At 27.0% G+C, this 57,671-nt stretch carries 57 protein-coding genes (1 of these 57 running past the window's edge); 6 read left to right on the forward strand and 51 right to left on the reverse strand.

Annotation, left to right across the window (positions count from 1 at the left end; all coding sequences use genetic code 11):
• Nucleotides 1-227: 227 nt before the first annotated feature.
• The 10 genes from RYM86_RS06770 to RYM86_RS06815 form a co-directional block, all read right to left on the reverse strand.
• The gene (locus RYM86_RS06770) at nt 228-845 is read right to left on the reverse strand and encodes a hypothetical protein (RefSeq protein WP_315078944.1); all 618 of its coding nucleotides are present in this window, start codon (nt 843-845) and stop codon (nt 228-230) included.
• A 114-nt stretch (nt 846-959) separates the two neighbouring features.
• Nucleotides 960-1,256 carry a hypothetical protein gene (locus RYM86_RS06775; protein ID WP_315078946.1) on the reverse strand — a complete coding sequence of 99 codons (297 nt, stop codon included), beginning with the start codon at nt 1,254-1,256 and terminating at the stop codon, nt 960-962.
• 32 nt (nt 1,257-1,288) lie between these two features.
• The gene (locus RYM86_RS06780) at nt 1,289-1,858 is read right to left on the reverse strand and encodes a hypothetical protein (RefSeq protein WP_315078948.1); all 570 of its coding nucleotides are present in this window, start codon (nt 1,856-1,858) and stop codon (nt 1,289-1,291) included.
• 183 nt (nt 1,859-2,041) lie between these two features.
• Nucleotides 2,042-2,638 carry a ribosome biogenesis GTP-binding protein YihA/YsxC gene (gene yihA / locus RYM86_RS06785; protein WP_315078949.1) on the reverse strand — a complete coding sequence of 199 codons (597 nt, stop codon included), beginning with the start codon at nt 2,636-2,638 and terminating at the stop codon, nt 2,042-2,044.
• A complete protein-coding gene (gene lon, locus RYM86_RS06790; RefSeq protein ID WP_315078951.1) occupies nt 2,628-4,961 on the reverse strand; it encodes an endopeptidase La in 2,334 nt (777 codons plus the stop codon). The genes yihA and lon overlap by 11 nt, the downstream gene beginning before the upstream one ends.
• A 333-nt stretch (nt 4,962-5,294) precedes the next feature.
• Nucleotides 5,295-6,584 carry an ATP-dependent Clp protease ATP-binding subunit ClpX gene (gene clpX, locus RYM86_RS06795; RefSeq protein WP_315078952.1) on the reverse strand — a complete coding sequence of 430 codons (1,290 nt, stop codon included), beginning with the start codon at nt 6,582-6,584 and terminating at the stop codon, nt 5,295-5,297.
• 39 nt (nt 6,585-6,623) lie between these two features.
• A complete protein-coding gene (gene clpP / locus RYM86_RS06800) occupies nt 6,624-7,223 on the reverse strand; it encodes an ATP-dependent Clp endopeptidase proteolytic subunit ClpP (RefSeq protein WP_315078953.1) in 600 nt (199 codons plus the stop codon).
• 152 nt (nt 7,224-7,375) lie between these two features.
• Nucleotides 7,376-8,659 carry a trigger factor gene (gene tig / locus RYM86_RS06805; RefSeq protein WP_315078955.1) on the reverse strand — a complete coding sequence of 428 codons (1,284 nt, stop codon included), beginning with the start codon at nt 8,657-8,659 and terminating at the stop codon, nt 7,376-7,378.
• 92 nt (nt 8,660-8,751) lie between these two features.
• The gene (locus tag RYM86_RS06810; RefSeq protein WP_315078956.1) at nt 8,752-9,549 is read right to left on the reverse strand and encodes a hypothetical protein; all 798 of its coding nucleotides are present in this window, start codon (nt 9,547-9,549) and stop codon (nt 8,752-8,754) included.
• 98 nt (nt 9,550-9,647) lie between these two features.
• The gene (locus RYM86_RS06815; protein ID WP_315078958.1) at nt 9,648-9,854 is read right to left on the reverse strand and encodes a hypothetical protein; all 207 of its coding nucleotides are present in this window, start codon (nt 9,852-9,854) and stop codon (nt 9,648-9,650) included.
• A 324-nt stretch (nt 9,855-10,178) separates the two neighbouring features.
• Here RYM86_RS06815 and RYM86_RS06820 point away from each other — a divergent pair, with 324 nt between their 5' ends.
• Nucleotides 10,179-10,949 (forward strand): histidinol phosphate phosphatase, encoded by a 771-nt coding sequence (locus RYM86_RS06820; protein ID WP_315078959.1) that lies wholly within the window; start codon nt 10,179-10,181, stop codon nt 10,947-10,949.
• Nucleotides 10,950-11,201: 252 nt separating this feature from the next.
• On the opposite strand, the gene RYM86_RS06825 is transcribed toward RYM86_RS06820, so the two are convergent.
• The 8 genes from RYM86_RS06825 to RYM86_RS06860 all read right to left on the reverse strand — a co-directional run bounded on the left by RYM86_RS06825 (nt 11,202) and on the right by RYM86_RS06860 (nt 19,688).
• Nucleotides 11,202-11,708, reverse strand: coding sequence for a GNAT family N-acetyltransferase (locus RYM86_RS06825; protein WP_315078960.1), 507 nt, complete (start codon nt 11,706-11,708; stop codon nt 11,202-11,204).
• A gap of 245 nt (nt 11,709-11,953) precedes the next feature.
• Nucleotides 11,954-13,111, reverse strand: coding sequence for a tRNA uracil 4-sulfurtransferase ThiI (gene thiI, locus RYM86_RS06830; protein ID WP_315078962.1), 1,158 nt, complete (start codon nt 13,109-13,111; stop codon nt 11,954-11,956).
• Complete coding sequence (locus RYM86_RS06835) at nt 13,111-14,256, reverse strand: cysteine desulfurase family protein (RefSeq protein ID WP_315078965.1); 1,146 nt, start codon at nt 14,254-14,256, stop codon at nt 13,111-13,113. The genes thiI and RYM86_RS06835 overlap by 1 nt, the downstream gene beginning before the upstream one ends.
• A 431-nt stretch (nt 14,257-14,687) precedes the next feature.
• On the reverse strand, nt 14,688-15,539 hold the full coding sequence (locus tag RYM86_RS06840; RefSeq protein ID WP_315078968.1) for a DegV family protein: 852 nt from the start codon (nt 15,537-15,539) through the stop codon (nt 14,688-14,690).
• A gap of 296 nt (nt 15,540-15,835) precedes the next feature.
• Complete coding sequence (locus RYM86_RS06845) at nt 15,836-16,273, reverse strand: ACT domain-containing protein (protein ID WP_315078970.1); 438 nt, start codon at nt 16,271-16,273, stop codon at nt 15,836-15,838.
• Nucleotides 16,273-17,169, reverse strand: a complete 897-nt coding sequence (thrB, locus tag RYM86_RS06850; protein WP_315078973.1) for a homoserine kinase — start codon at nt 17,167-17,169, stop codon at nt 16,273-16,275. Before thrB ends, RYM86_RS06845 begins: the two co-directional genes overlap by 1 nt.
• Before the next feature lie 3 nt (nt 17,170-17,172).
• Nucleotides 17,173-18,636: a threonine synthase gene (thrC, locus tag RYM86_RS06855; RefSeq protein ID WP_315078976.1), complete on the reverse strand. Its 1,464-nt coding sequence runs from the start codon at nt 18,634-18,636 to the stop codon at nt 17,173-17,175.
• Between the two features lie 113 nt (nt 18,637-18,749).
• The gene (locus tag RYM86_RS06860; protein WP_315078979.1) at nt 18,750-19,688 is read right to left on the reverse strand and encodes a hypothetical protein; all 939 of its coding nucleotides are present in this window, start codon (nt 19,686-19,688) and stop codon (nt 18,750-18,752) included.
• Nucleotides 19,689-19,957: 269 nt separating this feature from the next.
• Between RYM86_RS06860 and RYM86_RS06865 the strand changes: the two genes are divergently transcribed.
• A complete protein-coding gene (locus tag RYM86_RS06865; RefSeq protein ID WP_315078981.1) occupies nt 19,958-20,941 on the forward strand; it encodes an alpha/beta hydrolase in 984 nt (327 codons plus the stop codon).
• Between the two features lie 135 nt (nt 20,942-21,076).
• On the opposite strand, the gene RYM86_RS06870 is transcribed toward RYM86_RS06865, so the two are convergent.
• The 10 genes from RYM86_RS06870 to RYM86_RS06915 form a co-directional block, all read right to left on the reverse strand.
• A complete protein-coding gene (locus tag RYM86_RS06870; RefSeq protein WP_315078982.1) occupies nt 21,077-22,210 on the reverse strand; it encodes a potassium channel family protein in 1,134 nt (377 codons plus the stop codon).
• A gap of 69 nt (nt 22,211-22,279) precedes the next feature.
• Nucleotides 22,280-22,837, reverse strand: coding sequence for a DUF3867 domain-containing protein (locus RYM86_RS06875; RefSeq protein WP_315078984.1), 558 nt, complete (start codon nt 22,835-22,837; stop codon nt 22,280-22,282).
• A 515-nt stretch (nt 22,838-23,352) separates the two neighbouring features.
• A complete protein-coding gene (locus tag RYM86_RS06880) occupies nt 23,353-24,150 on the reverse strand; it encodes a sirohydrochlorin cobaltochelatase (protein WP_315078986.1) in 798 nt (265 codons plus the stop codon).
• Nucleotides 24,140-25,423, reverse strand: coding sequence for a glutamate-1-semialdehyde 2,1-aminomutase (gene hemL, locus RYM86_RS06885; RefSeq protein ID WP_315078989.1), 1,284 nt, complete (start codon nt 25,421-25,423; stop codon nt 24,140-24,142). Before hemL ends, RYM86_RS06880 begins: the two co-directional genes overlap by 11 nt.
• Before the next feature lie 52 nt (nt 25,424-25,475).
• Nucleotides 25,476-26,441, reverse strand: coding sequence for a porphobilinogen synthase (gene hemB, locus RYM86_RS06890; RefSeq protein WP_315078990.1), 966 nt, complete (start codon nt 26,439-26,441; stop codon nt 25,476-25,478).
• A gap of 7 nt (nt 26,442-26,448) precedes the next feature.
• Entirely contained in the window at nt 26,449-27,924 is a 1,476-nt protein-coding gene (gene cobA, locus RYM86_RS06895; protein WP_315078993.1) for a uroporphyrinogen-III C-methyltransferase, read from the reverse strand.
• Nucleotides 27,925-28,139: 215 nt separating this feature from the next.
• Nucleotides 28,140-29,012 (reverse strand): hydroxymethylbilane synthase, encoded by an 873-nt coding sequence (gene hemC, locus RYM86_RS06900; RefSeq protein WP_315078995.1) that lies wholly within the window; start codon nt 29,010-29,012, stop codon nt 28,140-28,142.
• 49 nt (nt 29,013-29,061) lie between these two features.
• Nucleotides 29,062-29,736: an NAD(P)-dependent oxidoreductase gene (locus tag RYM86_RS06905; protein ID WP_315078997.1), complete on the reverse strand. Its 675-nt coding sequence runs from the start codon at nt 29,734-29,736 to the stop codon at nt 29,062-29,064.
• Nucleotides 29,694-30,899: a glutamyl-tRNA reductase gene (gene hemA, locus RYM86_RS06910; protein WP_315078999.1), complete on the reverse strand. Its 1,206-nt coding sequence runs from the start codon at nt 30,897-30,899 to the stop codon at nt 29,694-29,696. Before hemA ends, RYM86_RS06905 begins: the two co-directional genes overlap by 43 nt.
• Before the next feature lie 700 nt (nt 30,900-31,599).
• Nucleotides 31,600-32,457 (reverse strand): 4Fe-4S binding protein, encoded by an 858-nt coding sequence (locus tag RYM86_RS06915; protein WP_315079001.1) that lies wholly within the window; start codon nt 32,455-32,457, stop codon nt 31,600-31,602.
• Between the two features lie 217 nt (nt 32,458-32,674).
• On the opposite strand from RYM86_RS06915, the gene RYM86_RS06920 reads away from it, so the two are divergent.
• Together RYM86_RS06920 and RYM86_RS06925 are read left to right on the forward strand one after the other, a co-directional pair.
• Nucleotides 32,675-33,316 carry an undecaprenyl diphosphate synthase family protein gene (locus tag RYM86_RS06920; protein WP_315079002.1) on the forward strand — a complete coding sequence of 214 codons (642 nt, stop codon included), beginning with the start codon at nt 32,675-32,677 and terminating at the stop codon, nt 33,314-33,316.
• Between the two features lie 129 nt (nt 33,317-33,445).
• Nucleotides 33,446-33,721, forward strand: coding sequence for a DUF1294 domain-containing protein (locus RYM86_RS06925; protein WP_315079004.1), 276 nt, complete (start codon nt 33,446-33,448; stop codon nt 33,719-33,721).
• 293 nt (nt 33,722-34,014) lie between these two features.
• On the opposite strand, the gene RYM86_RS06930 is transcribed toward RYM86_RS06925, so the two are convergent.
• Nucleotides 34,015-35,367 carry a sodium-dependent transporter gene (locus RYM86_RS06930; protein ID WP_315079006.1) on the reverse strand — a complete coding sequence of 451 codons (1,353 nt, stop codon included), beginning with the start codon at nt 35,365-35,367 and terminating at the stop codon, nt 34,015-34,017.
• Between the two features lie 407 nt (nt 35,368-35,774).
• Nucleotides 35,775-36,695 carry a homoserine O-succinyltransferase gene (gene metA / locus RYM86_RS06935; RefSeq protein WP_315079009.1) on the reverse strand — a complete coding sequence of 307 codons (921 nt, stop codon included), beginning with the start codon at nt 36,693-36,695 and terminating at the stop codon, nt 35,775-35,777.
• 370 nt (nt 36,696-37,065) lie between these two features.
• Here metA and RYM86_RS06940 point away from each other — a divergent pair, with 370 nt between their 5' ends.
• A complete protein-coding gene (locus RYM86_RS06940) occupies nt 37,066-38,124 on the forward strand; it encodes a beta-propeller fold lactonase family protein (protein ID WP_315079010.1) in 1,059 nt (352 codons plus the stop codon).
• A 43-nt stretch (nt 38,125-38,167) separates the two neighbouring features.
• Here RYM86_RS06940 and yidA read toward each other — a convergent pair whose 3' ends face one another.
• Nucleotides 38,168-38,977, reverse strand: a complete 810-nt coding sequence (gene yidA, locus RYM86_RS06945) for a sugar-phosphatase (RefSeq protein WP_315079014.1) — start codon at nt 38,975-38,977, stop codon at nt 38,168-38,170.
• A 252-nt stretch (nt 38,978-39,229) separates the two neighbouring features.
• Between yidA and ytaF the strand changes: the two genes are divergently transcribed.
• Nucleotides 39,230-39,853, forward strand: coding sequence for a sporulation membrane protein YtaF (gene ytaF, locus RYM86_RS06950; protein ID WP_315079015.1), 624 nt, complete (start codon nt 39,230-39,232; stop codon nt 39,851-39,853).
• Nucleotides 39,854-39,996: 143 nt separating this feature from the next.
• Here the strand turns inward: ytaF and RYM86_RS06955 are convergent, their stop codons facing one another.
• From RYM86_RS06955 to cbiE, 20 genes are all read right to left on the reverse strand, one after another.
• Complete coding sequence (locus RYM86_RS06955; protein ID WP_315079016.1) at nt 39,997-41,502, reverse strand: cobyric acid synthase; 1,506 nt, start codon at nt 41,500-41,502, stop codon at nt 39,997-39,999.
• 239 nt (nt 41,503-41,741) lie between these two features.
• Nucleotides 41,742-42,818, reverse strand: coding sequence for a threonine-phosphate decarboxylase CobD (gene cobD, locus RYM86_RS06960; protein ID WP_315079017.1), 1,077 nt, complete (start codon nt 42,816-42,818; stop codon nt 41,742-41,744).
• Nucleotides 42,811-43,761, reverse strand: coding sequence for a cobalamin biosynthesis protein (locus RYM86_RS06965; protein WP_315079018.1), 951 nt, complete (start codon nt 43,759-43,761; stop codon nt 42,811-42,813). The genes cobD and RYM86_RS06965 overlap by 8 nt, the downstream gene beginning before the upstream one ends.
• Nucleotides 43,762-43,885: 124 nt before the next feature.
• Entirely contained in the window at nt 43,886-44,494 is a 609-nt protein-coding gene (locus RYM86_RS06970; protein WP_315079019.1) for a histidine phosphatase family protein, read from the reverse strand.
• The gene (locus RYM86_RS06975) at nt 44,487-44,867 is read right to left on the reverse strand and encodes a bifunctional adenosylcobinamide kinase/adenosylcobinamide-phosphate guanylyltransferase (RefSeq protein ID WP_315079021.1); all 381 of its coding nucleotides are present in this window, start codon (nt 44,865-44,867) and stop codon (nt 44,487-44,489) included. The genes RYM86_RS06970 and RYM86_RS06975 overlap by 8 nt, the downstream gene beginning before the upstream one ends.
• A 155-nt stretch (nt 44,868-45,022) precedes the next feature.
• The gene (cobS, locus tag RYM86_RS06980) at nt 45,023-45,781 is read right to left on the reverse strand and encodes an adenosylcobinamide-GDP ribazoletransferase (RefSeq protein ID WP_315079024.1); all 759 of its coding nucleotides are present in this window, start codon (nt 45,779-45,781) and stop codon (nt 45,023-45,025) included.
• Nucleotides 45,782-45,789: 8 nt separating this feature from the next.
• Nucleotides 45,790-46,344, reverse strand: a complete 555-nt coding sequence (locus tag RYM86_RS06985) for a bifunctional adenosylcobinamide kinase/adenosylcobinamide-phosphate guanylyltransferase (protein WP_315079025.1) — start codon at nt 46,342-46,344, stop codon at nt 45,790-45,792.
• Between the two features lies 1 nt (nt 46,345).
• Nucleotides 46,346-46,879, reverse strand: coding sequence for a cob(I)yrinic acid a,c-diamide adenosyltransferase (locus RYM86_RS06990; protein WP_315079026.1), 534 nt, complete (start codon nt 46,877-46,879; stop codon nt 46,346-46,348).
• 297 nt (nt 46,880-47,176) lie between these two features.
• Nucleotides 47,177-48,748 carry a glycine betaine ABC transporter substrate-binding protein gene (locus RYM86_RS06995; RefSeq protein WP_315079028.1) on the reverse strand — a complete coding sequence of 524 codons (1,572 nt, stop codon included), beginning with the start codon at nt 48,746-48,748 and terminating at the stop codon, nt 47,177-47,179.
• A gap of 1 nt (nt 48,749) precedes the next feature.
• Nucleotides 48,750-49,877 carry an ABC transporter ATP-binding protein gene (locus RYM86_RS07000; protein WP_315079030.1) on the reverse strand — a complete coding sequence of 376 codons (1,128 nt, stop codon included), beginning with the start codon at nt 49,875-49,877 and terminating at the stop codon, nt 48,750-48,752.
• Between the two features lie 103 nt (nt 49,878-49,980).
• The gene (locus RYM86_RS07005; RefSeq protein ID WP_315079032.1) at nt 49,981-50,607 is read right to left on the reverse strand and encodes a TrkA C-terminal domain-containing protein; all 627 of its coding nucleotides are present in this window, start codon (nt 50,605-50,607) and stop codon (nt 49,981-49,983) included.
• A gap of 49 nt (nt 50,608-50,656) precedes the next feature.
• Nucleotides 50,657-50,941, reverse strand: a complete 285-nt coding sequence (locus RYM86_RS07010; protein ID WP_315079035.1) for a redoxin family protein — start codon at nt 50,939-50,941, stop codon at nt 50,657-50,659.
• Nucleotides 50,942-51,262: 321 nt separating this feature from the next.
• Nucleotides 51,263-52,354, reverse strand: coding sequence for a nicotinate-nucleotide--dimethylbenzimidazole phosphoribosyltransferase (gene cobT, locus RYM86_RS07015; RefSeq protein ID WP_315079037.1), 1,092 nt, complete (start codon nt 52,352-52,354; stop codon nt 51,263-51,265).
• Between the two features lie 405 nt (nt 52,355-52,759).
• Nucleotides 52,760-53,524, reverse strand: a complete 765-nt coding sequence (locus RYM86_RS07020) for a cobalt-precorrin-6A reductase (RefSeq protein ID WP_315079040.1) — start codon at nt 53,522-53,524, stop codon at nt 52,760-52,762.
• Complete coding sequence (cobJ, locus tag RYM86_RS07025; RefSeq protein WP_315079041.1) at nt 53,524-54,261, reverse strand: precorrin-3B C(17)-methyltransferase; 738 nt, start codon at nt 54,259-54,261, stop codon at nt 53,524-53,526. The genes RYM86_RS07020 and cobJ overlap by 1 nt, the downstream gene beginning before the upstream one ends.
• Nucleotides 54,262-54,279: 18 nt before the next feature.
• On the reverse strand, nt 54,280-55,341 hold the full coding sequence (gene cbiG / locus RYM86_RS07030; protein WP_315079043.1) for a cobalt-precorrin 5A hydrolase: 1,062 nt from the start codon (nt 55,339-55,341) through the stop codon (nt 54,280-54,282).
• Entirely contained in the window at nt 55,338-56,096 is a 759-nt protein-coding gene (cobM, locus tag RYM86_RS07035; protein WP_315079044.1) for a precorrin-4 C(11)-methyltransferase, read from the reverse strand. Before cobM ends, cbiG begins: the two co-directional genes overlap by 4 nt.
• A 184-nt stretch (nt 56,097-56,280) precedes the next feature.
• On the reverse strand, nt 56,281-56,946 hold the full coding sequence (locus tag RYM86_RS07040; RefSeq protein ID WP_315079045.1) for a cobalt-factor II C(20)-methyltransferase: 666 nt from the start codon (nt 56,944-56,946) through the stop codon (nt 56,281-56,283).
• Entirely contained in the window at nt 56,947-57,525 is a 579-nt protein-coding gene (gene cbiT / locus RYM86_RS07045) for a precorrin-6Y C5,15-methyltransferase (decarboxylating) subunit CbiT (protein WP_315079046.1), read from the reverse strand.
• A gap of 12 nt (nt 57,526-57,537) precedes the next feature.
• A protein-coding gene (gene cbiE / locus RYM86_RS07050; RefSeq protein ID WP_315079047.1) for a precorrin-6y C5,15-methyltransferase (decarboxylating) subunit CbiE crosses the window boundary here: on the reverse strand, nt 57,538-57,671 show its 3' end. Its footprint extends 478 nt past the window's final position; 134 of the gene's 612 nt are visible here — the last part of the coding sequence; the start codon falls outside the window, past its right edge; its stop codon occupies nt 57,538-57,540.

Raw genomic sequence — 57,671 nt, forward strand, 5'->3', positions numbered from 1 at the left:
ACACCCTTGCCATTAGCTACATGGTTGGCACTATCAGCCCCCATTACGGACTTTCGCCGATTAGTACGTGCCCATGCTGGGCACATAATAAAAAGGCCGCTAATGCGGCCTAAAAGGGGGATGGGGGGGTGCTTAACAAAAAAAAATTTTTTGTTAAGCTTTTGGAGAATATATTCTCCGTTACAGTATTATTATTAACAACAATTCCATTTGTTATACATAATATTTTAAATATCTTTAAACGCGCCATTTTTATATAAATCTATTATCTTATCTATAAAATCAACTTTTTCTGGATGAACAAATCCCCTTAAAGATATTAGCATCTCTAAATTGCTATCCTCTTCTTCAATTTCTTTTTTACGATGTGAATTTGATTTTTTACTTTTCTTCTCATTTATATTTTTTTCTTTCAAGTTTATATCATTTGATGTATTCATAAAATCATTCATAAAATCGTTTGATGTATTAGTAAAATCATTTGATGTATTAGTAAAATCATTTGTAATATCATTCATAGTATTTATGTTATTATTTCCATTCATCGGATTCATGTTATTCATATTCATATTATTCATATTGTTCATGTTCATATTTCTTTGGTTTGTGTTTCCGAAATTGCCCAAATTTATTCCTGCCATATTTGCTAATGGTGCTAAGTTAGCTAAATTTAAGCCATCTATATTCATAGATGCTAAAAGGCTATTTATATCAAAATTTCCTCCTAACATCCCCATTAATTGAGTTGGATCTATTCCAAACGGATTGGTATTGTTATTTCTAAAATTATTGCTTCCCACATTATTATCAACTGGCTGTTTTTCCTTGCGTTTATGTTTAGCCATCAAAACTCCTCCAATTATAATTCTCCTAATTTAATATATGTATGATATAGTCAATATGTTTATACTTTTATGCATTTTTTTGGAGGGCTTAAATTTAAGCCCTCCATCCACTATCTAGCAGCAGCAAACATTTCCTGAAGTTCTATTTCCTGCATTTAAGAAACATCCACCAAATAATATAAATAGTAAGATAATTAAGAATGATGAATTACAATTTAGTAATCCTGATCCACATGCTATTAATAGGAATATAATTGGTGCAAGACCGCATCCTCCACCTAAGAATCCTCCATCTAATAATCCTCCAGATCCGCCATATCCATCAACATTGTTTCCGCAACAAGGTGTACAGCAAGGTTTACAACAACAATCCCTCATTTTCTTTCCACGTTTATTCTTCTTTTTAGACATATTTATCTCTCCTTCCTAAAAATTCAGAATTTCTAACAGCAACAATTGTTAGCAAAATTACCAAAACCTTGTCCAAATCCTTGTCCAAATCCTCCGCAGCCTCCGCAGCCTCTACAAAGGAATAGAATTACTAATAAGAATAGATATGCACTACAGTTTCCTAATAATCCACCATTTCCACCATATCCATCAGCATTGTTTCCGCAGCAACAAGGTGTGCAGCAAGGTGTGCAGCAGCACTCATCCTCTGGGCATTCACAGCAACAACAATTATTTGTTGCGCAATTATTTCCGCATCCGCGACCACGACCACGACCACAACCACAATAGAATAATATTAATAAAATCCAAATCCAGCTACTAAATCCACAACCGCCGCCAAATCCACCGTTACCAAATCCACAGCCGCCGCCAAATCCACCGTTACCAAATCCACATCCGCCGTCAAATCCACAGCCACTGTCAAATCCACTGTCTCCACAGCTTGAGCTGGATCCAGTATTTCCTCCAATGTTACTTCCACGACAACTATTGTCTGTTCTAGAATCACGACAATTATCATCGCATGAATTTAAGCCATTTAGGATATCATTCATCTCCATATTTATTCCTCCTTGGAAATTTTTTATTCTTGATACTATATACTATTCGCTCCTATTTAATTTGACACTATTTTTAAAATAAAATAAAACTCCATCAAAAAATTAATTTTGATGGAGCTTTAACTCTTTTATTTATTAAAATTAAGTGCTAATTTCCAATATAAATACGTTATTAGAGTCTATTTAATCAATATCTGTAGCAAACTCTAAAAAAAGCTTGTCAATTAGCTCTTCTGTTCCTTTTTTATTTAAAGACGAATAAAAATAAAATTTATCATCTTTTGTTAAATTTAATGTATCTCTTATTAGTTTCTCACTTTTTTTAAATTCTGCATTTTTAAGTTTATCGCTTTTAGTTGCAACTATAACTACATCATATCCAAAATGCTTAGCCCATTCATACATCATTATATCATCACTAGTTGGTTTATGTCTTGAATCTACAAGACATACTATTCTTTTTAATTCTTCTCTATTAGATAAATACGTCTCTATAGTTTTTCCCCAAGTATCTTTCTCACTTTTTGATACTTTTGCATATCCATATCCAGGTAAATCAACTAAATAAAAGTCATTATTTATTAAAAAGAAATTTATCAACCTTGTTTTACCTGGTGTTCCACTTACTTTAGCTAATTTTTTTCTATTAGTTAAAGAATTTATCAGAGAACTTTTTCCAACATTAGATCTTCCAACAAAAGCGACTTCATTTCTATTGTCAATTGGGTATTGATGTGGTTTTACAGCTGAAATAATAAATTCTGATTGTTTAATTCTCATTAGTATCCTCTCCAATTAGCGCATTTTTTAATACCTCATTCACTTGACTTACAGGAATGATATTCAATTTATTTTTTATTGAATTCGGTATCTTTTCTATATCTTTCTCATTTTCTTTTGGAATTATTATAGTATCTATACCAGCTCTAAATGCTGCTAATGATTTTTCCTTTAGTCCGCCTATCGGAAGTACTCTACCAGTTAAAGTTACTTCCCCTGTCATAGCAATATTATGTTTAACTTTCTTACCTGATAAAGCTGACACTAGAGCTGTAACCATTGTTACTCCAGCAGATGGACCATCTTTAGGTACTGCGCCTTCTGGTGCATGTATATGAATATCTTTATTTTTATAAAAATTTTCTTCTATTTGGAATTTGTCTGCATTAGCTCTAACATAACTATAAGCAGCTTTTGCAGACTCTTTCATTACATCACCTAATTTTCCTGTAAGTTCTAGCTTTCCGCTTCCCTTCATAGCCATTACTTCTACTGGTAATGTGTCTCCACCATATGCCGTCCATGCCATCCCTGTAACTACACCTATTTTATCTTCTTTATCTATCTTATCAAATTCATACTTTCTTTTACCTAAAAGTTTTTCTACCTTACTTTTATCAATTGTAATATTTGATAGATCTTCACTCAACATTTCTGCTAAAGCTTTTCTTATAATAGAATTTAAATTTCTTGTAAGTCCACGAACACCTGATTCTCTAGTATATCCTTCTATTATCTCATTGATTGCTTCTTCTTCAAACTCTACCTTATCAAATTTAATACCTATCTCCTCAAATACTTTTGGTATTAAGTGATTTTTAGCTATATTAAATTTCTCTTCATAAGTGTATCCAGACACCTCTATTATTTCCATTCTATCTAATAAAGCTCTTGGTATAGTCTCTAAAGAATTAGCTGTAGCTATAAACATTACTTTTGATAAATCCATATCAAGTTCTAAATAATTATCTCTAAAAGTCTTATTTTGTTCACTATCTAATACCTCTAAAAGCGCATCAGATGGTTCTCCCTTATAACTTGAACTGATTTTATCAATTTCATCAAATAATATTAAAGGATTCATAGTTTTAGCTTCCTTTAATGCATAAGCTACTCTTCCTGGTATAGCTCCAACATAGGTTTTTCTATGTCCTCTAATTTCAGCTTCATCTTTCATTCCACCAAGAGATATTCTTGAATATTTTCTATTAGTAGAATGTGCTATTGACTTAGCTATTGAAGTTTTTCCTACACCAGGAGGACCAACTAAACATAAAATAGGTCCTTTAGAATTTTTGCTTATTTGTTTTACTGCTAGATATTCTACAATTCTGTCTTTAACATCTTCTAATCCATAATGTTCATTGTCTAATACTTCTCTAGCTTTCATTATGTCTATATTTTCCTTAGTTTGCTTATTCCAAGGTATATTAAATATCCAATCTAAATATGACTTTATTAAATTGCCTTCTGAAGAAGATGAAGAAGTACTTTTTAGTCTACTTAATTCATACTGAGCCTTTTCTTTAACTTGTTTTGGAAGCTTTGTTTTATTAAGTAAAGTTTCATACTTATTTATTTCTTTCTTTTCTTCATCATCCATTCCCAATTCTTCTTGAATTGCTTTTAATTGCTCTCTAAGATAAAATTGCTTTTGTTCTTCATCAATATGTTTTTTAACTTTTTTTGAAAGCTTGTTTTGAATTTTTAATATATCTGTTTCAATTTTCACTCTAGTTAATACTAGTTCTATTCTTTTCTTAATATCCATTGTTTCTAATACTTCTTGCTTTACATCATCTTCTGTAACAGAGTAAGATGCTATTATGTCCACAAACCCACTAGGATCATCCAAAGGTTCTGTGGATCTTATAATATCTACATAGTTATCATCTGATAGTTTCAATAAATTCATAAACTCTTCATCTAAAAGTTTTATATAAGCTTCTAGTTCTTCATTTACTTCTATTTCTTGCTCTATAAATTCTATAGAACCTTCAATATATTCATTATCATCCGCTACATATTCAACTACTTTTCCTCTTTTTACGCCTTCAACAAGCACTCTGATTGTATTGTCGGACATTTTAAGAATTTGTTTTATTTTGCAAAATGTTCCTATATCATATATATCTTCTCTCTCTGGATCCTCTATTTCAGGATCTTTTTGAGTAACAAGAAAAATTTCTTCATTATTTAACATAGCTTCTTCAACTGCTGCTACTGATCTTTTTCTTCCAACATCAAAATGTGCTACTATATTAGGAAAAATAGTTAACCCTCTTAAAGGTATCAGCGGAAGTGTATATAAATTTTGTGTCATTCAAACGCCCCTCCATCTTAATTACTTCATTTAGTATACACATATTAAGTGTATATTTCAATAAATATACATAATTTAGGATTAGTCTAAATTATAAACTCACTACAACTAATCTTAAATATTATTATTATAAATTATTATCAAAAGTTTTTCTAGCTTTTGCTGTGAATATTTCATTTTTAGAATTGAATTCTTCAATATACTTATAAGATAAATTCATTTTCATCCTTAATTAAATATGTATACATTTTTAATTACATTAATATCACTTCATTTTTAAATATCTATATAAGAACAAAAATACTGATATCTATTTAGATATCAGTATTAAGATTAAGCTGATTCAATATCTTTTTTAACTCTATTTGATGCTAAAGTTCCTCTTGTTTTACCTTCCGGCAATCTTTCTACTTGAGGATTTTCTTTATCTTTAATGCATTCTTCAGTTATCGTAACTTTCGTTATTTGTTCATCTGAAGGTATTTCATACATTATTTCTGTCATCATTTCTTCTATGATGGCTCTTAAACCTCTTGCACCAGTCTTTCTCTCTATAGCTTCTTCTGCAATAGATGTTAGTGCTTCATTGTTAAACTCAAGTTCAACATCATCTAATTCAAACAGCTTCTTGTATTGTTTTACAAGAGCATTTTTTGGTTTAGTTAAGATGTTTATTAAAGCATCTTTATCTAATGATTCTAAAGTTACTAATATCGGAAGTCTTCCAACAAATTCAGGTATTAATCCAAACTTAAGTAGATCTCCTGGCATTATTTCTTTTAGAAGCTTACCAATATCCTTTTCATGTTTACCTTGAATTTCGGCACCAAATCCCATAGAACTTTTTCTAGTTCTATTTTCTATTATTTTATCAACACCATCAAAGGCACCACCACAAATAAATAATATATTAGATGTATTTATTTGAATAAATTCTTGATGTGGATGCTTTCTGCCACCTTGAGGTGGTACTGAAGCAACTGTTCCTTCTAGTATCTTTAATAATGCTTGTTGAACACCTTCACCAGATACATCTCTAGTTATTGAAGGATTTTCAGATTTTCTTGCAATTTTATCTATTTCATCTATATAGATAATTCCTCTTTCTGCCCTTTCAACATCATAATCAGCATTTTGTATTAATTTAAGAAGAATATTTTCAACATCTTCTCCAACATATCCAGCTTCTGTTAATGTGGTAGCATCTGCTATTGCAAATGGCACATTTAAAACTTTAGCAAGCGTTTGGGCAAGTAACGTTTTACCAGAACCTGTTGGTCCTAACAATAGAATGTTACTCTTTGATAATTCTACATCTGTATCCTGCTTATTAGTATTAATTCTTTTATAATGATTGTAAACAGCTACTGATAATGATTTTTTAGCTCTTTCTTGACCAATTACGTAAGAATCTAAATATTGTTTTATTTCATTAGGTTTAGGTACACTTTTTGTATCGAATTCCACAGTTTCTTCAAATTCATCTGCTATTATTTCTGAACATAAATCTATACATTCATCACAAATATATACTCCTGGACCTGCTATTAATCTTTTTACTTGGTCTTGAGTTTTACCACAAAATGAACATTTTAACTGTTTCTTTTCATCATATTTAGCCATATATTCACCTCACTTAGTACAATAATTTAAATTGCAATCTTATTTATCTTTTCCAGTTCCATTCTTAGTTATTACTTTATCTACTAATCCATATGACTTAGCTTCATCTGCAGTCATAAAATTGTCTCTTTCAACATCTGCTTCAATTACTTCTAAAGGTTGATTTGTATTCTCACTTAAAATCTTATTTAAAGATTCTTTAATCTTTAATATTCTATTAGCATGTATTTGAATATCTGTTGCTTGACCTTGGAATCCACCAAGTGGTTGATGAATCATTATTTCTGCATTTGGTAAAGCATATCTTTTGCCTTTAGCACCACTTGATAATAAAAATGCTCCCATAGAAGCAGCCATACCTACACATATAGTAGAAACATCAGGCTTTATATATTGCATAGTATCGTATATAGCCATACCAGCAGTTATTGAACCTCCAGGACTATTTATATATATAGATATATCCTTGTCTGGATCTTCACTTTCTAAAAATAATAATTGTGAAACTATTAAATTAGAAGAATCGTCATTTACTTCACCACTTAACATAATTATTCTTTCTTTTAATAATCTAGAAAATATATCGTAAGAACGTTCTCCTCTACTTGTTTGTTCTACAACCATTGGAACTAAACTCATATAATTCCCTCCTTTTCATATAACAACATTTGAAATTGATTCTTATATAAATTATATAAAAAAATACCCAAAATGTTAATCATAAATTTGAAATAATTGCCAGAAATACTTCTGGCAATTATTTTTCAAACTATGAAATTGTATAATATCTATTATTTACAAGATTCTTTTATTAATTTAAGAGTATTTTCTATAATTATATCTTTTTCAATCATACCTTTTTGAGCTTTTAATAAAATGTTAGCCATCTTCTTAGGATCCTTAGGTCCATACATTCTACCTAATTCTAATGCTCTCTCATTTAATTGTTCATCAGTTGCTTTTACATCTTCTGCTTTAGCTACTGCTTCAAGAATTATGTCAGCTTTAACTTTTCTTTCAGCATTTTCTTTCATGAATTCTCTCATTTTTTCAATTGTATTCCCAGTGAATTCCATGTATTGATCTAAACTTAATCCTTGATGTTGTAATCTTGATTCAAGATCTTTCATCATAGAATCTATTTCTTTAGTTAACATTACTTCTGGAAGATCTATTTTTGAAGTTTCAATTATTGAAGTTATAACAGCTTCTTCAAATTCTCTTTCAGCTCTTTCGTTATTAGATTCTTCTAATCTTTTCTTTATATTTTCTTTTAATTCTGCTAATGTATCAAATTCAGACACTTCCTTAGCAAATTCATCATCTAATTCTGGTAATTCTTTAACTTTGATTCCTTTTACTGTTACTTCAAACATTGCTGGCTTAGCATTTAATTCTTCTTTACCATAGTTTTCTGGGAAAGTAACATTAACTTCCTTTTTATCTCCTATAGCTAAACCTACTAATTGTTCTTCAAAGTTATCAATGAAAGTACCTGATCCTATTTCCAATGGATAGTCAGTACCTTCTCCACCTTCAAATGCTTCACCATCTACAAATCCTTTGAAGTCGATTATAGCTATGTTTCCATCAGCTATTGTTCCTTCTTCTTTAGTTTCAATTCTTGCATTTTTAGATTGCATTTCTTTTACTTGTTTTTCAACTTCTTCTTCAGATACTTCATATGAAGGTTTTTTAATGTCTAAACCTTTATATTCTCCTATTTCTACTTCAGGATATGTAGTAACTGTTGCTGTATAAACAAGTTCCTTACCTTCTCCTATTTCAACAATATCAACCTTTGGATAATCAACTGGTCTGATATCTTCAGACTTTAATGCTTCATTATAACTTTCATCTATAGCTATATTAACAGCATCATCATAAAAAATTTCAATGCCATACATTTTCTTTAGTATTGCCATTGGAACTTTTCCTTTTCTGAATCCTGGCACATTGTATCTACCTTTGTTTTTATTATATGCTTTAGTTAATGCGGCATCAAATTTTTCTGCTTCAACTTTTATTTCTAATTTAACCACATTTGTTTCTATCTTTTCAACTTTAGCTTCCATCTTATTAATTCCTCCTAAAATAGTATACATCTAATTTAACTAGGTTATTATACCATATATCCTTGTTTCTTATCAAATTATTTATATAAATATTACTGTTTAGTAATATTGCAATTTACATCTATGTAATAAATATTACCATCTACAGTAATTTTTATTCCTTTTTCTTCACGTTCAAGAATTTCTATTTTTGCTGCAACTAAATCCCATTTTATTATATCACTATTATTACTTATATTTGTTATCCATAAATATTGTTTTGTTGCTGCTGTTCCAAAATAAGGTCTATTAGTAACAAAAATTATATTATCATCATTAACAAACTTAGGATTGTAATTCCATAAATATTGGAGATTGCTCATAATTGTTGATTCTCTTGTGAATACATCACCTTTTGATGATTTATACTCTTCTTTTGATACAACCTGAGAAGTTCCATCTACATTATACAAAGTAATTGTTTGATTATTTTCCAATATTAATAATTTTTTTCCAGACTGACTAATATCATATACCAATCCTTCATCACTAGACTCTATATTAATAAACTTCATATCTTCATTTTCTTTAACATATGTAGCTTTAACTTTTTGCCCATTCTTCAAAGTTATTTCAAAAGATTCTTCTTCTGATTTAGGAAGTTCTGGTTCTTTTTCTGTTTGGTCAAGCTCTTGTTGCGGTAAAACTTCTTCCTTGTTTTCAGTTGAATCACTATCTATCCATGCCTGCATCTTTTGTTTTACATTTGAATAATCTGTAACATTACCTAACACTTTAACCATTGATATAGCAACAACTACACTAATTATTATAAATATTATTAAAAAATTTCTTTTTCTTCTTTTCATGCGTTTTTCATATTCTCTACTAAAAATACTTGGTTTAGCCAAAACTTTCCCTCCAAAATACACATATTACAACCAAACAAATTAATTATATATTATTATTTCTTTTAAATCTATATCTTAATTTATATTTAATATTTTCTTTATAATTTATGCTTACTACACTTCTTACTTTTACATCCAGTACATTTATTACAATCAGCAGATTTATTATTTTTAGTGCAACACCCACCACATTTTAAAAGACCTAATTCTTTAAGTTCTTCCATTGATAAATTACATACATTTTCTGAATACTCCTCATAATCTGGAGTAACTTTTAATAACTCTTCTTTTTTTATTTCTATCATAATTTTAATTCTCCCACTATATTTTTTGTTTACTTATATCTTTTTATAATTTGTTATAAAAATGAATTTTATGAAAAATATTGTTTTATTATCCCTAAATAATGTATAATTATTTTATACTTAATTACATAATATTACTTTATTAATTATATTGTAATATAAAACCTTCTCTAAAATTCCCATATTGTCTATTTAGTTATTTTTTTAAATAGACATAATATTTAGTCTGCATTTTAATTATGCAGACTTTTTTAGAATAAACTTATTATAATATATATATATCATATATTTCTATATTAATATATAAAAATTGGAGTGATTAAATTGATATTTGATAGCCATATTCATACAATGTTTTCATCTGACAGTGACATGACAATATCTGATGCTATATCAAAAGCAAATGAATTAAATATAGGACTTATACTAACCGAACATTTAGATCAAGATTATCCTGATAAAGATCTATTCAAATTAGATATTCCTAATTACTTTAATAATTATTCAAAATATAAAAATAATAATTTACTTTTAGGCATAGAATTAGGTTTAACTCTTCCTTCATTTAACATAATAAACGAAAAAGCAAAAAATTTTAATTATGATTTTATACTAGGATCAGTACATGCTGTTTATGATGAAGATATTTACGTTGACTATTGCAAAAGAGATGATCTTACTAAAAAAGAATTCTTTCATAACTATCTTAAATTCATGCTAAACCTAATCAATAAATATGATTGTTTTGATTCATTAGCACATTTTGATTACCCTTGCAGGTATACTAAATTTAAAAATAACGAAATTACTTTATGCGATCACAACGAAATACTTGATGAAATATTTAAAACATTAGTTTCTAAAGGAAAAGTAATAGAGATTAATACTCGAAGACTTGATAATAACGAAACATTTAATAATATGATAGATATTTACAATAGATATAAGGAACTTGGTGGTAAATATATAACTTTAGGTTCAGATGCTCATAATGTTAATGATATATCTACTAATTTCAAAAATGCACTTTTAATAGCAGAAGAGATTGGCCTAAAGCCAATTTATTTCAAAAATAGAAAACCCGAATATTTTTAAATATAACTTTCATTTCTATTTAATCTTATTTAGTATTCTCACTTTCAAAACAAAAGAACTATTTTGGAAATAAATCAAAATAGTTCTTTTGTTTAAACTATGCTTTAAGTAAATTCCTCTGTCCACGAGCCTCATAATGCAATATTAATTTATCTTCATACTCTGTTTTAAGTATGTATTGATATATAAGCTAGATAAAGAATGGCATTGGACTCTTAGAACTCTTAATAAGTATTGTCACATTTCCTATTTCTAAAGTCCATATTCATCAATTTTTTGTATTGCTTCTTTATCTAATCTATGAATAATCCATTCATTCATTTGTTTAGCTCCTATGTTTTTATAAAAGTTAAGAGATGGTTCATTCCAATCTAAGCAAACCCATTCCATTCTTTCACACTTTTCTTCTTTAGCTATATGTACCAAAGTAGCAAATGCTTCTTTCCCTATTCCATTTCCTCTATATTCAGGATCTATATAAATATCTTCTAAATATAATCCTGCTTTACCTATAAATGTTGAAAAGTTAAAGAAATATATTATATATCCTATAACCTTATCATTAAATTCTACAAGTAGAGCATATGCTCTGTTATTTTCAAAAATTGATTCTCTCAAGGTTTTTTCATTAGCTACAACTTGATCTAACATTTTTTCATATACCGCTATTTTTTTAATAAATTCTAATATAGCAGATATATCTTCTTCTGTGGTTTTCTTAAATTTAAGCCCTTTTATTTTTGTTTCTATATATCCCATATTTTGCCCCCTAATAAATTCATATTTATTTTATTATACCCAAAATAAACATCTAAAAGATATCCTTTAGATGTTTTTATCAACACATATTTAAATATTCAATATATTTTTAATATGTGTTGATATACTTAATATGAAAAGTGTCACTATAATGAGACTATACTCATTTTTATCATTCCTAAGTTTAATTACTCCACTCATGTTACTTATTCTATATCAACCTATTGTAAATACATATCCTAATATTAATAAACAATAGTCTCCATTTCATCAATAGCTTTTCTTACAAGTTCATCTATATTTAGTTTCTTTTCTTCTTCCCTTATTGAATCAACTCTTGGTTTTGTTTTTGGATGTTTAGGCACAAAAATAGTGCAACAATCTTCATAAGGCAATATTGATGTTTCATATGTTTCGATTTTTCTTGCTATATCCATTATATCTGTTTTATCCATAGCTATTAATGGTCTAAAAACAGGTCTATCTGCACAATCATTACTTACTATAAGACCTTCCATTGTTTGACTTGCAACTTGACCTATACTTTCTCCAGATGTTACTGATTGAATTCCTTTTTCCTCTGCTATTTTACAAGCAACTCTCATCATAAATCTTCTCATTATTATAGTAAGTTCATCTTCTCTACACTTCTCTAAAATTTCCATTTGTATTTCAGTAAATGGAACAACATATAAATTTATCTTTTCAGTATATGAAGCTAAGATTTTTGCTAAATCTTTAACCTTATCTTTAGCTCTTTCTGATGTATATGGATGACTATGATAGTAAACACAATTTAATTCTACACCTCTTTTAGCCATAAGATATCCAGCTACTGGTGAATCTATCCCTCCAGATAACATAAGCATTGTACTTCCATTCATACCGTATGGTAACCCTGCTACGCCTTTTGTAATGTCTTTATTAGACCATACATATGCATTTTTATTTCTTATTTCAACATTTATTAAAATATCTGGAGTTTTTACATTCACACTTATTTCTTTATCACAATTATTTAATATATAAGCTCCTATATCCCTTGATATATCTGTGGAATTTTCGCCAAAATTTTTATTAGCCCTATTAGTGTTTACTTTAAAGGTTTTTCCTTCAGCTTCAATAAGTTTTTCAAGACCTGCTTTTTTTATACTGTTCATGTCAAGCTCTACTACATCTACTACTGCAACCTCAGATACACCAAAAACATTGCTTAATTTTTTAATACTCTCATCAATTTTATCAGTTTTTATAAAATATCTACCACTATCCTGTATAAATTCTATTTTTATTCCTTCTAGTTTTTTTCCTATATTATCTCTTAATCTCCTTTCAAATTTATTTCTGTTTAATCCCTTTAAAAATATTTCTGGTGCATATTTAACTAAAATTAATTTTTCCATTATATCTTCATCCTCCTTAAAAATTTAAGACCTTTTTCTAAAACCTCTATAACATAATCTACTTCTTCCTTAGTATTATCAAAAGAAAATGAAAATCTAACACCACCTAAAATTTCATCTTTAGTTAAATTAAGAGCTTTTAAAACATAACTCCCACTATTTATCCTACCTTTAGAAGAACATGCCGATCCTGTAGACACATATATATTTTCTTCTTCTAAAAAATGCAATAAAACCTCTCCTCTAACTCCTTTAAATGATATGTTTAATATGTACGGTGAGAAATCATCATTCAATAAACTGTTAATTTTAATGTCTTTAAACAATTCTAATTTTTCAATAAATCTTTGTTTTATTTTATAGACCTTATTATAATTGTCATCTAATTTATCATTTTCTATTTTAGCAGCTACTGCCATTCCCATAATTCCTGCTATATTTTGAGTTCCCGCTCTAACTCCAAATTCTTGTTCACCACCCTCAATTAATGGATTTAATACATTTGACTTCTTAATATATATAAATCCACATCCTTTTGGGCCATGAAATTTATGACTACTAGAAGTTAAAAAATCTATATTCATTTCTTTTACATCCAGATTAAGTTTTCCATAACTTTGAACCGCGTCAACATGAAATTTAGCTCTACTACTATTTTCTTTTATTATTTTTCCTATTTGTTTTAAATCTTGTATTACCCCAACTTCATTATTAACATGCATTATTGATACAAGTGCAGTTTCTTTAGTTATAGAGTTTTTAAGATGATTTAAATCTATTTTCCCATTATTATCTATTTTTAAATATGTTATCTTAATTCCATTGTTTTCTAAATTCTTTATTGTATTTGCAATTGAACTATGCTCAAATGGTGTTGTTATAAAATGAGTGCCTTTTTTTAATATACCTTTAATTACTTGATTATTTCCTTCGCTTGCACCAGAGTTAAAATATATTTCACTTTCATTTGCGTTTATTGTCTTTGCTAAAATTTCTCTGCATTCTTTAAGCTTTCTTTCACTTTTTAACCCTAATCTATGAAGAGAAGAGGGATTACCATAATACTCTTTCATTCCATAAGTGACTTCTTCTATAGCTTCATTTAAAGGCTTAGTAGTTGCACTATTATCAAAATAAACTTCCATTATTTTTCGTCCTTTCATTAAATATGTAACTTATTAATCCTTAGATCTTTAATTGTATTTTAAGAATATTCAAAACAACTCTTGTTCACGAGAAATTTTATTCAATAAATAATATACATAGAATTCTTAGATCAAAACTGTCTCTTAATGAATAATTATTGTTCTATACCCATTGTTATTTTACACTAAAATACTAAAACTGTCTCAAAATAAACCTCATCTTTTTTTATATTTTGTACTAATCTTGTTAATTTATTAGTTTTATAAAAGCACTTTACCACATTTTAATTTAAAGTTTCTAATTTTATATTTAGTCAGACTTTTTAACCTTAAAACTTTTTTTTAATAATAAAAAAAATCTCTAAATTTAAATTATTAACAATTTAAATTTAAAGATTTTAATCAAGCTTGTCTTTATTATATATAAGAATTTAACATTTAGTATAGTATACAATCCCTACAGTTCCTGGACCTACATGCAATCCAATTATTGGACCTATATATTGAATAGTAACTGGTATATCTAATTTTTCTTCTAATCTTTTAGCAAGTTCTAATCCTTCATCTTCACAATTAATATGTTGAACTATGACTTCTCCTAAACCTTTTTCTTTAACATTATTTATAACTTCATTTACTATTCTATCAACTGCCTTTTTCTTTGTTCTTACTTTATCAAATACTGTAGTTTCTCCATTCTCAACTGTCAAAATAGGTCTTATTTGAAGTATTGTTCCAAACAAAGAAGAAGCTCCACCTATTCTTCCACCTTTTTTTAAATATTTTAGTGTATCTGGCACAAATAAAAATCTACTGTTTTCTTTTACTTGTATTGCTGCTTTAACAACTTCATTTATATCATTTCCAAGCTTAGCACATTTTGCTGATTCTAATACTTGATACCCCATTTGCATACAATTAGTTGTTGAATCTATTAGCTCTATATTTGCATGTGGATATTCTTCTAAAATCATTTCTCGAACCAAATGAGAGCTTGAATATGTTCCACTCATTTTTGATGATAAAAATATTCCTACAACATCATGTCCATTAACTACTTTTTCTTTAAATATTTTAAAAAGTTCATCAATACTTGGTTGTGATGAAGTCGGGATTTCATTGCTTTTTTCCATCTCTTCATAAAAATCTTTATTATTTAAATCAACTTCTTTATAACTTTTTCCATTTAAAATAACGTTCAATGAAGCAATTGAAATATCGTATTCTTCAAGCAGCCCTTGTGGAATATAACTGGTACTGTCTGTTACTACCTTTACTGCCATAGTTATCCCCCTAATATATGTAATTTCTATACCTACAATTATATCATATTTATCAGTTATTTCCTTATATTCTTGATTACTAATTTTTATTTTCTAATATATAAAAAATATCTTAATTTTATACACACTAAAAAGAAGATATAGCAACATATAATACTTCTATATTGCTGTACCTTCTTCTTGTTAATAAATTAGATTGCTTTATACTAAATTATTTATATCAGTAAGATTTTAATGAATTCCATTAAAATTTCACCTTATAAGCCCCTTTTTAGTTAGTAATACGATTTAAAAATTTATTCCATTGCCACAAACTCAATTTTTTCAACATACTGTATGTTTGATAAACCATTTAAAAGTGTTTTTATATCCCCTATTAATGTAGACATATCAATTGTAACACTTATATTAGCGACACCATTTATGGGTATCCCTTGATTTATAGTTAATATGTTACCACCTTGTTCTGAAATATAATTTATTATTCCAGATAAAACTCCAGTTTGATCTTTAACGATTAAATTGAAAGTCACTTTTTTGCCTTGAGAAGTTTCTGCAAAATCAAATATATAATCTTTATATTTATAATATACGCTTCTACTTATCCCTGCTATTTTAGTAGCTTCAGTAATTTCTTTGACCTTGCCATCTTTCAATAACTTTTGAGCAAAAACAACTTTTTCATAAACATCCGGTAAAACTCTTTTGTCTATAACTAAGTAATTCCCTTTCATCAACAATCTCCTTTTATTACAAATGCTCCCTTGTTATCTGCTTGTAATTCTAAAACTCTCCATTTAATATCTTGATCTTTTAAATATTGCTTAATATTATTGCTAAAGCCATTAGCCCCATTATCGATTATAGCCATAATAGTTGGTCCTGCACCACTCAAATAACAACCTAATGCTCCAAGTTCATAACATTTATTATAAACGTCATCAAAGTGAGGTATCAACTCTTTTCTATAATTTTGATGAAGTGCATCATTACAAGCACTTCTTATTAAATCATATCTATCAGTAACAAAGCAAGAAATCATAAGTGCTGCTCTCCCAATATTATAAATTCCATCTGCCCTTGAAATTTGTTTTGGAAGAACCTTCCTTGCTTTTTCAGTAGATAATCTGAAATCAGGTACTATAGTTATAAATTTAACTTTATTTTTAATTTCTATCTTATTATATACAGTCTTATTATTTTCAATTATTGCAACAACTATTCCCCCAAATAGAGCTGGTGCAACATTATCTGGATGACCTTCTATTTCAACCGCCATTTCTAATAGTTCATCCTTCGAAAATTTCCCCCCTAAAATTTCATTAGCTCCAACTAAGCCTCCAATTATGCAGCTGGAACTACTTCCAAGTCCTCTTGATATAGGTATATCTTGCTTTAATACAGATATTTCAAGCCCCTTAAATTTATAATCTGCTTTATCAAAGCAATGCTTCATAGCTTCATATATAATATTATCTTCATTACAAAATTCTTCTGGTATTCCATTAAACTTTAATCCAGCATTTATTTCTTTGAAAGCAAATTCATTATATAGTTCCACTGCCATTCCTATCGAATCAAATCCCGGTCCCATATTTGCTGATGTAGCTGGTACTGTAACTTTAATCATAACCTATCCTTCAATTCCAAGATAAGAAAGTAATGCTTTTTTCATCTCAGACTTATCCCAAACTTCATCATGAAGAATTTCATATTCCGATAAATTAACCAAACTATCTGGTATATTATTTTTTGTAATTTCAGATAACTTTTTTAATACCTCAAAATCATCAATTTCATCATTTGAAATATTTAATGCCTTACAAATGCTTCTTGGAAATTTAAACGGACTAGCAGTTGACGCTATCAATACTTCTTTAGTATCTTTAGTTTCTGCTTGATATTTATTTTTAACAACATAACCAACAGCTGTATGAGTATCCATCAAGTAATTATCTTTTTCATAAACTTCTTTTATTGCATTAGATACCTCTTCTGTTGTAGCATATTCTCCATAAAACTCTTTCATAAATTTTTTCATGTCATCATTTATTTCATATATGCCATTTTCATTCAATGAATTCATAAGATTATTTATAACTTCTGAATTTCGTCCACTTGCCTCAAATAATAATCTCTCAAGATTAGATGATACTAAAATATCCATTGATGGTGATTCCGTTAACACAAGTTCACGTCTCTTATCATAAATACCACTTTTAAAGAAATCTGTTAAAACTTTATTTTCATTTGAAGCACAAATAAACTTATCTATAGGAAGTCCCATTTGTTTCGCATAGTATGATGCTAGTATGTTTCCAAAGTTTCCTGTTGGAACTACTACATTAATCTTTTCATCTTGTTTTATAACCCCTTTTTTCACCAAGTTGAAATACCCATAAAAATAATATACTATTTGCGGAATTAATCTCCCTATATTTATAGAATTTGCAGATGATAAAGCAACGCCTTTCTTTAATAAATTGTCTTTAAAATCATTATCCCCAAATATTTGTTTTACAGATCTTTGTGCATCATCAAAATTGCCATTTATACCGATAACTTTAACATTATTGCCTTGTTGAGTTATCATTTGTCTTTCTTGTATAGCACTTACACCCTTTTTAGGATAATATACCACTACTTTAAATCCATCAACATCTTTGAATCCTTCTAAAGCCGCTTTTCCTGTATCTCCTGATGTTGCTGCTAATATTACTATGTCCTCTTCTTTATTGCAAATCTTTTTTGCTCTTTTCATTATCTGCGGAAGAAATAGTAATGCTGCATCTTTAAATGCACAAGTTGGACCATGGTATAACTCTAAAAAATTTTTATGTACCCTAACTTCAAATCTATCATTATAGGCTTCGTTAATCGCTTCCTTTAAATCTTCATCATCCATATCAGTAAAATATTCATTAATAATTTCAAATGCTAATTGTTCATAGCTAAGTTTTTTCTTATTCTTTAATGATGAATATACATTAGGAAAACTTTCAGGTACATATAACCCCCCATCCTTAGAAATTCCATTTATTATTGCTATTGCAGAGTCCACCCCATATTCTAAACCTCTAGTACTTCTAAAATTCATTCAATCACCCCAAATTATTTAATAAGACATGCCTTTTATTAATATATATATTATCATGTCCTTATACAGAAAACAAGTGTTTTTATTTTAAATACAAATAAGCATAACTATTATTAAATAGAAATGCTTATAGGCATTAATTGTATTCCTTTATTTTCAACTTTACAACAAGGTCTTTCAGGAACCATTATTCCATTATCTTTTAAACATCCTAAGAGAGAATCACAATAAATTAAAAGATCTTCATAAAACTTTTCTGTGCCAGTTTTCCTTAAAAAATTTATACATCCTGATCCACTGCATGTTTTTACTACTTTACCAACAACTTTGCAATTGCAATTAATTTTATCAAATATATTACAGTCATTATTCATAAAGTTGTTATTATTAACAGTTAAAACCGTAGTACAATCTCCTGTTGTCATAATTAAATCTTGAGTGTTATTTAATGTTAATGTTTCCTTTAATTTATTTAATAAATTTAATAGTACTGAAAAATTTATAAATTTATATTTTTCTTTATCTAATAAAGGATCTAAATTTTCACATCCTATCGCACTTAACAATGCAATTAATGTATCTACATAAGAAATTAGCGATTGATTAGTTATTTGTCCTGTAATTTCTACTAATTCTCCAGATTCTACTTCATTATTTAATATATTAACATCATTTCTAGATCGTAGAATTTCACCTGTATTAAAAAAATTATTAAGATTTCCATTCAGAACAAATGTTGTATATGTCCTACGTATTTCTTCTTCTAACCTTACATTCCCTGTTCCATTAAAATCTCTCCATATTTGATTATGTTCTTCTGCATTTGCAAGATTACCTTTATTTTCATCTTTATATCCTTCTCTTTCACTTTTTCCTTCTGTTTCCTGTTGAAATGAACCATTTCTACTATCAAAATGAATTCCTTCAAAAATCTTTGCATCTCTAACTCTTTTTTGAATTCTTGTATCTATATATCCTGATAAGACTAGAGAAGATAAATTTCTAACTAAGTTTTCATCTAAGTATATAAGTATATCAAAAGGATTATTCATACACTCTCTCCTTATAAAAAAATCGTCAAGTGACTTTAGAGCGTCGATTTTTTTAGCCATGCACCCTTTCCAAACGCAGTGCAGGAATAATGGTGTGGCATATGATTCTTTTTTATTATCTATAAATTATTTATATGATTTTTATTAACATATTATTTCTCCTAAAATCTTATATAAATTGTATATATTTGTTTAATTAATACAAAGTATAATCATCATATAGTTATGATATAATAGTTATTATATTAATTTTAGGTTGTGATGTTTTTATGAATTTTATAAAAAAATTTTTTAAATGGTTATTGATAATTATATTAATTTTAAGCATTAGCTTAGGAATAGTTTTTAGAAAGAAATTTCAATTAACTTATACAATTGTTAAAGATATAATTTCTTTAAAAGATAATTTTTCGCCAAATAATAAATTTGAATTTTCTCCAACTAATGATGTAGATTATAAAGATGTAGTCTATAAAGATACTAATAATGTGCAATTAAAATTGGATATTTATAAACCTTTAAAAACAGTCTACAAAAGTTCTCCTGTTATTTTATATGTACATGGTGGAAGTTGGGTATATGGTGATAAAAGTATTCCTCAATCTATAACTCCAATATTAGATATATTTAGAAACAATGGATTTACTATTATAAGTACAGAATATGAACTTATGCGGTCTCATGAAAATTTTGAAAAACAAATATGTGATGTAAAAGATACTATACGATGGATATATAAAAACAGTGAAGAATACAATGTTAATCCAAATCAAATTGGAATTATTGGTATGTCATCAGGAGCTCATTTATCCTTAATGAGTGCTTATAGCCACAATGAAGATTTTACTGATGATATTGATTTAGCTAAATATCCTTCAAAAGTGAAATATGTTATTGATTTTTTTGGACCAACAGACCTTAATTTATTGGATACATCTGATTTAAATTGGGATTTGACAAATATTTTTAATTCTATAAATGATAGAAATTCTATAGCCTCTGAATTTAATCCTATTAACTACATTAATTCAAATATTCCAGAAACTCTAATAATTCATAGTAAAAGTGATTCACTTGTTCCTTATAAAAGTTCTTTAGATTTATATAATAAATGTATTGAAGAAAAGGCTTCTGCTCAATTAGTGCCTTTAGAAGGTACATCACATGATATGTCAAATGTATTTACACAAGATATAGTTAATTTAACAAAAGAAGTTTTAAAATTTATAGTAAAAAAATCTCCATTATATTAATCAATATAATGGAGATTTTAATTTTTTAATACAAACTAAAATGAGACTATACTCATTTTTGTATTCCTAAATTCAATTACTCCGTCCACTTTACTTATGGATATAATAACACGCGATTAAAACATTGCCTCTTTATCAATCAATATATCTTTTAAAAATAGTTCCGGTAAATATACTTATATAAATAGCCCCTAAAATCATTTCAATTGATGCAACTGCTTCTCCATATTTAAGTGGTATTATATTACCATATCCTAATGTAGAAAATGTAGTTACAGATAAATACATGGCTTTTAATAAGTCTGTAATTTTTAGTGACAAGATATTATGAATATCATAAAGTATTATTCTTGTATTATCTACACTTATTCCTGTAAATAAATAAAATATTGAAGACACTATAATTATTGTTGTACAAATTAATATTATTTTTATTGGACTTATAAAATATCCAGTAAGATATTTAAATAATAAAGCATATATTTTTTTATATTTATTTCCTAGTAAATATTCTAGATATTTTAGTAATTCATAATATACAAATCTATTTTCATCATAATTGATTTTTAAATATCTATAATATCTTGATGTGACTTGCTTTAATGAATTAATTTCTATGCTATTTTCAAATTCAACATTGTAATAGAAATATTTCATAGAATTTGATTCCTCATCTAAAATAGTAACAAGTTTTCTTAATGAATATAGAAATATTCCTACATACTTTGAATTTTCTAGCATTAAATTAAATATATTTTTATTTTTATTTATTACTACAATCTCTGAATTACAACAATTTATAAGCTTTAATCCTAAAGCATCATCTTCATAACACATATTATCATTATATACAAAAATATTATAAAAAAAGTTTTCTATAATAAACTTATTAAACAATGAATTTATTATATATACTTTTCCATTAAATTCATTATCAAACTGTTTGCCTTGAAATTTTAAACAACTTGATTCTATTGTACAGTTAAGATAATAAATGTATTTAGAAGATGAAATTTCAATTTTACTATTTTTAAAATTACATGTTATAAATACTACCCCGTCATATTCCTGTTTTATTAAAGTATTTAATAATTTGTTTATTTTATTATTATTTGAAAAACTTTCATTTTTTATAACTTTTATCTTTTTATTATTTATTGTTATTTCATTATTGTTTAAATTATTTTTTACACTTTTTAAATCTAGCTCATATTTTTCCTTCATAGTTAAAACTAATTTGTTGTAATGCTTCTTATTTCTTATTTCCATACAAAAAGTCCCTCTTCTAAACAACAGCTTTTAATATATTCTTTGTTTAAAAGAGGGTTTTATTCATATTTAATATTCATAGGATTTAATATTTTCAGATAATACAACTTTTAATTTTTCATTTTCCATAACTTTTTTATATGAACATATAAATTCATTTAATTCATTATCATTTAAATCTATTTTTTGAGGACTTATTAATCTCATCTTATCTTCTTCTATTAACACTGTTAAATTATTTTTTTCATTACTTATTGTATACTCAGATACTGTTTTTATTTTAATTCTACTTTTGTATTTTTCTTGAAATCCCATAGTCTTTCTAATAGATTCATAACCATTTGGCATTTGATTTAAATTTATGCCTGCCATTTTTAATTGTTCTTCAATCATTGAAGGGTCTATCCCATATCTCTCTAAGAATTTCTTTTGAATATTTAACAGCTTATCTTGTGAAATATTGTTTTCTTCCATATATGTCATAATATTTTTAGAAAAATCTTGCATTGTTAAGTTACCTGCAGCTAATTCATAATACATAGAATAAATATAACTTTCAAACTTATCCACATCTTTATCTTTAGCCTTATTTTTTAATTCATTAAAATCTATAATTTTGTCATCCATATATCTACGCCTCCTTATTTATCATTATATACTACTACACTTATTTATATATTAACAAATCTATTTATTAGTGCAAATTTTTAAATTTATAAATTATTTTACAACATACACTATATAAATTCTATGGTAAATATTATAATATATTTCATAAAAATACTTTAAATATAATTATTAGTAGTATATGATTACTTATGATTATTTCAGAATTTCTAAATTCATCAGATAAAACACTTAAAATTTATGATGGTCTATATCATGAGATTCTTAATGAACCGGACCGTGATTATATAATTGATGATATTAGCCAATGAATAAAATCGCATTTATAACATATCAACATTCATTAAACATATATTATAATATTTTTAATATATGTTGATACATGTAATAGGGAAAGTGGCATATATCAACACTATTCTAAAAAACATTATAATTATTAAACTAAAAAGAACTAAATCTGATAGATTAATTTAATCATTCAGATTTAGTTCTTTTATATTGTTACCTTTTAATAATTATAATTCATTTATTAACTCTTTAATATTTTCTATATATAATCTCTTTACACTTAAAAGTTCTGTTAAAGATTTATTGAAACATTTCACTTTTACACCTTGATCTTCTATCATACACTTCCATGAATCCTTATTTTCTCCAAATATATCTCTAGTAATATGAATACCAGATACTGATAAAAATGGTACTATAGTTATTTCTCTTATATCTCTAATTATAATTTTATCTACAATTTCATTTATAGAAATTTTTCCTTCTAAAGTTCCTATAAGTACATTCTCATAGTTCATTTTCGATAATTCTTTTTGAAATAAGCTATAGACTTCATCAGATTTATTAGTTGTTCCATGACCCACTAATAATAAATTTTTATCTTTAGGTAATTCATTTTTTATTCCTTCTACTATATTGCTAAACGCTATTCCTTTAGTTTGATTATCTAATTGTAAAATAGGCTTTCCCAATATAATTTTATTAAATTCATGATTATACTTAGAAACAAATTCTTTTATTTTCTCATATTCATTTCCATGAAGTACATTTAGTGGTATTATTACAACTTCTGTACAACAATTTAGTTTTGCGTTTCTTAAAGCTTCTTCAAAATGTAATATATTAACCCCAAAATCATTTGATAATTTTCTCAGTATTATTTTAGATGTAAAACACTTAAAGACTAAATATTCACTTCCATAAACTTCTCTTATCTCATTTTCTATTGGATCTATACATTTTTTTATGGCTTCAGTATTTGAGGTACCAAAACCAACTAATATTATAGCTTTATTATTTTTCATTTACCGCAAACCTCTTAAATGTATCTAAGAATTTATTAATATGTTCTTCTGTATGCTTAACACTTAAAAACATAGCTTCAAATTGTGATGGAGCAATATTAAATCCTTCATTTATCATATGTCTAAAATATCTCTTAAATCTTTCACCATCACAAGTTTTCACAGCTTCATAAGCATTTACTTTTTCTAATTCTGTAAAGAATAATGTTAACATTCCACCAACTCTATTTATTGTTAATGGTATATTATTTTCTTTTGATATTTTTATAAGACCTTCTTGAAGTTTTTTACCCATTTTTTCAACATGATCATATAATTCTATATTATTTTTTAACTTAGTTAATGTTGCAAGACCTGCTGCCATTACAATAGGGTTTCCTGACATTGTTCCTGCTTGGTAAACTCCTCCGCATGGAGATAACTTTTCCATTATCTCTTTCTTACCAGCATATGCCCCACATGGAAGACCTCCTCCCATTATTTTAGCATATGTAATTAAATCTGGTTTAACATCAAATAATGTTTGTGCTCCTTTAAATGCTACTCTGAATCCTGTCATTACTTCATCAAATATAAGTAATGAATCATATTCATCACATAAACTTCTTAACTCTTTAATAAAATCTTCATTGGCCTTTATAACACCCATATTTCCTGCAACTGGTTCTATAATAACAGCAGCAATTTCATTTCCGTGCTTTTTAAAAAGTTCTTTTATTTGTGCTTTGTCATTATATAATCCTATTAATGTATTTTCCACACTTTCCTTTGGTACTCCAAGAGAACCTGGAATTCCTTCTGTAAGTACTCCTGATCCTGCTTCTATTAAAAATCCATCAAAATGTCCATGATAACATCCTGCAAATTTAACTATCTTGCTCTTTCCTGTATATCCTCTTGCAAGTTTTACAGCACTCATAGTAGCTTCTGTACCTGAGTTAACCATTCTTATCATATCAACATTATCTAAATTCTCACACATGAATTTACTTAATTCTAATTCTAATTTAGTTGGTGCTCCAAAAGCTAAAGCATTTTCACATGTTTCTTTAATAGCTCTTACAACATCCTCATCACAGTGGCCTAAAAGTAGTGGACCCCATGCTAATACAAAGTCTATATATTCTTTTCCATCTTCATCTTTAATAATTACGCCTTTTCCAGACTTTATAACTGGTGGATTCATTCCCATCTCTTTAAAACATCTAACAGGACTATTTACTCCACCTGGCATATACTTTTTTGATTCTTCGAATATTTCTAAATTATTCATTTATGTTCACTCCCTGTATATTTCATTTGAATACTTAAATAAAGGACAGATATTATCTATTTAATATCTGTGCCGCTTCTAATGCATGATAAGTTATTATTATATCTGCTCCAGCTCTTTTTATTGAAGTTAAAATTTCCATGATTATTCTTTCTTCATCTATAAGACCTTGTTTTCCTGCGGCTTTAACCATTGCATATTCACCACTTACATTATAAGCTGCAAGAGGCATATTAAAGTTTTCTCTGCATTCTCTAATTACATCTAAATAAGATAATGCTGGCTTAACCATTATAATATCGCAGCCTTCTTCTATGTCTTTTTCTGTTTCTCTCAATGCTTCTAATCTATTTGCTGGATCCATTTGATAAGTTTTTCTATCTCCAAATTCAGGAGCTGATCCTGCCGCATCTCTAAATGGTCCATAAAATGCTGAACAATATTTTGCAGAATAGCTCATTATACTCACTTTTTTAAATCCATTATCATCTAATGCTTTTCTCATAAATCCGATTCTACCATCCATCATATCTGAAGGTGCTACCATGTCAGCTCCTGCTTTTGCATGAGATACTGTAATTTTACCTAAGTATTCAAGTGTTTCATCATTATCTACATCAGATTCATGAATTATTCCACAATGTCCATGAGATGTGTATTCACACATGCAAACATCTGTTATAACAAGTAAATCTTTACTTAACTCTTTAATCTTTCTTACAGCTTGTTGAACAATTCCGTCATCATTATATGCTTCACTTCCACAAGCATCCTTATGCTCTGGAATACCAAATAAAAGCACTCCTGCAATATTAGCTTTTTCAACTTCTTCAATTACTTCATGTAATCTATCTATTGAATAATGATAATTATCCGGTAAAGAAGAAATTTCTCTCTTTATATTTTCTCCTTCTACAACAAATATAGGATATATAAAATCCTTAGTATGTAGTGTAGTTTCTCTTATCATATCTCTAATAGCAGATGTTGCTCTTAATCTTCTGCCTCTTTTTATCATAATTACATTACGCCTCCATATCTTTTACAAATGATTCAATTTCTTTTAAGAATCCATCTTGTGAATGTTCCTTGCAAATATAAGCCTTTATTCCCAATTCTTCAAGTGGTTTATTGGTTCTAGTGCCTATTGCTATAACTTGTTTTTCTTTAATAGCATCTAAACCAACCATATCTATCATGTTATATACAGTTGATGGGCTTGTAAAAAATACTATATCTACTTCATCAAAAGCTCTTTTATTTCTTACTCTTCCTTTTACTGTATCATAAATAAATACTCTATCTACATTTGCGCCTACATTAGATAATTCATCTGCTATATCTGATTTTGCTAGTGATGAGCATGGAATAAGTACTTTTTCATTTTCTTTAGCATGTGGTTTTAACACTTTTATTAATCCAGCACCTATGAATTCTCTAGCTTTTACAAAACATATTATACCTCTTCTTTCAAGAGCTTGCCATGTTGCCTTACCTATAGCTGATACTTTAGCTTGTAATTTTCTTATATCATATTTCTTTTCTATTAAGTAATCAAAGAATATATCAACTGAATTTACAGAAGTAAATACTATATGATCATAGTTTTCTAAATCATCCATATAACTATCTAAATTACTAGCTGTACTTTCTATTTCTATAGCACTTAAAGCAGTAACTTCAGCACCCATATCTCTTAACTTTTGTTTTAAAGTAGCTGCTTGCTTTTCAGATCTAGTTACACAAATATTTTTTCCAAACAAAGGTTTATGTTCGTACCAAGCTAAGTCTTCATTTAAGTTAACTACTTCACCAATAACAATTATACATGGTGATTGTAATTTAGATTCCTCTACTTTTTCACATATGTTTTCTAGAGTTCCCACTACCTTCTTTTGCTTGCTTGAAGTACCTCTCATTACAACTCCACAAGGTGTAGATATTTCTTTACCATTTGCTACAAGTTCATGTACTATGTTTTCTAAATTGCTTAATCCCATCATGAAAACTAGAGTACCTTCTTCCATAGCTAAAGCTTTAAAATTAGACTTAATGTGTTTTGCTGACATTCCTGTTACAACATGAAAACTTTGAGCTATTCCTCTATGAGTTATTGGAATACCTGCATAATTTAATACTGCTATTGGAGACGTTACACCTGGTATTACTTCAAAAGGAATATTTTCTTCCTTAAGCGCTAACACCTCTTCTCCCCCTCTTCCAAAAACATAAGGGTCTCCACCTTTAACTCTACCTACTATATGACCTTCTTTTGCTAATTTTACTAGCATTTCATTTATTTCTTCTTGTGTTTTATAATGTGCTCCTGGTTCTTTCCCACAATAATAAATCTCACAAGAATCACTTAAATAATTTAAAATATTATTTGAAACCAATCTATCATATAAAACTGCTGTGCATTCTTTTAATTTATTAACAGCCTTTACAGTTAATAACTCTTCATCTCCTGGTCCTGTACCTATAATATATACTTTACTCATAATCTATTTTTTAATAAGATATTATACCTACTGCATAAAACTCTTATTAATCCTAAGCCACCTTTCAGTTAAATTTTCAACATGTATCTTAAATGAATGTTAATATTTTAGTATAAAAACGATATAGCATTAAAATTTGATTTTTAGAGTTCTTAAATTAAATCCCCTATATATGAGCTTTATATTAAAACATTGATATCATATTTAAATACGTATTATCCTAATATTTTTTGTGCTAATTTCTTTCCTAATTCAATATTATCGTGCTTACATCCTAAAATATCTTTCTTAACTATTTTTCCGCCTATATCATATATTCCAATCATGTATAAATCATCACCTTGAAGTTCTGAATAAGCTCCAATAAGGCTATGACAATCTCCTTTTAACTCCTTCATAAAACTTCTTTCAGCTTCTACAGTTAAAGTTGCTTCTTTGTCTATTAAAGCTTCAAAATACTTATTAACATCTCCATTTTTTAAACACTCAATTCCCAGTGCTCCTTGAGAAACTGCTGGTAAAAATTCTTTTGGATCAAAATAATCTGTTATTAAATTTTCATCACCTAATCTTTTAAGACCTGCTGCTGCTAGCACGATTCCATCTAAATTTTGTTCTTCCATTTTTTTTAGTCTAGTTTGAACATTACCTCTTATAGGAACTATCTCTAAATCACTTCTTAAAATCTTAAGTTGAGCTGCTCTTCTTATACTACTTGTTCCTACCTTAGCACCTTGTTTAAGATCTTTAAATGAAATATCTCCATTTGAAATAAATACATCTCTAATATCTTCTCTGCCTGTTATAGCTGTAATTTCAAATTCACTACTAACTTGAAATGGAACATCTTTCATACTATGAACTGCAGCATGAGCTTCCTTATTTAAAAGGGCAAGCTCTATATCTTTAACAAAAAGTCCTTTACCACCTATTTTATTTAATGATATATCTAGCTTTCTATCTCCTTCAGTTACTATAAGTAGTTTTTTACTATCTATATTAAATTTTGATTTCAATTTATCCATAATTATTTCAGCTTGAACTTGAGCCAGCTTACTTTTTCTAGTTGCTATTATTAATTCATTCATTATTCTTACTGCTCCTTTATCTATCTAAATTTTTAACTTGAAATATAATCTATATTAATTTATTTAATATTTCTTCTTCAAAGTAAAGTTTTAATACTAATTTTTCTTTATGATTATCATAAAAAAACTTAAAATCATCACAAGAAATAAAATCTAGTATCTCTTTTTTATATTTTGAAAACTTTATAGCTTTATTTCTAATCTTTGTTGTTAAAGCCATAAAATCATCATAATCTTCTAATAACTCTTGAACTTTATTTGCAAGCATTACTGACCCTTTAGGATTTCCACCATTTGTATTTAATGCAAAGGTTATATTTTTAAGATTTCTTTGAACAGGTATAACACCTATTCCATTTTTGAAACTTGAAGATTCTATATATATTTTATAATTCTTATCACAATATCTTTTTATATTATCATTGATTTCTCTATCATCTATTGTTATTAGAACTAAATGTTTATTTTCTAAAAATTCATAATTAAACTGATTTTTTATTAAAATCAGTCTTTCCTTAAATTCTTCTGATAAACTTATTACTTCTTCACAAAAATCTTTTGAAATAACTTCAACATAGCAGCCTGTTTTTAAAAAATGTTTAATCTTTATAAATCCAGCTCTGCCTCCACCAATCACACCAATATTTATTTTATGGGAAAGTAGTGAAATAAAAGAATAATCTATTTTTTCGTCATAAATATGCTCTTTATTATCCTTAAACATTCCTCTTCACTTCCCTTTAAAGTTTCTTCTTTCATTACCTCTATAGCTCTATTTATGTAATAGTCAGATGTGCTCTTTATCATTTTATTTGCTAAATCAATGTCATCTTTATCTTTACATTTATTTTTAAATGTGGTTATTCTCTTATCATATATATCTTTAGAAGTTGCTTTTAGCTCTTCTATTGCTGGAATCATACTTCTTAGTCTTTTCCATTCATAATACTCATTTAAATATTTCTCTAAAATAAATTTATTTGAATCCATCTTATCAAAACGCATTTTTTTATTATCATCATTTATATGACTTATATTATCTATATTATAAACCTCGGCTCTATTTATATCATTAATCTCATCATCAACATCTCTTGGTACTGCTAAATCATAAATTAGTATTTTATCTCCTAATTCATTTATATCTTGTTTTTTTATAACTATATGAGGTGCTGATGTACATGAAATTACACAGTCCATATCGTTTATGTATTTATTTTTTTCTTCAAAATCTATTACGTTGACTCTATCATCTATAATTTCATCTTTTATTTTCTTATTTCTAACTGCTAAATAGACTTCATTTATATTATGTGCAAGTAAATATTTCATAGTTAAACGACCCACATCACCATATCCTAATACCATAAATTTTTCACATTCTTTATTAATAGATTCATTTACAACTATTGATGCTGATGATACTGGAATTTCAAATAATCTCGATTTACTTTTAAATTTTTTACCACATGTTATAGCACATTGAAATAATCTTTGTAGTTCTAAATTAATAGCTTTTGCATTTAAAGACTTAAAGTAGGCATTTTTTACTTGACCTAAAATTTGATCTTCTCCTAATATCTTTGAGTGGAAACCACAAGTTACTTCAAATAAATGCTTACATGCTCTTTTATCTTGCGATATAAAAACATACTCTTTATAACTATAGTCCCAATTCAAAACTTCAAAAATCTTTTTTAATAGTTCTTCATTAATAGAAGAAACATTAAAATAAATTTCTGTTCTATTACAAGTTGCAAGCATGATAACTCCATCTAAATATTGTAATAAACTATTTAGATACTCATCATGTTTGTTTGCTTTTATAGTTAATTTTTCCCTAATTTCTATTGGTGTATTCTTTTTTATTCCTAATACTGCTATCATTATTTTTCCACCTTGTATAATTATTTGAATATTTGGCTATGTTTCAGCAGAGTATTTATATATGCGTAAGCAAAGTGGACGGAATGTAAAAAGGAAACTCGACTTCTGATAGTCGCTGAGTAAGTTCGAGGAGCGAAATATAAAATTCCGACTCTCACTTAACAACACTAAAATGAGTATAGTCCCATTTTAGCTTGCTCCCAATATAAAATTGAGACAAGCAGTAAATGTGACAATACTTATTAAGAGTTCTAAAAGTTTAATTCCAATGCCACTTCACCTATTGCATATATCAACACACATTTAAAACAGATCGAAATATTTATATGTTCTAATTTAATATTTTATATTAAAACATACAATAAAAAAAGTTAATTTGTAATTTGTAATAATTATTTTTTAATATAAATTATATTTTACCACTTTATTTACAGCTTTTATAGTTGATAATTCAGAGTTTAGATTCAAATGATATAGACCTTTTAAAAATAATATATTTTAAAATTCCTTAAGAATTTTTCCTTCACTCTCAATTTTCCACTTTCAATTATCAACTGAATTTATTTCTAAGTCTAAATTTTGTCAGCTTTATAAGATTTAAAAAATCTTATAATTTTCTATATATTAAAAAGTTCAAGTTGTATACAATAATTACTACTTGAACTTTTTAATAATATTTATGTTATATTGTAATAATGTTTTATCTATTTAAAACGTTATTTATAAATTCCTCTTTTCCTATTCTATCCATAGCTTTAGAAATTCTTTCACCAGGTTGTCCTACTTCTCTGTAGTAATCCACAATTTTATCAACCATAGGAATTATTTCTTCTTCTTTAAATATCTTTCCTAAAGAATCTCCGATTCTCATTCCTCTACCGAATCTTCCTCCAACAAAGATTTCTCCACCCTTTTCTTTTGCAACAGCAGCGCCTAATTTACATTCTCTTACGCATCCACCACAATTAACACATAAATCTTTATCATGTACTATTTTTTTATCAACTACCTCTAAAGCTTTTTGTCTACAAGCTTTAACGCATAGTCCACATCCAACACATTTTTCTAAAACAAACTCTGGTACAGTTCTTCCCATGATACCAATATCATTTATATTAGCTTTTGCACAGTTATTAGCACAACCAACTACTGCTACTTTACATTTATGAGGAGTGTCTGTTCCAAAATACTTATCCTCTAATTGTCTACATATTTCTTGTGTATTAATGTTTCCATGAAGACATACAGTACCTTTACAAGATACTAAAGGTCTAAATTTTTGTCCTGTACCTCCATGTCTTAATCCTAAATTCTTTGCTTCTTCAATAACTTTTTCTACATCTTCATCTTTTATCCAAGCTACTTCAATTTGCAGTCTTGTTGTCATTCCACAATAATCTCGACCATACTTTTTAGCAATGATATTTATATTATTTAATTCCTCTACTGTAAAATTACCTGCTCTACCTAAAAATCTTACTGCAAAATGTTCTTTATCATTTTGTAATAAAAAACCTAAAGCTTTTAATTCCTTTTGTCTCTTTGCATTAACTGCCATGTGTATGTCCTCCCTAAAAATAAATATATTTATTTACCAACAAACTCTTCTCATACTATCTTAATAAATAAATGAATTATACTCTAATACTTTTTAATATATATTAATCATAACTAAATACTTATATGTGTATTTTTAACTATATTGGATATACTTATATTTATAGTTTAATATTTTAAAATTACATTAAAAATTTATTGCATTAGGAGATAAAAAAATGAGAATTCCAAAACATATAGGCATAATTCCAGATGGAAATAGACGTTGGGCTTTAGCTAATGGTTTCACAAAAGATAGGGGATATTCCTTCGGCATAAATCCTGGACTTGAAGTTTTTAAATTGTGTCAAAAAGAAGGTATATCTGAAGTAACTTTTTATGGATTTACAGTAGATAATACAAAAAGACCTAGTGAGCAAAAAATAGCCTTTACTGAGGCATGTATTGAATCTGTTCAATTGCTTACAAATGAAAATTGTGAAATATTAGTTTTAGGAAATACAGAATCTAAATTATTTCCTCAAGAATTATTACCATTTACGAAGAGAACTGCATTTGGTACTGGTGGTATAAAAGTTAATTTTTTAATTAATTATGGCTGGGAATGGGATTTGAATATACTAAAAGAAAATGATTCATCTCATAAAGGAATTATACCTTATATAAATTCTAAAGATATTTCTAGAATAGATTTAATTATAAGGTGGGGCGGAAGAAGAAGACTTAGTGGGTTTTTGCCAGCTCAATGTGTTTATTCAGATTTTTATGTAATAGACTCATATTGGCCTGCATTTAAATCAAAAGAATTCTATGATGCATTAAATTGGTATAACGATCAAGATGTAACTCTTGGAGGCTAACTCATTTACTAAAACTTATAATATTCATATAAAAAGCTATTTCATTTTATTTTGAAATAGCTTTTTATTGAGTTCATACTTATGCTAAGATAAATAATATAGTATATTATTTACGCTGAGGTGAAAATTATGATTAAGATCTTTCTTGTATATTTACTTTTTATAAATTTTATTGGTTTTTCTATTATGCTTATTGATAAAAACCGTGCAATACATAAAGAATGGAGAATCCCTGAAAAAACACTCATTGGAATTTCTATAATTGGTGGATCTATTGGTATGCTTCTGGGAATGTATACTTTCAGACATAAAACTAAACATTTAAAATTCCTATTAGGAGTACCTGTTATTATTATTCTTCAATTTTACCTTATTATATATTTATGTAATTACATTAAAATTTAATTTCTTGTATACCATATTATTTATACTAAGGCTTATATTATGTAAACTTAAAAGTTCAAAGCATGAAAGCAATAGAATAACAATAGTTAAATATAAAAATAAGGCTTTGCAATTATATCAAAGCCTTATTGTTGTTTAATATTAAATGTTTAAATTACTCTTTTTTATATGTTTATATGCACAATATGCAACTTGATATTCTAGCTATATTATACTCATTTTAGCATTCCTAAGTTCAATTACCCAGTCCAATTTAGTTATGCATATATAATCACTCTACTAAAGCATGGACTTTAAATAAATGATTTTAAAAATACTATTATAATAAGAATTGGTGCTATGTATTTCATAATAAAAATTAAAGCTTTTACTATTGCCTCATTATTTAATATTCCATTATTACTTAATTGATCTGTTAAATACTTTTTATTAGCAACGTACCCAGTTAATAAAATTATTAATAATCCATTTATAGGTAATAATATTTTAGATACAATAGCATCACAGAAATCAAAAAATGTTAATCCAAATATTAATTTATCACCTAATAGTCCATCAGCATTACCTGATAATGCTGCTAATGATCCAATACCTATTATTATTATTATATTTAGTATTATAGCTCTCTTTCTTTCCATTTTTAACTCTTCTGTGAAAAATATAGTTAAAACCTCTAACAATGATATCATAGCCATTGTGGCTGCCATTGCTGTAAGAGCAAAAAACATAATTACTAAAATCCATCCTCCTGGCATTTTAGCAAATATTAAAGGTACTGTATTAAATAGTAAGCCTGGGCCACTACTTGGTTCTAATCCAAAGGAAAAAACTGCTGGAAATATAGCAAGACCTGCTATTAATGATACCAATGTATCTGATATTGCTACTTTTCCTGCTGTACCAATTAAGTTATTATCATCAGTATAATAACTGCTATATGTAATCATTGTACCTGTTCCAACTGATAGCTTAAAAAATGCTAGTCCTAAAGCTGAAAGTACAACTCCAATATGTACTTTTGAAAAATCGGGTTTAATTAAGAAATTCATACCTGCCATAGCTCCTGGTAATGTTAAACTTCTAAAAGCACAAACTACAAGAAGTATGATTAGTACAGGCATTAATGTTTTGGTTAGCTTTTCAATTCCACCCTTTACGCCTAAAACTAATATGGTTCCTCCAACTAATAATGCTATAAGTTGCCAAACAATTGGGGATATTGGTCCTAAGCTTGTATTATAAAATATAGTACTTGCAGATTCTAATGTCACTCCTTTTAATGCCCCTGTTACTGCTTTAAATACGTATGAATAAACCCATCCAACAACTACTGTATAGAAAAATAGCATAAAGTACGTTGCAAGTATTGCAAAAACACCTATAACTTTAAATCCCTTTTTATCTGTAATCTTTGAAATCGCTCCATATACGTTCCTTCTAGTACCTCTACCTATTATAAATTCACTAATAAGTACTGGTAATCCTACTAATGCAACACATATTAAATATATAATAATAAATGCTGCTCCACCATTTTCTCCTGTAATATAAGGAAACATCCATATATTACCTAAACCTACAGCGGAACTTAATGTTGCTAAAAAAACTGTTAAACTTGATGAAAATTTTTCTCTCTTCTGTTCCACACTAATCCTCCGTTTGTTTTATAGATTAGACCTATTAAAACTCTTATTAACATGCCTTTTAAATAAAATCATTTATATTCTAACATCAAACATTAGTTTTTGTAACATTTTTAGATAAAATATATTATTTTTTTTAATTTTATAAGGAAAAGCTTAAAAATACAAGCTTTTTTTTATTAATTTAATCAATTTTATTCAATATTTTTAAATAAAAACTAAATAAATTCCATTTTATTAATTATTTATCAATTTATATGATTTATAAAAACATATATAGTGAATTTTCAAGTATAAAATTTTTCTTAACTCTTAATTTTTAGATAAAATTTTATATCAACTTTATTAAACTAAAAAATTCTATATTTTTTATAAATTAAAATAAGCTGTATTTAAAAACACAGCTATTCTTACTTAGATATATTATTGATGTTATAAGGAGTATTTTGATATACACAATAATTTAACCAATTGCCAAATATTATATTAGAACTACCTCTCCATGTAAACTTAGGAGTACTGTTTATATCATTATCTACAAAATAGTTTTGTGGTATATCTATATTCCCCCCTTTTTCTCTATCTCTCATATATTCTTCTTTTAATGTATTTCTATCATACTCAGGATGACCCATAAAGAATATTTTTCTTCTATCTTTAGTGGCCACAATAAAAACCCCAGCCTCTTTCGATTCCGATAAAATTTCTAGTTCTGAAATTTTATTTATATCTTCTTTTTTTACTTCTGTATGTCTAGAGTGTGGTACATAAAATATGTCATCTAAGCCTCTTGTTAGATCAGCATTTTCATCATTTACCCAATGAGAAAATACCCCAGAAATTTTATTTTCTAATTTATATTTTTGTATATTATAATGATAATATAATCCTGCTTGAGCTCCCCAACATATGTGTAATGTTGAAAAAACATTTGATTTACTCCATTCCATTATTTCAGTTAATTCATTCCAATAAGTAATATCTTCAAATGCCATTTGTTCAACAGGTGCTCCAGTTATTATTAACCCATCAAACTTTTCTTCTTTTATATCGTCAAAATAAGTATAAAACTTTTCCAAATGTTCAATTGGAGTATTTTGTGAAACATAACTTTTAGTTTGAATAAGCTTTACTTCAACTTGTAATGGTGTGTTAGACAAGTGCCTCAATAATTGATTTTCTGCTAAAATTTTTTTTGGCATTAAATTAAGAATTGCAATTTTTAATGGTCTTATATCTTGGGTTTTTGCTCTACTATCATTCATGACAAAAATATTCTCGTTAGATAATACTTTAAATGCTGGTAATTCTGTTGGAATTTTTATAGGCACTAATAAAGCCCCCTTTCTTATTTGCGTTTTATAAATCCTTTAAAATTATTATTCAATTTTTGTTATTTACAAATTATTATACCAAAAAATCAATATTTATCAATAATCATAAAATTTTAATATTTAATTCTTAATATTAAATAAGTTATAAATTTAATAATTTATATTTATTTTAAAGTATTAAATTTATAATAATATTTTATTCAGTTTATTTTCATATACATACTTTTATTAATACTTAGATATTTAATTGTAATTATTTTACTAATCTATTAATTTTTCCAATATTTTTCATCTATTTTTTGGATATTTAATATATTTTATTTATGATATACTTATAATTATACAAACTAAAAGGGGGCATTACTTTATGATAGTAAATAAAGATATAATAATTGGCTTTATAGGAACTCATACTAATAATGATAGTAAAGGAATTTATAAGTTTAGTTTTAATTCATCATCTGGAAAAATAGATAGAATCAATTTAGCTTATGAAATTAATAATCCTAACTATTTAGCAATTGATAAAGAAAGAAATATTTTATATTCCACTTGTAGCATAGGAAAACAATCTGGGGTTTCTTCATTCAAATTTTTTGGAGAAAAAGACTATGTGGATTTAATTAATTATAATGTTGAAGATGGTAAAGAACCTTGTCATGTAAGCATAAGAAAGAATAAGCAACTTTTAATTTCTTCAAATTATAATGAAAATGAAATTAAAGTTTTTAATACTTTAGATGGAATAATTTTAACATCTCATGTAACTGTTAATAATGAAGATTGTGAAAAAGATTTAAAAGGTGAAAATTCTCATATAAATTGTTCTATTTTCTCACATGATGAAAAATATATTTTATCAGTTGATTCTGGCAAAGATGTTTTAATGTTATATACTTTTAATAATGATAAGCTGGTTGCGAAAAAACATTTAAGTTACTCATTCCCCAAAAATTCAGCACCTAAGCATATAACTTATTCAAAATCAAAACCATTTTATTATGTTTTAGCAGAAAAAAGCTGTGAAATTTTCACTTTAAAATATAATTCAAAAAAAGAAAATCCATTTGAAAAAGTCGAAGTAACTAGCGTTTTTCCAAAAGATTATAAAGAAGAAAAATTAGCATCAGCTATACACATACACAAAAATAATAAATTTTTATATACTTCTGATATAAAAAATAACACGATAACTTTATTCTATATAAATGATGAGAATGGAAAATTAGAGTATGCTGATATCTTTGATTGTAAAGGTGAATGTCCTCGTGACTTCCAAATAGATCCTACTGGAAAGTATTTAATTTGTGGTAATGAACTATCTAGTACACTATCTATTTTCTCAATTCAACAATCAAATGGAGCATTAAAATTTATAAGAACAGAAAATGTTCCATCACCAACATGTGTAAAATTCATTGAATAACAAAAAAATCCAACTAATCTTTAGTTGGATTTTTTTATTTAGCTTATTCACCTAAAACAAATTTTTCTATTGCGTAAGCTACTCCATCTTCATCATTGCTTTTAGTTATAAATTGTGCATTTTCTTTAACTTCAGTAAATCCATTTTCCATAGCAACTCCAAGGCCTGCATATTTAACCATTGATAAATCGTTTCCTGCATCCCCCATTGCTATTACCTCTTCTTGCTTTATTCCTAAAGTTTCTGCAAGTCTTTTTAGTCCTTCACCTTTATCAACTTCATTGTTCATAAATTCTAAGAAATAAGGTGTACTTCTTAATACATTATATTTTTGATAAAGTTCTTTAGGTAACTTTTTAATTACATCTTCTAATATGTCTTCTGGATCTATAATCATTACTTTTATTATATTTTCATTGTCATCTATGTTATCAAAATCTACAATACTTATACCAATTCCGTTTATTTCTGCTTCAACTTCTGTATATTGGCTAATTTTAGGTGTTATCAATCCTAATTTTTCAGAAAAAGCATGTATATTTACATTTAATTCCTTGGCTATGTTATTAATATATTTTAAATCTTTCCCTTTTAAAACAGTTCTTGATATTATTTCACCACTTTTTGCATTTTGAGCTACTCCACCATTAAAACTAAGAACATAATCATCCTCTTTTAATAATTCAAGTTCTTCTAAATATTGTCTTAATCCCTCACTAGGTCTTCCTGAAGCTAAAACTACCTTAACACCTTTTTGTTCAGCAGCTTTTATAGCTTTTTTATTTCTTTCAGAAACCTTTTTATCACTTGTAAGTAATGTTCCATCCATATCTAATGCTATTAATTTGTACATATTCTTCCTCCAATTTGTTTAAAAATAATACTCTTTTTAATATAAATTATTATCATGTTTTATTTTATCATAATTAATTTATCATTAATAATATAAATGTTTTAAAATTTGTTTTAAAATGAGAAATACTAACCTTAAATAAATTTAACCATTGTAATATTTATTACATCTCACTCACATTTTGTAACTAATATCTGATTTCTTCATAATATAAAATATATATAAGTATGTATTAGTTATCGAGGTATTACTATGCTTGAATCAATTTTATTAGTATCATCTATCTGTATAGATTCTTTTGTTGCAAGCATTGCTTATGGTACATCTAAAATTAAAATTCCGCCAATATCTGCTTTGATAATAAATTTGGTATCTACATGTACACTGGGCATTTCATTATTACTTGGAGCTATTGTAAAAAAGTTTTTACCGGGTGATCTGCCTATGTTGATAGGATTTGTTCTTTTAATGGGACTTGGTATATATCGTTTATTTGAATGTATATTTAAATCTTATATATCTAAGTGCTCTAAAATAGATACCCCTTTAACATTTAAAATATTTGATTTTAAATTTGTACTTGAAGTTTATGCTGATGAAACAAAAGCTGACTTTGATAAATCAAAAACTTTAAGTCCAAAAGAATCATTTTATCTAGCTCTTGCACTTTCATTAGATAGCTTAGCAGTTGGATTTGGTTCTAGTTTGACAAGTATAAATTATATTCAGGTCATAATTCTTAGTTTCATAATTGGTTTTTTAGCTGTATCAATGGGTGTTATAATTGGTAAAAAATTAGCTGACAATATAAATGTTGAACTTTCATGGCTTTCTGGAGTACTTCTTATAATACTAGCTATTATAAAATTTCTGTAAATCCTATCTATAAAAGAGCTGTATGAAAATAATTTTTAAATTACTTCATACAGCTCTTTTATATTTCAGTTAAGTTTTTTATTATACGTTGATATATACAATAGGCAAAATTACATTGTATATATGAACACTTTGCTTAAATTTTAAATACCCATTATTTCTTTTATTTTGTTTACATCTATATTCTCTGAAAACACTTTTGCTAATTTTTCATATTGTTCATTTTTATAATCAGATATCTTATTTAGCTCATCATCTTCTGATAAATTAAAATTATTATTCTTCTTTAAAGCATTAATAAATGCATTAGTAAATTCTTCTGAATCAAAAATTCCATGCAAGTAAGTTCCTGCAACAGATCCTTCTATATCACAAACTCCAATAACTTTTCCTTTAGAATCCTTTATAAATGGTTTTACATTTTTTCCAACTTTACTTATTCCATTGTGTATTTCATATCCAACTAATAATTTATTTTCTATTTCATTAATATCTTTTAGATTTGATACTACCTGAGCTTCGACTTGCTTAGTTACTTTTCTTTCATTAAATCTAGTCTTTATGTCAAGTAAACCTAATCCTTCTTCTTGAAAAGTATTTCCTTCTACACCTTGTTGATCAAGAAGTAGCTTTCCTAACATTTGATATCCACCACAAATCCCCAATACTAATGTACCACTATCGTGTAATTTAATTATCTCATTAGCAAGTTTACTTTCTTTTAAGATTCTTAAATCTTCAATTGTATTTTTAGTTCCCGGTATAATAATTACATCTGGATTTTTTAAATACTTTGTACTTTCTACATATCTTACATTAACTCCATTTATCCTACTAAGTACATTAAAATCTGTAAAATTAGACATATGAGAAAGTCTTATTATTGCTACATCTATACTGTTCTCATCTTCAGATTCTTTATTACATATTTTTTCTGTAACAGCATCCTCATCTTCAATATCAAAGCATTCATATGGCATTACCCCAAGAACAGGTATTTTTATTATTTCTTCTAATTGTTTTACTCCAGCTTCAAAATGTTCTTTTTTACCTCTAAATTTGTTTATTATAACACCCTTTACTCTGTTTCTCTCATTCTTTGATAACAATTCAAGAGTTCCAACTATAGATGCAAAAACTCCACCTCTATCAATATCAGCTACTAATATAACTGGCGCATCAACACTTTCAGCCATGTTCATATTAGCTATATCACTTTCCTTTAAATTTATTTCAGCACAACCTCCAGATCCTTCTAGTACTATTAATTCATACTCATTGCTTAGTTCATCATATGATTCTTTTACAATACCTTTTAACTTTTTGTTTAGTTCTTTATATTTATAAGGTTCTATATTATCATAAACTTTTCCATTTACTATAACCTGAGTATGTCCTCCACTTGGTTTTAATAATATAGGGTTCATCAAAGCACTAGGTTCTAGTTTACATGCTTCAGCTTGTACGACTTGGGCTCTTCCCATTTCTGCTCCATCTTTGGTTACATAGGAATTCAACGAAATATTCATTGCTTTAAAAGGAGCCACTTTAAACTCTTCATTTTTTAACACTCTACATAGTGCTGCTACTAAAGTACTCTTTCCTACTGAAGATGCTGTACCTAAAAACATTATATTTTTTTTATTCATACTACCCTCCAAAACCATCTTTTGCAGTTTTTAATAAAATACTTTAACTGCTCATTTTATTATTAAATATCCATAGTTATCTGAATTCTGCTTTTCTATTATTTTAAATTCTACCTTGTTATTAAATATAGGTCTATTATATACGAATGTATGGTATTATCCATTTTTGCCACTATATGAAGTTACAAACTTTAAATTTTCCATCCTTACCTCTTTGTCTTTAGATTTATTTTTAAATTCTATTCATTATCACCAAGTATATTTTTTATGCAAGAAATTAATTTAGTATTATCTTCCCTACTTTTTACTGCTACTCTATAATAATACTCATTTAACCCATCGTAGTTACTACAACTTCTTATTAAAATATTGTATTTTAATAGTTCTAATTTTAAATTAATATCTAAATTACTTTTAAAAAATATAAAATTTACACTAGGTTCATATACATTTAAGTTTTTAAATGCCTTTAGACTATTATATAGGAAAGTCTTCTCTTTTTCCATATATTGTATTGTTTTTCTTATATAATTTTTATCATGCAAAGAAACTCTCGTTGCTACATCTGCCAGTATATTTATATTCCAAGCTGGAGTTATCTTATAAACCTCATTTATAAAATCTTTGTTTGAACATAACCCATATCCTATTCTCAATCCTGGTATTGCAAAAAATTTAGTAAGCGACTTTAGTATAATTAAATTATCAAAAGTTTCTATAGTATTAACCATTGAAATATCTTCTGTTATAAAATCCATAAAAGATTCATCAATTAAAACTGTACTATTGTTTTCTTTAGACTTTATTAAAATTTTCATTAATAATTCTCTATTTGTTAATACTCCTGTTGGATTATTAGGGTTACATATAAAAATTAAGTCAATTTCTTCTGTAATTTTATCTAAAATATCGTCACATATTTTAAAAGAATTATTTTCACTCATTTTATATAGTTCAACTTTTGAATCCACACATTCTACAGCTTCTTTATATTCTGAAAAAGTTGGTACAGGTATTAATACTTTTTTAGGTTTTAATGCTTTAACTATATTAAATAACACTTCTGCTGCACCATTTCCTAACATTAAATAAGATTCATTAATATTTTCATATTCAGATATTGATTTTTTTAATTCCATATAGCTTATGTCTGGATATTTTTTTATTTCCTCCATTGAATCTATTATAGCGTTCTTTACTTTACTTGACATACCTAAAGGATTAATATTAGATGAAAAATCTATTATATTATTATAATCAATTCCTTTTTGTCTTGCTATCTCTTTTATATTTCCACCATGTCCTGTATTAGCCATAGATATGTCCTCCAATAAAAATTAATATAATTGATAATATGTATGATAAAATAGCACTACAGTAAAGTACTTTTGACGTTTTGTCCACATCCAAAACCTCTATTTCCTTAATACTCTCCCCTATAGTTTGCTTTTTAACTAATTCTCCAAAATAGTAGTTTGCTCCCCCAAGTTGAACTCCTAATATTCCCGCCATTGCAGCTTCTGGATGAGCGCTATTAGGACTTGAATGATTATATCTATCTCTTTTATATATTTTAAAACTACGTTTATAATCATACCCTAAAATCATAGCTGATAATACTATTAAAATCCCTGTAATTCTTGCTGGAATATAATTAAATACATCATCTAATTTTGCAGAAAAATATCCAAACTCCATATATTTATCATTTTTGTATCCAAACATAGAATCTAAAGTATTTACTGCTTTATATGCCATAGCTAATGGTGCACCTCCAAGTCCTGCATAAAAAATTGGTGCTATAATTCCATCTGACATATTTTCTGCAATTGTCTCTATTACGGCTCTTATAATATCTTGTTTATCTAAATTTTCAGTATCTCTTCCTACTATAAATGATAATTGCTTTCTGGCAGCCTTAATATCATCTTTTCTCACTAATGAAATAACCTTATACCCTTCTGTCACTAATCCTTTAGCAGAAATACAGAAATATATTACTACTCCCCCTAAAATTATACCTAAGTACTTATTAAAATCACTTATAATCTTTAATATAAAAAAGTTAACTAAAAATGTAGTACTTATAACTATCAACCAAGTAATAAGACCACCTATCTTTAAACAATTCTTAAATATCTTTCTAGTTAATCTTTCTAATTTACTAGCAAAACTTCCAATTATTCTAACTGGATGTATTGGATTTTCTGGATCTCCAATTATTAGATCTAAAAAAAATCCAATAGTTAATTCTATCATTCTATAAACCACCCTTAATATATTAGATTTTTAAATTAAGCTAAGTTTTTGAAGCATTGTCCACTTTGCTTATACATATATCAACATATCTTTAAAACTATCCTTAATCTTTTGAATTTTAAAATTATATTTTAAAAATTCCTTTAACATTTATTATTTCCACATCATTTTCTAGTGATATGATAAGTTTATATCCATCTCCACCTTGTGGTTGCCACTCTATAAAGCTTTTTTTATTGTCATATAATTCTTCTAATAACACTCCTATAGTACCTCCATGCAAAACAGCTAATGCACTTTTTATGTTTTCATCACTTAATTCACACACTAAATTATAAAATCCTGTTAAAATTCTTTCTTTAAATTCTTTTTTACTCTCACCATTAGGACATTTAACTTCTCCAACCTCATCCATAATCCACTGTTGATATTCAGAATTTTCTTTTAAATCTTCATAAGATTTTAACTCAAATTCTCCAAAATTATATTCACATAATTCTGGTACTAAATCATATTCTTCATTTGGATATAAAATTTCAAAAGTTTCATTAGCTCTCTTTAGACCACTAGTAAAATATTTTTCACATAAAGGATATATATTGCTTTTCTTCTTATCTATAAGATCTATAATACCTTCATCGCATAATGAGACATCTGTTTTGCCATAATATAATTTTTCTTTATTACAATACGTCTTTCCGTGTCTAATTAGGTACAATTCAATTTTACTCATCTTTTAATACTTCCTCCAGTCCAAAAAATATTCTACATACTTTATTTGAATTTTGTGATAAAAATTGTAATACTCTGCCACATTCCTCTCTCCATAATCTATCTTTTCTATCTAAAGGTACAATTCCAGAGCCTATTTCATCGCACACAATAATCCTATCTTTAAGAATGTCTAAATTTTCTTTTATTATCTCTAAAGCATCAATGTTTTTTAAAACACAATCTTTTATAAATATATGCAACCCTATTATACTTTTATATGAAAAATCTAAATTCGAATTATTACAATAAAATAAATCTTCATTCACTAAATTATACTTTTTTTTAGCGAATTCAGTTTTTCCATTGTACGCTCCACCATAAATTAAAATCATATCTTTAATTTTCCTTTCTTATATATCTTGTGTATTAAATTATTAAATATATTTAAAAATTCTAGTTAATACTATGCACTTAAATTCTCCACTTTCTACTTATAATCCTTAACTAATTTTCTCTGATCCTATATTCAAAATTAATTTTTCAATCTTTAAAAAAATAAACATGCTGAAAGAAGTCCTACTAATTCTCCTACAACCAGAGAAAATCCTGCTACATCACCAGATATTCCTCCAAATTCATTAAAACATTTTTTCACACACAAACTTATAGTTATTGCAACAATTGATAAAATCACTATTCCAATATATCCAAGTATAATTCCAAATAATATATATGCCAAAGCTAACTCTAATATTAAAATAACCTTATCTTTACTGTTTGTCCCCTTTTTAAAATAGCTTCCTAATGTGCTTTCCTTAATTGTAATTGTAGTAATTAAAAAGTATGCTACTATGTTTCTACTTATTATAGGTAAAAACATTAATATATATGGATTTTTATTATATTCTAAAAATGAATGCACTGCACCAAATTGTATGAAAAATAAAATAATCACAGATATAACTGAAAATGCCCCTGTTGTAGAGTCTTTTAATATTCTTAGCTTTTCTTCTTTATCTCTTCTTGATAAAATAGCATCACAAACATCCATAAATCCATCTAAATGTAACATCCCAGTAATTATAAATGGTATTATCATTATTAATATACTTTTTAATACTATGGATATGTCTAAATAATTTATTAACTTATATCCCATAAACCATATAATGCCTATAATAACCCCTATGATTGGATAACACTTCATCATGTTTTTAGCCCCATCCTCATCCCATTCTACATATGGCATTGGAATTATAGTAAACATACTTAAAGACATGATAAGTCCTTTAAATAAATTTTTCATTTCTTTATTTATCCCTTCTTAGCTAATTCACTTAATAAATTATTTCCTTTATGTACTTTTACATTACTAAAACTACATTCAATAACTGTATCACATATCTTAGCTAGTTCTTTATTTATTTTTCCAAGTTCTCTCTTATAATTCTCACTTATCTCATCATATTCTATAGAATCATTAAATATGTAGTCTGATATAATCACCACATTTTTGACAGTATCTATTATTTCCTTAATATTACTTATTACTTTTAATGAGGGAGATTTTATTATATTATTTTTTATAAACATTTCATTAGTTAAAAGTGAAGTTAAGCTATCAATTAAGATTGTATCTTCTTCTTGTATATATTTTAATGTTTCATTTAAATCTCTGAATTGTTCCAAAGTAATAAAACCTAATCCAGATCTACTAACAATATGTTTTTCTATTCTTTTTTTATCTTCATCATCATAAGGACTCATGGTAGCTATATATATAACCTTATCTTTATTTAAAGATAAAGCTATTTTTTCACCTATGTTAGATTTGCCACTTTTAGAGCCACCTATTATTAAACAATGCATATTACTTTTCTATTCCTATTCTTGAATTAATACCTTTTTCATAAGGATGTTTTATTGCTTGAATTTCAGAAACATAATCTGCAAGTTCTATTAATTTTTCATTTGGATTTCTTCCTGTTAATACTACTTCAAGACCTTTAGGTTTGCCCTTTAAAAAATCTGTAACAATATCTAAAGGTACTAAATCTAAATTAGTAGCTGCAATAATTTCATCTAATATAAGAATATCAAAATTTTCTTCTATAGCTTTTAAAGTTATCTCTTTAAATCTTTTTTCATGTTCTAATTTTGTATATTTTTGCTCTTCCTCTGTCATAAACTTAAAAAACTTTTTAACTGGTTCACCCTTTACTATTTGGAAATTTACTCCAATTTTATTTATAGAAATTAATTCACCTGTATTATTATCTTTTAAAAATTGAGTAAGAAGCACTTTTTTATCTCTTCCTGCTGCCCTCATACCGAGTCCCATAGCTGCTGTAGTTTTTCCTTTTCCATTTCCACAGTAAATATGTATAAGTCCTAAATCCATCATCTTCATTCCTCACTTTTATTTATTATAAGTCTTAAGCGCTTTTTAAGTTTATTTTTTTATAAAAGCACTGTTATCATAATAACATTTTATTTTTAATATCTTGTTTAATTGATTAGCTTGGCAAATAATATAATCACAACTTTAACAATACGTAAACACTTTAATATGATAATAAATTTCTATCACATTAAATTCAAAATAATTATAACATAAGCCAATGATATATTATTAATATCATTGGCTTATTTATCTTTTCCTTAATCATATTATTTTATTATATATGTCTTTATAAAAATCTTATAACAAGTTATTTTCTTTTAAAAACTCTCTTGCAACATCTTTTGGATCTTTTCTTAATTCATCTACTTGATAATTTAAATCGATCATTACTTCATTAGTTAATAAAGGTGCTATCTCTTCAATTATAGGAGCTATTTCCGGATATTTTTCTAATGTTTCTCCTTTAACTAATGGTATAGCATAGTATGGTGGAAAGAAATTTTTATCATCTTCTAAGACAGTTAAATCAAATTTCTTTAATAATCCATCAGTTAAAAATGCATCTATAACATCACTTTCATTATTCATTAATGCTGTATATTTTGGACTTCCATCAATTCCAATTTCATTTTTAAAGTTGAAATTATAAGCTTTTTTCAATCCAATAATTCCATCTTCCCTATTAAGAAATTCTAGACTTGGAGATATTGTTAACTTATCTCCTACTTTTGCAATATCACTTATTGTTTTTAAATTATATTTTTCAGCAGTATCTTTCTTAACTGCTAAAGTATACGTATTATTAAATCCCATTTGGTTTAATACTTCAACATTAAACTTATCTTTAAAATCAGTCTTAACAGTATCATAAACTTTTTCCACATCAGATATAGGTGGATATTTTAATGTATCTCCATAACATGTGCCACTATAATCTACATACATATCAATATCTCCACTTTTTAAAGCAGAAAAACAGATTTGAGTTCCTCCAAGAGCACTTTTACGTTTAACAGAAATATCTGTATTTTTCTCTATAGCTTCAGAAAAAATATTACAAAGTATCTCTTGCTCTGTATAATCCTTACTTCCAATGGTGATTGTCTTACTATTATTTTTACTTGATATATTAGTTACTACAAATATTCCTAATATTATACAAGCTGTAAGTACAAGAATACTTTTTTGTCTTCTGTTCCTTTTTACTTTGGAAATTCCTTGTTTAGTATTTCCCTTTTGAAGACTTACAGGTGTAACTAAATTTTCAATTAATCCAAATAAAAAATCAACTGCTAATGCTAATATACAAGCTGGAATTGCACCTGCTAAAATTTGATAATTATTGACTGTTCTTATTCCTGAAAATACTAAGTATCCTAGTCCCCCTCCACCAATGAAGGCAGCCATTGTCATAAGTCCCACTGCTGTAACAGCAGATATTCTAACACCTGACATAATAACAGGTAAAGCTAATGGCAATTGAACTTTTACTAAAATTTGAAACTTTGTAAGTCCAATTCCTCTAGCCGCCTCTAGAGTCTGCGGATTTATACTTTTAATTCCTGTGTTTGTATTCTTTATAATTGGTAGTAGTGAATATAAAACAACCATTACAATAGCTGGAGTTGTTCCTATCCCTAAAAATGGTATTGCAAAACCCAATAATGCCATACTAGGAATTGCTTGAATTATATTAGCAATTGCTATAACAGGCTTATTCATCTGCTTTATATAACTTATGAATATACCTAATGGCATAGCAATTATAATTGCTAATCCTACAGATAATGAAGTAAGCTTTATATGCTCAATCAATAACATAAAAATTTGAGATTTAGCTTCCATTAAATAATTTAAAAATCCCATCATTTTATTCCACCTCCTCAGTATCTAAAAATTGTTGACTTAGCGTTGTAACTAAACTACTTTTAGTTATTATACCCTTTAGACATCCACCCTCATCAACAACTGGTAATCTTGAGATTTTATTTTCTTTAACAAGTTCAAGTATATCTATAATTGTGTCATCTGGAGATGCTTTTATAAAATCAGAATTCATTATATTTTCTACCGGTACACTTCTATCTGTATTATTTTGTATTTGTTTAGCTGTAACAATCCCTAAAAGATGATTTAATTTATCAATTACCATTAAGCTATCAACCTTTGAACTTCTCATCTTTTCTACACACTTTAGTAATGATATATTTTTATAACAGGTAATAGGATTATCAATCATTATATCCTTTACCTTTATAAATTCTGGTGAAGACCATATTCTATTTTTTCCAATAAATTCACTTACAAAATCATTACATGGATTTTTAAGTATGTTTTCTGGAGTATCATATTGAATGATTCTTCCTCCATTCATTATACAAATTTTATCTGCTATTCTTATCGCTTCATCCATATCATGTGTAACAAAAACAATAGTTTTTCTTAGCTTAGATTGTAAATCAATTAATTCATCTTGAAGCTGTAAACGCGTTATAGGATCTAGTGCACTAAAAGGTTCATCCATTAATATTATTTCTGGATTCGTTGCAAAAGCTCTTGCAACACCAATTCTTTGTTGCTGCCCACCACTAAGTTCTGTTGGATAACGATCTAAATATTCCTCAGTATTTAATCCTACCATATCCATTAATTCATAAGTTTTCTTTTCAATATTAGCTTTTTCCACCTTTTCTAAACGCGGAATTATTTCAATATTTTCTCTAATAGTCATATGAGGAAATAATCCTGTTTGTTGAATAACATATCCCATATTTCTTCTTAATTTTATAACATCCTTAAATCCAATATTTTCACCATCAATTAAAATTTTACCTGAAGATGGTTTAATAAGTCTATTTATCATTTTTAAAGTGGTAGTTTTACCACAACCGCTTTCACCAATAATACTTACTAATTCTCCTTTATCTATTTTAAAAGATACATCCTTTAAAACAGTTTGATTTTTAAAAATTTTACTTACATTTTTAAATTCTATCACTGAAAAACCTCCTTTTTTTGCAAAGTAACAACTTTATTATATCATAAAGTTGTTACTTTTGGCAAAAATAAAGACAACCTGCTTATTGTCTCTATTAAAATTATTATGGATACATGAAATTATGTACTCTTTCATAACAATCTTCATCACCTACAAAATAAAATATATCTCCTTCTCTAAAAATTGCATAAGGTCCTGGAGACATCACTAAAGATTCCCCACGTTTTATTGCAATTATAGTTGCAAATGTATTATGCCAGAAATTAATTTCTGATATATTTTTACCTATATATGAAGTATTTTTACTAATATTTATTTCGAATGGTATGAAAGGGTTTATAGATTTAAACCTATCTGTCTTATCTATTAAATCTAATAAATGCTCTTTAAGATATTTATTTTCTAGTGTTTGACGTTCTATACTTCCTAATATTTCTTTTTTTAAATCATTAACTGTTTGAATATCTTCATATTGTTTTACAAATTTAATTGCATTTTGACATGATTTTATTGTAACACCACTGCCTTTAGCCGTATCTACAATTTCCATATCAGATAAAATACAAATAGCGCGTCTAGCCGTTTCTGATGAAACACTATATTGAGCAGCTAATGCTGAACGTGCATATATTTTTTCTCCAACTTTATAATGTCCATTTACTATTTTGGAAGCAATATCTGCTGCTATTTGTTGATATACAGGACTTACTATTTTTAAACTTCTTTTCATTTCTATATCCTCTTATTAAGTGTATTTAGTTATTAAATACACTTAATATTTAATAACTTTTCAACATGTATTCTACCATAATAAATTTATTTATTCTAATGTTTATATTTATATTTTCAAGGCTTGTAGCTTCTTTATTAAATCTTTTTACTTCCAAATCACATACTGGAGTATCTACTGATGGAACACTTACAAGAACTTTCTTTCCTTTTAAATTTTTTGATGATATTGAATTTAAACTATTATCTATAGCTGTAAATTCTGGAGCTGTATCACCAACATTTATAATTCTTCCCTCAAGTGTTACTAGATTTCCTTTAAAATTAACATTCATATTATCATCTCCATAAGTATATTAAAATTATTTACCCTAATATAATGCGTAAAATTTAATCTCTATATACTATGCAAAATAAGTATATTTTATTGTGTTACTAATATTTTTATTATTAATTAAACATACTAATTTTATCTAATTTCTACAGAAGAGATTTAATATGTTTGAAGAATTAATTAATAAATATCTGCTCATTCCAATTCATATATTTGAACTCATGGGCATTATAGACTTTACTCTTACTTTTAAGAGCAGTTTCTGAATTATCACTAGATGAAAGAGCTTCCTGCAAGCTATTCCAATTTAATTTTAAAAAATTTAATTATTAATTTTTCTTAATTCATCTAAATAATTATCATTTATTTCTGCTTCTTCAAATGTGGCCATATTATTCATAATAGCGCATGCTGAATCCATTATGGAAAATGCTAATGGACATCCACTACCTTCACCAAGTCCCATATTTAAATTTAATATTGGCTCTAAATTCATTTCCTTCATAGCAACTTTAAAGCCTATTTCTTTTGATTCATGAGAAGTAAACATATAATCTCTTACTTTAGAATTTAACTTAAAAGCTAAAAGTGCTGCAACTACTGATATAAGTCCATCAATTACTACAGGAATTTTATAATATGCTGCCCCTAAAAATACTCCTATCATTCCTGCAATATCAAATCCCCCTACTTTAGCTATTATATCTATTGGGTCATCTTTCTTAGGTTTATTTAATTCTATTGCTTTTTTTACAACTCTAATTTTTTTATTATATGCTTCATCTAAAAGCCCAGCGCCTCTACCAACTACTTCTTCAACTTTTAAATTAGTTAAAGATGATAATACACAGCTACTAGTAGTTGTATTGCCAATTCCCATTTCTCCAACTCCAAGAATTTTATAACCATCATCTTTAGTCTTCTCTACAGCTTCAATACCAACTAAAATCCCTTCAATAGCTTCTTCATATGTCATAGCATTTTCTCTAACTATATTATTAGTAGACATTCTTATTTTTTTGTTTATTATCAATGGATGTGAAAATTCGCAATTAATTCCAATATCAATAACCTTTAAATCTGTATTATTAGCTTTTGCAAGTACTGCCACTCCCGTTAAACCTTTAGTAAAATTTATTGTTTGTGATAATGTTACAGATTGTGGACATGAAGATACCCCCTCTTCTACTACTCCATTATCTGAACACATTATAATAATTGCTCTTTTATCTAAAGTATTTTTTACACTCTTTGTAATTCCAGAAAGCCTTATTGACATTTCTTCAAGTTTCCCTAAACTATTTAATGGTTTTGCAAGAGAATTCATTCTTTCTTTTGCTTTTTCCATCACATTTTTATCTACACTATCTATATTGCTTATAATTTCTCTAAGAATTTCTTCTTTACTCTTCATAACTTTTCCCCCAATTTATTATAATGTTTCTTGTAATTTACCACTCATTATTTTATTTATAATGACAAAATAGCTACACTTTTTAACTTAAAGTACTTCTAATACTTACTTAAATCTAAATTTTATCAAGCTTTTAAGTTTAAAAATTTCCATACTTTCCTTCACAAAAATATAATGAGTTCTTAGCTTCACTATAGATAAGCTAACATGAAGCTAAGAACTCTACCTATATCAATTTTATTTACTCTTATAGTAACAAATTAATATAAAATATACTTTTACTCACATTCATTTACTGATGGTATTATGCTTTAAATACTTGTTGATATGTGCAATAGGTAAAGTGGCGTTGTTATCAATCCATTTTGCTTATGCCTATATCAACATCTTTCTAAAACATGACCTTTATTCTAATTTATTTACTAAAAAAGAAATTAAGCTTTCTTCATCATTAAATTCTGATTCATATTTAAATATTGGTTTTTCTATAACTATTAATTTTATATTACATTTCTGTACTGCTTTAAGTTTTTCTAGTACGCCACCTTGCAAGCCACTATCTTTTGTTATAATACCTTTAATATCATATTGCTTAATAAATGCTTCTTCTAATTGTTCTGATATTGGCCCTTGCATAGCAATTATATCTTTAATCTTAACTCCACCATCTATCATTTTTTTTAACACTGCATAAGATGGCAAAACTCTATGAATTATCCTATGATTAAAGTCTATATTTAAAAACTTAGAAAAATTATTGCTGCCTGTTGAGTTTAATATATTTCCATTTAAATTACTAATTTCCTCAATAGCTTCTTCATAATCTTTAACTCTTATTATCTCATTAGCTTTTATATTTTCTAAGGCTCCTAATCTTTCATATCTTATATATTTTACATTAAGATTCTCGCAACATTTCAATGCTGTTTTAGTAACTTCCTGTGCATAAGGATGTGATGCATCAACTAAAATCTTTATACTATTTTCCTGAATCCACTTTAACATTTGTTCTTCATTTAATGGCTTTGTATTTAAACTTTTAATATCAAATTCCTTTAAAAGTTCTCCACCATATCTCGTTGCTGTACTAACTGCAATATCATTTGTATACTTATTAATTAAAGATACAATATTTTTTCCTTCAGAAGTACCTAATATAAAACCAATCATTACTTTGCTACATCTCTTTTCTTAGATGCATATCCTCTAGGTGTTATAAAGCATCCGTCTTTAAGAAAACTTTTTGAATTTCCTATAATAACAATAGACATCATATCAACAATTTCATCATCAAAATCTTTAAGCTCAACTAATGTATAACTTTCATCATCTCTCAAAGCATTTCTAACTACTGCAATTGGAGTATTGTCTTTTCTAACTTCTCTTATTATATCAATACATTCTTTTAAGTATTTATCTCTACCCTTGCTTCTAGGATTATAAAGAGAAATTACAAAATCACCTTCTGCTGCTAAACGAACTCTTTTTTTAATATCTTCATAAGGTGTCATTAAATCACTTAAGCTTATATTGCAATTATCATGCATAAGAGGTGCTCCAACTACTGAACCTGCCGAACTTGAAGCTGTTATTCCTGGTATTATTTCTACATTCTCATCACTTCTCATTTCAAGAATTAAGCCAGCCATTCCATAAATCCCTGAATCTCCAGTACTTATTAATGCTACATTCTTATCTTTTGAAAGATGTAAAGCTTCTTTACATCTAGCTTCTTCCCCCATCATTCCAGTTGAATAAATTTCTTTATCTTTAACTAAATCTTTTACCATATCTATATATTTTGTATATCCTACAATTATGTCACTTTCTTCAATAGCTTTTTTAGCTCTTATGCTCATATTATCTATTGAACCAGGACCTATTCCTATAACTCTAAGTACTCCCAAAGTCTTTTCCTCCTAAAATTAATCATTATTCATTCCGATGCATAACGTAATTCCATTATCTTTTATCTTATTTATTAATATTTCTGCACCTTCTAGATATACACAAGGCTCACATACAGAAGTTACACCTACACTTCTTAATACAAAATTGCTACCTTCAAAATTCTCTTGAACTGTTCTTATTTCCTCTACTGAGAAAGTCTCAAAATCACATCCCAATGTATTGCTTAAATCAATTATTGCTTTTTCATCTTTTTTTACATCAATAGATACAATTTTCTTTACAGCCTTAATTTCTAAATTGTTAAGTAAAAGATGTTTTCTTACACACGCTTCTAACTTTTCACTAGGCGTATCTCTTCTGCAACCTATTCCAAGTATTAAATTCTTCTTTATTAACCTTAATATTTTTGAATAATCTAAATCTGAATTTTCCATTATCTTATTTGTTATCCATATAGAATTTTCTTCTAAGCTTTCTAGTTTTTTATATCCTTTATTAATATCCATCTTTTCATAATCATCTTTTAAACCAATAATTTTTTCATTAACTAAAATAGCTGCTATATATTTAGCTTTTTTTAAATCTTCTATAATAAGATTATTTTCCTTAGCCAATATATCAGGTGCTACTATTCCTAAATTATCAGTGGCCGTAGTTATTATAGGTATATTATTTAATATTTTAGCTACCTCTAATGTTAGTTCATTTCCACCACCTAAATGACCTGATAATAAACTTATAGAATACTTGTTAGCTAAATCTACAACCATAACACCTGGATCTTTATCTTTACTCTTAACAAATGGAGCTATTGCTCTTACTGCAATACCAGTTGATGATATAAATATAATTTTATCGGAATATTTAACTGCATTTTTTGTTACATCGTATAAATTAAATTTACTTGTTTTGAATATATTGTTAACAAGTTTTACTTCACTATTGCTATATAAGTTTTCTGTATCTAGATTACCTTCTGCGCTGTCTTCTTTTATGTATAAATTACATCCTAACTCTTCTTTAAGAGTATAAGCAATGCCCTTCCCCTTAGGTGATGGACATATTATGCTTATCATTTTTGTGCCTCTGCACTTCTAAACATATGAGAGAAATTTTTATCATATAATAAACTTTTTTCAAAATCACTATTAATAAAATCTCCCACTAATATTTGAGCACATTTAGTTATATTATTTGCCTTTACCTTTTCCACTATATCATCTAATGTTCCAATTAATACTCTTTCGTCATCCCAAGTTGCTCTTTCAACAACTGCTATTGGCACGTTCTTCTTATATCCACTTCTTAACTTATCAACAACTTTATCAATCATAGACACTGATAAAAATATAGCCATAGAAGCACCTATTGATGCTAAAGCTTCAAGGTCCTCTGTTTCAGGTACTGGAGTTCTTCCCTCAACTCTTGTTAAAATAACAGTTTGTGTAACACTTGGAAGTGTAAATTCTTTTTTTATTGATGATGCAGCTGCTGTAAATGAGCTTACTCCTGGAACAACTTCATAATTTATATTTTCTTTATCAAGTTCAACCATTTGTTCTCTTATAGCACCATATATTGATGGGTCACCAGTATGTAATCTAACTATTACACTATCTGCACTTTCTTCTGTTTTGATTACTTCAATAACATCATCTAAAGTCATAGATGCTGAATTATAAAACTTAGCATTTTTTTTGCAGTATTTTAAATGGTCCTTTGATACTAAAGATCCTGCATATATAACAACATCTGCTTTTTCTAAAATATCTCTTCCTCTAACTGTAATTAAATCTACTGCTCCTGGCCCTGCTCCTATAAAATAAACCATATTTTACCTCTTTTCTTAATGTTTTAGACATATGAAAATAAATAATAAGTCAAAGATGCGACGGATATTTTGTGAAATACAATGACTTAGATTCTGCTAATAGTTGTGCTATTAGTAGGTTCCAAGGAAGAAGTAGTTCTCAAAATAAACTAGCATACTGACTAGTTATTTATTTGAATGTGCCTTATTCTCTGCTTGCTATAATTAATGACATATAATCACGAAGTTTTAGTATTTCTTCTCTATCCTTTAATATAGTTTCTCCTTCTCTTCCAACTCTACTAATATAAGTATAGTCAAATCCTTTTTCTTCTAATACTTCTAAAACCTCTTCTTCGTGCTTGTACATTTTCATAATTACTATATATTTTTCATCCGTTATTTCTTTTATCTTGCTTGCAGGTAATATAACTAATTTTTCATCTCCAATTACTAATGTTCTATCTATTAAACTTGCTGCTGCACAAAATGAAGTTATTCCTGGTAATGTATTAACTTCAAATCCGTGTTCTTTTACATGACTTAGCATATGAATATATGTACTATATACATAGGGATCTCCAATAGTTAAAAATGCAACATTTTTACCTTCTGATAATTTATTTTCAATAAAGTCATAAGCTTCTTTTGATTTTTTTAATCTATCTTTTCCACCCATAGGAAAATGCATTATTGCAACTTCAGCATCTTCTCTAACATATTCTCTTGCTGTTTCAAATGCAATACTTTCTCCACCTTCTGTCGCTGTAGGGGCAACTACAACATCACACATATTTATAGTTTTTGCTCCCTTTACTGTTATAAGTTCCTTATCTCCTGGTCCTACACCTATTCCATATAATGCTGCCATTTATTCTTCTCCTCTTCTACATTGAATTATATATATTGGGTTAAGAGATATCATCATTAATGTATCTCCTTTATTTTTACTTATATTAGCCATAGAAATTTCTACTTTATAATTTAGTTCTTTCATTGTTTCTATAGCTTTATATGCATTATCTAAAGTTATAAAATTCATAACAATTGTTCCATCTAAACTTAAAATATTGTCACAAATTCTTATTATTTCCTCTAATTCTCCAGAACTACCACCTATAAATATAGAATCAAATTCTAGTTCTTCATCAACTAATGTGCATAATGCATTAGTTGCCTTTTTATTTAAAACCATAACATTATTACACTCAAATTTTTCTACATTGTTTTTTGTAATATGATAAGCTTCTTCTTCTTTTTCTATAGCTAAAACTTTTCCATGCTTTGCAAATTTAGATGCCTGAACTGTAACACTTCCAGTTCCACATCCTATATCTAATACAAATGAGTCTTCTTTTAAATTCATCTTACTTATTGAAATTACTCTTATTTCTTCCTTTGTCATTGGACATTTGCCTCTAATAAATTCATCATCTTTTATAAATATCATAATATAACACCTTTACTCTCTATTAATTATTAAAATACTCAGTTCACTAAATTGTTTATTTATAAACTCTTCAGGTTTTCCTATATTTATAATTTCGTCCTTATAAGAAAGATTTTCACCTATAATTACATTACAATCAATATATT

The organism is uncultured Clostridium sp., assembly GCF_963527835.1.
Taxonomy (GTDB): Bacteria; Bacillota; Clostridia; order Clostridiales; family Clostridiaceae; genus Clostridium.

Coding starts and splice junctions, on each gene's coding strand:
- yihA (WP_315078949.1), bottom strand. CDS start 2,638: ATGAGAATTAAACAATCAGAATTTATTATTTCAGCTGTAAAACCACAT.
- RYM86_RS06865 (WP_315078981.1), top strand. CDS start 19,958: ATGAATTTTATAAAAAAATTTTTTAAATGGTTATTGATAATTATATTA.
- hemL (WP_315078989.1), bottom strand. CDS start 25,423: ATGAATAATTTAGAAATATTCGAAGAATCAAAAAAGTATATGCCAGGT.
- cobS (WP_315079024.1), bottom strand. CDS start 45,781: ATGAAAAATTTATTTAAAGGACTTATCATGTCTTTAAGTATGTTTACT.
- cobD (WP_315079017.1), bottom strand. CDS start 42,818: ATGGCTAATACAGGACATGGTGGAAATATAAAAGAGATAGCAAGACAA.
- RYM86_RS06770 (WP_315078944.1), bottom strand. CDS start 845: ATGGCTAAACATAAACGCAAGGAAAAACAGCCAGTTGATAATAATGTG.
- RYM86_RS06775 (WP_315078946.1), bottom strand. CDS start 1,256: ATGTCTAAAAAGAAGAATAAACGTGGAAAGAAAATGAGGGATTGTTGT.
- RYM86_RS06875 (WP_315078984.1), bottom strand. CDS start 22,837: ATGGATGACAAAATTATAGATTTTAATGAATTAAAAAATAAGGCTAAA.
- RYM86_RS06955 (WP_315079016.1), bottom strand. CDS start 41,502: ATGAATAAAAAAAATATAATGTTTTTAGGTACAGCATCTTCAGTAGGA.
- RYM86_RS06835 (WP_315078965.1), bottom strand. CDS start 14,256: ATGGAAGTTTATTTTGATAATAGTGCAACTACTAAGCCTTTAAATGAA.
- tig (WP_315078955.1), bottom strand. CDS start 8,659: ATGGAAGCTAAAGTTGAAAAGATAGAAACAAATGTGGTTAAATTAGAA.
- RYM86_RS06985 (WP_315079025.1), bottom strand. CDS start 46,344: ATGCATTGTTTAATAATAGGTGGCTCTAAAAGTGGCAAATCTAACATA.
- cobM (WP_315079044.1), bottom strand. CDS start 56,096: ATGGTTTATTTTATAGGAGCAGGGCCAGGAGCAGTAGATTTAATTACA.
- cbiG (WP_315079043.1), bottom strand. CDS start 55,341: ATGATAAGCATAATATGTCCATCACCTAAGGGGAAGGGCATTGCTTAT.
- RYM86_RS07010 (WP_315079035.1), bottom strand. CDS start 50,941: ATGAATGTTAATTTTAAAGGAAATCTAGTAACACTTGAGGGAAGAATT.
- RYM86_RS06815 (WP_315078958.1), bottom strand. CDS start 9,854: ATGATAGAAATAAAAAAAGAAGAGTTATTAAAAGTTACTCCAGATTAT.
- RYM86_RS06780 (WP_315078948.1), bottom strand. CDS start 1,858: ATGGAGATGAATGATATCCTAAATGGCTTAAATTCATGCGATGATAAT.
- RYM86_RS07020 (WP_315079040.1), bottom strand. CDS start 53,524: ATGATTGGTTTTATATTAGGTACTTCTGAAGGAAAAAATATTGTATCT.
- RYM86_RS06840 (WP_315078968.1), bottom strand. CDS start 15,539: ATGGCAGTAAAGGTAGTAACAGACAGTACCAGTTATATTCCACAAGGG.
- hemC (WP_315078995.1), bottom strand. CDS start 29,012: ATGAATGAATTAATAATAGCAACTAGAAAAAGTAAGCTGGCTCAAGTT.
- RYM86_RS06870 (WP_315078982.1), bottom strand. CDS start 22,210: ATGGAAATAAGAAATAAGAAGCATTACAACAAATTAGTTTTAACTATG.
- RYM86_RS07040 (WP_315079045.1), bottom strand. CDS start 56,946: ATGGCAGCATTATATGGAATAGGTGTAGGACCAGGAGATAAGGAACTT.
- RYM86_RS06970 (WP_315079019.1), bottom strand. CDS start 44,494: ATGAGTAAAATTGAATTGTACCTAATTAGACACGGAAAGACGTATTGT.
- RYM86_RS07005 (WP_315079032.1), bottom strand. CDS start 50,607: ATGAAAAGAAGTTTAAAAATAGTAAGTCCTGTATATCAACAAATAGCA.
- RYM86_RS06975 (WP_315079021.1), bottom strand. CDS start 44,867: ATGATTTTAATTTATGGTGGAGCGTACAATGGAAAAACTGAATTCGCT.
- RYM86_RS06905 (WP_315078997.1), bottom strand. CDS start 29,736: ATGTTTAAGGATAATAAAGAGCATATTTATGACGAAAAAATAGATTAT.
- RYM86_RS06860 (WP_315078979.1), bottom strand. CDS start 19,688: ATGAATAATCCTTTTGATATACTTATATACTTAGATGAAAACTTAGTT.
- cbiT (WP_315079046.1), bottom strand. CDS start 57,525: ATGATATTTATAAAAGATGATGAATTTATTAGAGGCAAATGTCCAATG.
- thrC (WP_315078976.1), bottom strand. CDS start 18,636: ATGAATTTTAGAAGTACTAGAGGTTTAGAATATGGGGTGGACTCTGCA.
- RYM86_RS06940 (WP_315079010.1), top strand. CDS start 37,066: ATGATAGTAAATAAAGATATAATAATTGGCTTTATAGGAACTCATACT.
- RYM86_RS06845 (WP_315078970.1), bottom strand. CDS start 16,273: ATGAAAGGGAATTACTTAGTTATAGACAAAAGAGTTTTACCGGATGTT.
- RYM86_RS06965 (WP_315079018.1), bottom strand. CDS start 43,761: ATGATAGAATTAACTATTGGATTTTTTTTAGATCTAATAATTGGAGAT.
- lon (WP_315078951.1), bottom strand. CDS start 4,961: ATGACACAAAATTTATATACACTTCCGCTGATACCTTTAAGAGGGTTA.
- RYM86_RS06880 (WP_315078986.1), bottom strand. CDS start 24,150: ATGAAAAATAATAAAGCTATAATATTAGTTGGTTTTGGTACCTCAAAT.
- clpP (WP_315078953.1), bottom strand. CDS start 7,223: ATGAGTTTAGTTCCAATGGTTGTAGAACAAACAAGTAGAGGAGAACGT.
- RYM86_RS06990 (WP_315079026.1), bottom strand. CDS start 46,879: ATGATGGATTTAGGACTTATACATATTTACTGTGGAAATGGAAAAGGA.
- RYM86_RS06825 (WP_315078960.1), bottom strand. CDS start 11,708: ATGGGATATATAGAAACAAAAATAAAAGGGCTTAAATTTAAGAAAACC.
- clpX (WP_315078952.1), bottom strand. CDS start 6,584: ATGGCTAAATATGATGAAAAGAAACAGTTAAAATGTTCATTTTGTGGT.
- hemA (WP_315078999.1), bottom strand. CDS start 30,899: ATGATAGCAGTATTAGGAATAAAAAAGAATACACCAATAGAAATTAGG.
- cobA (WP_315078993.1), bottom strand. CDS start 27,924: ATGAGTAAAGTATATATTATAGGTACAGGACCAGGAGATGAAGAGTTA.
- thrB (WP_315078973.1), bottom strand. CDS start 17,169: ATGATTAAAGTTACAGTACCAGCTACATCAGCAAATATGGGACCGGGA.
- hemB (WP_315078990.1), bottom strand. CDS start 26,441: ATGATAAAAAGAGGCAGAAGATTAAGAGCAACATCTGCTATTAGAGAT.
- ytaF (WP_315079015.1), top strand. CDS start 39,230: ATGCTTGAATCAATTTTATTAGTATCATCTATCTGTATAGATTCTTTT.
- thiI (WP_315078962.1), bottom strand. CDS start 13,111: ATGGAAAAATTAATTTTAGTTAAATATGCACCAGAAATATTTTTAAAG.
- cobT (WP_315079037.1), bottom strand. CDS start 52,354: ATGAAGAGTAAAGAAGAAATTCTTAGAGAAATTATAAGCAATATAGAT.
- RYM86_RS06915 (WP_315079001.1), bottom strand. CDS start 32,457: ATGGCAGTTAATGCAAAGAGACAAAAGGAATTAAAAGCTTTAGGTTTT.
- RYM86_RS06920 (WP_315079002.1), top strand. CDS start 32,675: ATGAGAATTCCAAAACATATAGGCATAATTCCAGATGGAAATAGACGT.
- yidA (WP_315079014.1), bottom strand. CDS start 38,977: ATGTACAAATTAATAGCATTAGATATGGATGGAACATTACTTACAAGT.
- RYM86_RS06995 (WP_315079028.1), bottom strand. CDS start 48,748: ATGATGGGATTTTTAAATTATTTAATGGAAGCTAAATCTCAAATTTTT.
- RYM86_RS06925 (WP_315079004.1), top strand. CDS start 33,446: ATGATTAAGATCTTTCTTGTATATTTACTTTTTATAAATTTTATTGGT.